The 57,671-nt window shown below is 56.7% G+C and carries 49 protein-coding genes (1 of these 49 running past the window's edge); 8 read left to right on the forward strand and 41 right to left on the reverse strand.

Features of this window, described 5'->3' with window-relative positions; genetic code table 11:
• Together add and ACFPPD_RS04570 are read left to right on the forward strand one after the other, a co-directional pair.
• Positions 1 to 502, forward strand: partial view of an adenosine deaminase gene (add, locus tag ACFPPD_RS04565; RefSeq protein ID WP_209743557.1) — the final stretch only. 542 nt of this gene lie to the left of the window's left edge; the window shows 502 of its 1,044 coding nt (coding positions 543–1,044); the start codon falls outside the window, past its left edge; the stop codon is at positions 500 to 502.
• A 137-nt stretch (positions 503 to 639) separates the two neighbouring features.
• Positions 640 to 1,875 carry an aminopeptidase gene (locus ACFPPD_RS04570; protein ID WP_209743559.1) on the forward strand — a complete coding sequence of 412 codons (1,236 nt, stop codon included), beginning with the start codon at positions 640 to 642 and terminating at the stop codon, positions 1,873 to 1,875.
• A 290-nt stretch (positions 1,876 to 2,165) separates the two neighbouring features.
• On the opposite strand, the gene ACFPPD_RS04575 is transcribed toward ACFPPD_RS04570, so the two are convergent.
• The 8 genes from ACFPPD_RS04575 to ACFPPD_RS04610 form a co-directional block, all read right to left on the reverse strand.
• Positions 2,166 to 2,810 (reverse strand): bifunctional 4-hydroxy-2-oxoglutarate aldolase/2-dehydro-3-deoxy-phosphogluconate aldolase, encoded by a 645-nt coding sequence (locus ACFPPD_RS04575; RefSeq protein ID WP_209743561.1) that lies wholly within the window; start codon positions 2,808 to 2,810, stop codon positions 2,166 to 2,168.
• Between the two features lie 153 nt (positions 2,811 to 2,963).
• Positions 2,964 to 4,034 carry a mannonate dehydratase gene (gene uxuA, locus ACFPPD_RS04580; protein ID WP_209743563.1) on the reverse strand — a complete coding sequence of 357 codons (1,071 nt, stop codon included), beginning with the start codon at positions 4,032 to 4,034 and terminating at the stop codon, positions 2,964 to 2,966.
• A gap of 217 nt (positions 4,035 to 4,251) precedes the next feature.
• Positions 4,252 to 5,019, reverse strand: coding sequence for an SDR family oxidoreductase (locus ACFPPD_RS04585; protein WP_209743565.1), 768 nt, complete (start codon positions 5,017 to 5,019; stop codon positions 4,252 to 4,254).
• Positions 5,016 to 5,867, reverse strand: coding sequence for an AraC family transcriptional regulator (locus ACFPPD_RS04590; protein WP_209743567.1), 852 nt, complete (start codon positions 5,865 to 5,867; stop codon positions 5,016 to 5,018). Before ACFPPD_RS04590 ends, ACFPPD_RS04585 begins: the two co-directional genes overlap by 4 nt.
• Positions 5,860 to 6,741 carry a sugar phosphate isomerase/epimerase family protein gene (locus tag ACFPPD_RS04595; RefSeq protein ID WP_209743568.1) on the reverse strand — a complete coding sequence of 294 codons (882 nt, stop codon included), beginning with the start codon at positions 6,739 to 6,741 and terminating at the stop codon, positions 5,860 to 5,862. The genes ACFPPD_RS04590 and ACFPPD_RS04595 overlap by 8 nt, the downstream gene beginning before the upstream one ends.
• 28 nt (positions 6,742 to 6,769) lie before the next feature.
• The gene (locus ACFPPD_RS04600) at positions 6,770 to 7,846 is read right to left on the reverse strand and encodes a Gfo/Idh/MocA family protein (RefSeq protein WP_209743570.1); all 1,077 of its coding nucleotides are present in this window, start codon (positions 7,844 to 7,846) and stop codon (positions 6,770 to 6,772) included.
• A gap of 2 nt (positions 7,847 to 7,848) precedes the next feature.
• Entirely contained in the window at positions 7,849 to 8,973 is a 1,125-nt protein-coding gene (locus tag ACFPPD_RS04605; protein ID WP_209743572.1) for a Gfo/Idh/MocA family protein, read from the reverse strand.
• A 168-nt stretch (positions 8,974 to 9,141) separates the two neighbouring features.
• Positions 9,142 to 10,071 (reverse strand): AEC family transporter, encoded by a 930-nt coding sequence (locus tag ACFPPD_RS04610; RefSeq protein WP_209743574.1) that lies wholly within the window; start codon positions 10,069 to 10,071, stop codon positions 9,142 to 9,144.
• 138 nt (positions 10,072 to 10,209) lie between these two features.
• On the opposite strand from ACFPPD_RS04610, the gene ACFPPD_RS04615 reads away from it, so the two are divergent.
• Positions 10,210 to 10,533, forward strand: coding sequence for a hypothetical protein (locus tag ACFPPD_RS04615; protein WP_209743576.1), 324 nt, complete (start codon positions 10,210 to 10,212; stop codon positions 10,531 to 10,533).
• 75 nt (positions 10,534 to 10,608) lie between these two features.
• On the opposite strand, the gene ACFPPD_RS04620 is transcribed toward ACFPPD_RS04615, so the two are convergent.
• The 4 genes from ACFPPD_RS04620 to ACFPPD_RS04635 all read right to left on the reverse strand — a co-directional run bounded on the left by ACFPPD_RS04620 (position 10,609) and on the right by ACFPPD_RS04635 (position 14,448).
• Positions 10,609 to 11,265 carry an SGNH/GDSL hydrolase family protein gene (locus ACFPPD_RS04620; protein ID WP_209743578.1) on the reverse strand — a complete coding sequence of 219 codons (657 nt, stop codon included), beginning with the start codon at positions 11,263 to 11,265 and terminating at the stop codon, positions 10,609 to 10,611.
• A gap of 114 nt (positions 11,266 to 11,379) precedes the next feature.
• Positions 11,380 to 12,105, reverse strand: a complete 726-nt coding sequence (locus tag ACFPPD_RS04625; RefSeq protein WP_209743580.1) for a YwaF family protein — start codon at positions 12,103 to 12,105, stop codon at positions 11,380 to 11,382.
• A 269-nt stretch (positions 12,106 to 12,374) separates the two neighbouring features.
• Positions 12,375 to 13,046, reverse strand: a complete 672-nt coding sequence (locus tag ACFPPD_RS04630) for a response regulator (protein ID WP_209743582.1) — start codon at positions 13,044 to 13,046, stop codon at positions 12,375 to 12,377.
• On the reverse strand, positions 13,039 to 14,448 hold the full coding sequence (locus ACFPPD_RS04635; RefSeq protein ID WP_209743584.1) for a sensor histidine kinase: 1,410 nt from the start codon (positions 14,446 to 14,448) through the stop codon (positions 13,039 to 13,041). The genes ACFPPD_RS04630 and ACFPPD_RS04635 overlap by 8 nt, the downstream gene beginning before the upstream one ends.
• 164 nt (positions 14,449 to 14,612) lie before the next feature.
• Here ACFPPD_RS04635 and ACFPPD_RS04640 point away from each other — a divergent pair, with 164 nt between their 5' ends.
• Both ACFPPD_RS04640 and ACFPPD_RS04645 read left to right on the forward strand, forming a co-directional pair.
• Positions 14,613 to 17,255, forward strand: a complete 2,643-nt coding sequence (locus tag ACFPPD_RS04640; RefSeq protein WP_209743586.1) for a winged helix-turn-helix domain-containing protein — start codon at positions 14,613 to 14,615, stop codon at positions 17,253 to 17,255.
• 83 nt (positions 17,256 to 17,338) lie between these two features.
• Positions 17,339 to 20,053: an FG-GAP-like repeat-containing protein gene (locus ACFPPD_RS04645; protein ID WP_209743588.1), complete on the forward strand. Its 2,715-nt coding sequence runs from the start codon at positions 17,339 to 17,341 to the stop codon at positions 20,051 to 20,053.
• An 81-nt stretch (positions 20,054 to 20,134) separates the two neighbouring features.
• On the opposite strand, the gene ACFPPD_RS04650 is transcribed toward ACFPPD_RS04645, so the two are convergent.
• The 13 genes from ACFPPD_RS04650 to ACFPPD_RS04710 form a co-directional block, all read right to left on the reverse strand.
• Positions 20,135 to 20,941, reverse strand: coding sequence for an alpha/beta hydrolase (locus tag ACFPPD_RS04650; protein WP_378081337.1), 807 nt, complete (start codon positions 20,939 to 20,941; stop codon positions 20,135 to 20,137).
• A gap of 95 nt (positions 20,942 to 21,036) precedes the next feature.
• On the reverse strand, positions 21,037 to 22,353 hold the full coding sequence (locus ACFPPD_RS04655; RefSeq protein WP_209743590.1) for an FAD-binding oxidoreductase: 1,317 nt from the start codon (positions 22,351 to 22,353) through the stop codon (positions 21,037 to 21,039).
• Between the two features lie 38 nt (positions 22,354 to 22,391).
• Entirely contained in the window at positions 22,392 to 23,255 is an 864-nt protein-coding gene (locus ACFPPD_RS04660) for a fumarylacetoacetate hydrolase family protein (protein ID WP_209743592.1), read from the reverse strand.
• A gap of 32 nt (positions 23,256 to 23,287) precedes the next feature.
• Positions 23,288 to 24,094, reverse strand: coding sequence for a creatininase family protein (locus ACFPPD_RS04665; protein ID WP_209743593.1), 807 nt, complete (start codon positions 24,092 to 24,094; stop codon positions 23,288 to 23,290).
• Positions 24,095 to 24,110: 16 nt separating this feature from the next.
• Positions 24,111 to 25,319 (reverse strand): amidase, encoded by a 1,209-nt coding sequence (locus ACFPPD_RS04670; protein WP_209743595.1) that lies wholly within the window; start codon positions 25,317 to 25,319, stop codon positions 24,111 to 24,113.
• A 37-nt stretch (positions 25,320 to 25,356) separates the two neighbouring features.
• Positions 25,357 to 25,791 (reverse strand): cupin domain-containing protein, encoded by a 435-nt coding sequence (locus ACFPPD_RS04675; RefSeq protein ID WP_209743597.1) that lies wholly within the window; start codon positions 25,789 to 25,791, stop codon positions 25,357 to 25,359.
• A complete protein-coding gene (locus ACFPPD_RS04680) occupies positions 25,788 to 26,570 on the reverse strand; it encodes a cysteine hydrolase family protein (protein WP_209743599.1) in 783 nt (260 codons plus the stop codon). Before ACFPPD_RS04680 ends, ACFPPD_RS04675 begins: the two co-directional genes overlap by 4 nt.
• A gap of 35 nt (positions 26,571 to 26,605) precedes the next feature.
• Positions 26,606 to 27,394, reverse strand: coding sequence for an ABC transporter permease (locus tag ACFPPD_RS04685; RefSeq protein WP_209743601.1), 789 nt, complete (start codon positions 27,392 to 27,394; stop codon positions 26,606 to 26,608).
• Positions 27,395 to 27,432: 38 nt separating this feature from the next.
• Positions 27,433 to 28,248 carry an ABC transporter ATP-binding protein gene (locus ACFPPD_RS04690; RefSeq protein ID WP_209743603.1) on the reverse strand — a complete coding sequence of 272 codons (816 nt, stop codon included), beginning with the start codon at positions 28,246 to 28,248 and terminating at the stop codon, positions 27,433 to 27,435.
• A gap of 30 nt (positions 28,249 to 28,278) precedes the next feature.
• Positions 28,279 to 28,989, reverse strand: a complete 711-nt coding sequence (gene wrbA / locus ACFPPD_RS04695; protein ID WP_209743605.1) for an NAD(P)H:quinone oxidoreductase — start codon at positions 28,987 to 28,989, stop codon at positions 28,279 to 28,281.
• A gap of 30 nt (positions 28,990 to 29,019) precedes the next feature.
• Positions 29,020 to 30,387, reverse strand: coding sequence for an amidohydrolase family protein (locus ACFPPD_RS04700; protein WP_209743607.1), 1,368 nt, complete (start codon positions 30,385 to 30,387; stop codon positions 29,020 to 29,022).
• Between the two features lie 205 nt (positions 30,388 to 30,592).
• On the reverse strand, positions 30,593 to 32,257 hold the full coding sequence (locus tag ACFPPD_RS04705; RefSeq protein ID WP_209743609.1) for a CocE/NonD family hydrolase: 1,665 nt from the start codon (positions 32,255 to 32,257) through the stop codon (positions 30,593 to 30,595).
• An 85-nt stretch (positions 32,258 to 32,342) separates the two neighbouring features.
• Complete coding sequence (locus ACFPPD_RS04710) at positions 32,343 to 33,407, reverse strand: ABC transporter substrate-binding protein (RefSeq protein WP_209743611.1); 1,065 nt, start codon at positions 33,405 to 33,407, stop codon at positions 32,343 to 32,345.
• A 267-nt stretch (positions 33,408 to 33,674) separates the two neighbouring features.
• Here ACFPPD_RS04710 and ACFPPD_RS04715 point away from each other — a divergent pair, with 267 nt between their 5' ends.
• Positions 33,675 to 34,403, forward strand: a complete 729-nt coding sequence (locus ACFPPD_RS04715; RefSeq protein WP_209743613.1) for an SDR family NAD(P)-dependent oxidoreductase — start codon at positions 33,675 to 33,677, stop codon at positions 34,401 to 34,403.
• Between the two features lie 44 nt (positions 34,404 to 34,447).
• A complete protein-coding gene (locus ACFPPD_RS04720; protein ID WP_209743615.1) occupies positions 34,448 to 36,040 on the forward strand; it encodes a PucR family transcriptional regulator in 1,593 nt (530 codons plus the stop codon).
• 88 nt (positions 36,041 to 36,128) lie between these two features.
• Here ACFPPD_RS04720 and ACFPPD_RS04725 read toward each other — a convergent pair whose 3' ends face one another.
• From ACFPPD_RS04725 to ACFPPD_RS04740, 4 genes are all read right to left on the reverse strand, one after another.
• The gene (locus tag ACFPPD_RS04725; RefSeq protein ID WP_378081344.1) at positions 36,129 to 40,196 is read right to left on the reverse strand and encodes a DUF5695 domain-containing protein; all 4,068 of its coding nucleotides are present in this window, start codon (positions 40,194 to 40,196) and stop codon (positions 36,129 to 36,131) included.
• A gap of 237 nt (positions 40,197 to 40,433) precedes the next feature.
• Positions 40,434 to 40,568 (reverse strand): helix-turn-helix domain-containing protein, encoded by a 135-nt coding sequence (locus tag ACFPPD_RS04730; protein WP_378081346.1) that lies wholly within the window; start codon positions 40,566 to 40,568, stop codon positions 40,434 to 40,436.
• A 171-nt stretch (positions 40,569 to 40,739) separates the two neighbouring features.
• The gene (locus ACFPPD_RS04735; RefSeq protein ID WP_209743617.1) at positions 40,740 to 41,324 is read right to left on the reverse strand and encodes a thymidine kinase; all 585 of its coding nucleotides are present in this window, start codon (positions 41,322 to 41,324) and stop codon (positions 40,740 to 40,742) included.
• A gap of 80 nt (positions 41,325 to 41,404) precedes the next feature.
• Complete coding sequence (locus tag ACFPPD_RS04740; RefSeq protein WP_209743619.1) at positions 41,405 to 42,460, reverse strand: Gfo/Idh/MocA family protein; 1,056 nt, start codon at positions 42,458 to 42,460, stop codon at positions 41,405 to 41,407.
• Positions 42,461 to 42,606: 146 nt separating this feature from the next.
• Here ACFPPD_RS04740 and ACFPPD_RS04745 point away from each other — a divergent pair, with 146 nt between their 5' ends.
• Complete coding sequence (locus ACFPPD_RS04745) at positions 42,607 to 43,503, forward strand: helix-turn-helix transcriptional regulator (protein WP_209743621.1); 897 nt, start codon at positions 42,607 to 42,609, stop codon at positions 43,501 to 43,503.
• A 167-nt stretch (positions 43,504 to 43,670) separates the two neighbouring features.
• Here the strand turns inward: ACFPPD_RS04745 and ACFPPD_RS04750 are convergent, their stop codons facing one another.
• The 12 genes from ACFPPD_RS04750 to ACFPPD_RS04805 all read right to left on the reverse strand — a co-directional run bounded on the left by ACFPPD_RS04750 (position 43,671) and on the right by ACFPPD_RS04805 (position 57,172).
• Positions 43,671 to 44,336, reverse strand: coding sequence for an SOS response-associated peptidase (locus ACFPPD_RS04750; protein ID WP_209743623.1), 666 nt, complete (start codon positions 44,334 to 44,336; stop codon positions 43,671 to 43,673).
• A gap of 210 nt (positions 44,337 to 44,546) precedes the next feature.
• Positions 44,547 to 45,647 (reverse strand): Gfo/Idh/MocA family protein, encoded by a 1,101-nt coding sequence (locus tag ACFPPD_RS04755; RefSeq protein ID WP_209743625.1) that lies wholly within the window; start codon positions 45,645 to 45,647, stop codon positions 44,547 to 44,549.
• Positions 45,648 to 46,504: 857 nt separating this feature from the next.
• Entirely contained in the window at positions 46,505 to 47,347 is an 843-nt protein-coding gene (locus ACFPPD_RS04760; RefSeq protein WP_209743627.1) for a DegV family protein, read from the reverse strand.
• Between the two features lie 69 nt (positions 47,348 to 47,416).
• Complete coding sequence (locus tag ACFPPD_RS04765) at positions 47,417 to 48,355, reverse strand: LacI family DNA-binding transcriptional regulator (RefSeq protein WP_209743629.1); 939 nt, start codon at positions 48,353 to 48,355, stop codon at positions 47,417 to 47,419.
• 61 nt (positions 48,356 to 48,416) lie between these two features.
• Entirely contained in the window at positions 48,417 to 49,310 is an 894-nt protein-coding gene (locus ACFPPD_RS04770; protein ID WP_209743631.1) for an ADP-ribosylglycohydrolase family protein, read from the reverse strand.
• Between the two features lie 74 nt (positions 49,311 to 49,384).
• Positions 49,385 to 50,827, reverse strand: coding sequence for a nicotinate phosphoribosyltransferase (locus ACFPPD_RS04775; RefSeq protein ID WP_209743633.1), 1,443 nt, complete (start codon positions 50,825 to 50,827; stop codon positions 49,385 to 49,387).
• A 4-nt stretch (positions 50,828 to 50,831) separates the two neighbouring features.
• The gene (gene nadE, locus ACFPPD_RS04780) at positions 50,832 to 51,665 is read right to left on the reverse strand and encodes an ammonia-dependent NAD(+) synthetase (protein WP_209743635.1); all 834 of its coding nucleotides are present in this window, start codon (positions 51,663 to 51,665) and stop codon (positions 50,832 to 50,834) included.
• Between the two features lie 27 nt (positions 51,666 to 51,692).
• A complete protein-coding gene (locus tag ACFPPD_RS04785; protein ID WP_209743637.1) occupies positions 51,693 to 52,232 on the reverse strand; it encodes a cysteine hydrolase family protein in 540 nt (179 codons plus the stop codon).
• 61 nt (positions 52,233 to 52,293) lie between these two features.
• Complete coding sequence (locus tag ACFPPD_RS04790; RefSeq protein WP_209743639.1) at positions 52,294 to 53,067, reverse strand: NUDIX domain-containing protein; 774 nt, start codon at positions 53,065 to 53,067, stop codon at positions 52,294 to 52,296.
• Positions 53,068 to 53,182: 115 nt separating this feature from the next.
• Positions 53,183 to 54,421: an iron uptake transporter deferrochelatase/peroxidase subunit gene (gene efeB, locus ACFPPD_RS04795; protein WP_209743641.1), complete on the reverse strand. Its 1,239-nt coding sequence runs from the start codon at positions 54,419 to 54,421 to the stop codon at positions 53,183 to 53,185.
• Positions 54,422 to 54,442: 21 nt separating this feature from the next.
• A complete protein-coding gene (gene efeO / locus ACFPPD_RS04800) occupies positions 54,443 to 55,639 on the reverse strand; it encodes an iron uptake system protein EfeO (protein ID WP_209743642.1) in 1,197 nt (398 codons plus the stop codon).
• 30 nt (positions 55,640 to 55,669) lie between these two features.
• The gene (locus ACFPPD_RS04805; protein WP_378081351.1) at positions 55,670 to 57,172 is read right to left on the reverse strand and encodes an FTR1 family iron permease; all 1,503 of its coding nucleotides are present in this window, start codon (positions 57,170 to 57,172) and stop codon (positions 55,670 to 55,672) included.
• Between the last annotated feature and the right edge of the window lie 499 nt (positions 57,173 to 57,671).

The following is a 57,671-nucleotide window of genomic DNA, read 5'->3' on the forward strand; positions in this document are numbered from 1 at the left end:
CCATCTGTTCCGTGACGTGTTCGCCCTCGCCAGGGAGCTCGGACTTCCGATCACGATCCACGCCGGCGAAGCCTCCGGCGCCCATAACATCGAAGAAGCGGTCCTTCGGCTCGGCGCGAGCCGCATCGGACACGGCGTGCGCCTGAAGGAGGACGGCGGCATCCTGAATTATATTCGCGAGCAACGCATCCCCCTCGAGCTCTGCCCGACGAGCAACATTCAGACGAAGGCGGTAGCCGGTTGGGACGTCTATCCGATCCGGGAATATTACGATCAAGGCATCTTGTTCACGGTGAACACCGACAACCCCGGCGTATCGGGCACGAATATCACGAAGGAATACCGGGTACTAGCCGAGAAGTTCGGCTTCACGACGCGCGAGATCGCCGAGATCATTCTGAACGGCGTCGACGCTTCGTTCTTGGAGCGCGACAAGAAAGCGGAGCTGAAGCGCGACTTCGAGAGCATCTTCGCGGAAATGGGCCTTTACGAAATTCACTAATCTTCGGCTACCGCTAGCGCATCGAACATATCGGAACATCGAGGCGCATCCCGCGATCGCGACAACGCGATTCGGGAAGCGCCTTTTTGCATGCGAATGCGCCGATTGACTATAATGGACGCAAAGGAGCGATACATATGACCACTTTTCAGCAACGATTGGAACAATACGCCGCTCTAGCCGTCGAAGTCGGCGTCAACGTGCAGCACGGCCAGCAATTATGCATCATCTCTCCGATTTCCGCTGCACCCCTTGTTAGGGAAGCCGCGAAGCACGCTTATAAGTTAGGCGCGAAATACGTCCACGTCGACTGGAGCGACGATGAAGTCGCTCGCGCGCGCGCTGAACTATCGTCCGAAGACGGTTTGTCCCACTATCCGGAATGGCACGCCAAGGGCCGGGTAGAGATGGCGGAAGCCGGAGCGGCCTTCCTAAGGATTTCCTCCGAGAATCCAGATCTGCTGAAAGGCATCGACGCGGACCGGATCAGCCGAATGACCAAGGCGCAGCAAAACGCGCTCCAGCCCTTCCGCCGCTTTACGTTAGGAAATCAAGTCGCTTGGTCGATCGTCGCTTGCCCGAACGAGCTGTGGGCGAGCAAAGTGTTTCCGGAGTTGCCGGAAGCGGAACGCGTAGACGCGCTATGGAACGCGATCTTCGCAGCGACGCGCGTCGACGACCCGACTCCGGTCGACACGTGGAAACGGCACGCGGACACGCTCGGCGCCAAGGCGAAGCGGCTCAACGAGCGCCGTTACAAGGAACTTCGGTACCGCGCTCCCGGCACGGACTTGACGATCGGGCTGACCGACGGCCACCTCTGGACGAGCGCCGGCGCCCGCAACGCGGCGGGCAACGTCTTCATTCCGAACATGCCGACCGAGGAAGTGTTCACGACGCCGCACCGGGAACGCGTCAACGGCACCGTGTCGAGTAGCAAGCCGCTGAGCTATAACGGCAAGCTTATCGATGGCTTCTCGTTCACGTTCAAGGACGGACGTATCGTCGATTACAAAGCCGACCAAGCTTACGACGCGCTCAAGCAGCTCGTCGAGACGGACGACGGATCGCATTATTTGGGAGAGATCGCGCTCGTTCCCCACCGGTCGCCGATCTCCGATACGAACCTGATCTTCTACAACACATTGTTCGACGAGAACGCCGCTTGTCACTTAGCCATCGGCTTCGGCTTCCCTTTCTGTCTCGAAGGCGGTCTCGAAATGGATAAAGACGAGCTGGCGCAGCGCGGAGTCAACCACAGCTTGACCCACGTCGATTTCATGATCGGCCGAGCCGATCTCGAGATCGACGGCATTACCGCGGACGGCGCCGTCGAGCCGATCTTCCGCGCCGGCAATTGGGCGATCGAGTAGTCGCGTCCGGCCTGCGGAGCGCGGAGCTGTCGTGATGAAAAACACCGTATCAGCTCTACACAACGGAAATCCTTGGCCCCATACGAATGAAAAACATCACAATAGAGTCCATTTGCGCCGAAAAATCCGATTTTACTTCTCCTTGTGATGGAAAACATCGCAGCAGCTCAATAAAATGCCATTCTCGTACGCCATACGATGAAAAACATCGCAAGAGCACAAAACAACCAAGTAAAAAAGCGCCGCGCTCCCTTGCCGGGAGTCGCGGCGCCTTTTCTTTTCCACCATGCCTATACGAGCTTCGCGCCTTGAACTTCGTTGACGAACGAGCGCGCGAGCTTCGTCAGTTCGTCGAACTTGCCGTCTTTCACGAGCTGCTTGTCGATAAGATTGCCGCCGAGACCGACCGCGATCGCTCCGGCATCCAGCACGGACTTAATGTTCTGCAAGTTGACGCCGCCCGTCGCGATCATCGGAATGTGATTGAGCGGCGCGCGAATTTCTTTCAGGTAGTTAATGCCGAGCGAGCCCATCGGGAACAGCTTCACCGCCGAAGCTCCCGCTTTGTGCGCGCGGACGATTTCGGTCGGCGTCATCGTTCCCGGCCACACTTCTACGCCGCGCTCGACGCCGTAACGGACGACTTCCTCGTCCAAGTTCGGCGCGATCAAATATTCGGCCCCCGCGGCGATCGCTTCCTTCGCCTGCGATAGATCGATAACGGTACCCGCGCCGATCCGCATGCGATCGCCGTACGCTTCCCGGAAGCGCGAGATCATGCCGAGCGCGCCGTCCGTATTCAACGTTACTTCCAGGAAGACGATGCCTCCGTCGGCAAGCGCCTTCGCGGTCGCGTTGCCGTCGTTCGGGGAAATGCCCCGTACGATGGCGATGATTTTCTCTTGGGTCAATTGTTGCATCAATGGGGAAGACATAGTCAAACTCCTTCTCGCGTCGGCAAGAGATTTCGGCTTCAACGGCCCGTCCGGTTCATTCACGCCATCATTGTAACACCGACGGAAGCTTCTGAACACCGTGCATCGATGCTTTTTCCTCCCCCACAGCTACGAACGTCAACCGCCGGGTTGCTACTCTAGTACTCCCGACGCCGCAGCTGCCCGCTCTTTCGTGTACGCCTCCCACAGCCCGTTCAAATACACCGCTCCGAGCGCCCGGTCGTAAAGACCGTATCCCGGTTTGCCCGTCTCTCCCCAGATCATGCGGCCGTGATCCGGCCGGCACGGACCGTCGAAATCGACGTCCCGCAACGCTCTGATGAATTCCGCCATGTCGATCGAACCCGCGGAAGACAAATGCGCCGATTCTTGAAACGATTTCTCTCCCGTATGCTTGACGTTGCGCGCATGAACGAAGTTGATTCGCCCTTCCGCCCCGAACCGCCTCGCCAGCGCCGCCATGTCGTTGCCCGGATCCGCTCCGAGAGAGCCGCTGCACAGGCAAAGTCCGTTCGCCGGACTGTCGTAGAGCCGCAGGAAACGATCGAGCGCTTCGCCGTCCGTGATGATGCGCGGCAAGCCGAAGATCGGCCAAGGCGGATCGTCCGGGTGGATGGCCATTCGGACGCCGACCTCTTCCGCGACCGGCATGATCTTGCGAACGAAGTAGCCGAGATTGTCCCACAGCTTCTCCGCGTCCACTTCCGCGTAATGATCGAACAGCCTGCGCAAGTCTTCCTTGCGGTAGCTGCTGTCCCAGCCCGGGAGCTGCAGCTCGCCGCTAAGCGGATTCATCCGTTGAACGACTTCCTCTTCGTAGATAAGCGCATTCGAGCCGTCCTCCAGCTCGTAATCGAGCTGGGAACGCGTCCAGTCGAATACCGGCATGAAATTATAGCAGACGATGCGAATGCCGGCTTGCGCGAGATTGCGCAACGTCTTGGCATAATTGTCGATGTAGAGGTCCCGCGTCGGCAAACCGAGCTTAATATCCTCGTGCACCGGAACGCTCTCGATGACGCTGAGCTCGAGACCGGCCGCTTCGACCGTCGCCTTCAGCTCTTCGATTTTCCCGTGAGGCCATTCTTCGCCGACCGGCACGTCGTAGATCGCGCTGACGATGCCCCGTACGCCGGGAATTTGCCGGATTTGCCATAACTTCACCGGATCGGACTCCCCGTACCAGCGGAAAGTCATATACATGCGGAATGCCCCCTTTTCTTCGTTTTTGCAATTTAATATTGCTTGTTCAAAAAGTCCGGTTTTCAGCACCGAGAAGGTTGAAAGAAGCTAGGGAATGAGGATCGGAGCGTAGGCAAACCTACGCGAGAACCGGAAGTCCCGGCTGAATTCAAGATTCGAAGTCGAATAAGCTTCTTGATTCACTTCGTGATCAAAATCGGACTTTTTGAACTTCCTCTCAGATCGTCATGGCGCCGAAGCCTCCGTCCACTCTCAGCAACGATCCCGTCACGAAGCCGGACGCCTTGTCCGAAGCCAAGTACACGGTCGCTCCCTGCAACTCGGCCGGATCTCCGAAGCGTCCCATCGGGGTATGCCCCATGATGGAAGCGACCCGTTCCGGAGAAAGAATCGACCGATTCTGCTCCGCGGGGAAAAATCCGGGAATGATCGCGTTCACCCGAACGCGCGCCGGCGCGAATTCCGTCGCGAGAAATTGCGTCATGCTGTTCACGGCCGCCTTCGAAGCCGAATACGTGAACACGCGCGAGAGCGGCGGTCCCGACGATACCGAGGACAGATTGATGATGCTGCCCCCTTCCCCGCGGGACACCATATACTCCCCGAACGTCTGGCATGCGAGCATGACGCTCTTCGCGTTCACGTTCATGATCCGGTCCCACTCATCTTCCGCGATCTCGAAGAACGGCGTCGCGCTATTGACGCCCGGGCAGTTCAATAGAATATCGACGCCGCCCGTCCATTCGATCACGTCGCCCAGCAGCCTCTTCAAATCTTCCGCCGATGTCGCTTCGGCCGCGAAGCAGCGCGCCTCGCCGCCCGCTTCCTCGATCCTCTTCCTTACGGGCTCGGCGTTGTCCGCCAGCCGCCCCGTCAGCGCGACCTTCGCCCCGTACGCCGCGAGCGCTTCCGCCAAAGAGCCCCCCAGCGTGGACGATCCGCCGATGACGACCGCCGTCTTACCCGTCAAATCGAATAAATTCACGATCGTTCCGCCTTTCCGTCCGATGACCGCCCGACTCCGAGCCGTCTCTTGTATTTTTCCGGCGTCTCGCCGACCTGCTGCTTGAATAACCGGCTGAAATGCGCCAAATGCTTGAACCCGAGACGGAACGACACCTCCGTTACCGCCATGCCCGGATGCAGCAGGAACAGCACCTTCGCCTCGTTCACCCGTTTCCGGTACACGTAGTCGAAGATCGTGACGCCGGTCACTTCCTTGAATATTTTCGCCAAGTACGACTTGCTCAGATGCAGCTCCTTCTGCAGTCGCTCCATGTTCAATTCCTCGTCCGTATAACGATGCTCCAGCAGGGCGATGACGTCCTGTACCGTCCGTTCCTTGTCCGAAGAAAACTCCCTTTTCTCGTTCAGAGGCTCCAAGCACTTCTCGTAGACGAAGTGGAGGATATCGACGAAAGCGAGCATCATGCGGCCTTCTCCGACCTTGGTTCCCCGCTCCTGATGCTTGCGCATCGTCCGCAGCAGCCTTTCGATCTCTTCCTTGTCCTCTCCGCGCAAGCAAAGTCGGTAATTCCGGAACCGTTCGTACGGCTGCAGGATCGGAACCGCGTTCGGAGCGTCCAAGTAAGGCCGAAGCAACGCCGGATCGAAATGGACGATCGTTCGGATGTACGGCACGGACGGATCGACTTTCGGGCAGTGAAGAGTCATGCCGTACATGAGAATCAAGTCTCCTGGGCCCAGATTGTAGATCTGGTCCCCGATCAAGTAATTGCACTTGCCCTCGTGAAAATAGTACAGCTCGTAGAACGTATGCGAATGGAATTCCGCCTCGTAATGCCCTTCCGTCCGGTGCGTAAACTCAAACATCGGCGGCGGATACGGACAATTCGGCGATTAGCCCGCCGATATAGTCCGCGAAGTACTGTAGCATGTCCGCCGAATCCGCGAACTGCTTGCTGAAATCCTCGATGCCGACATACCCGTCGTAACCAACCGCCGCGAGATCGCCGATCACTTGTCGCCACGGAACGACCCCATCTTTCATCGGCGCCCAGTCGCTACTCCAGCCGAGACTGCCGTCTTCCGCTCGTTCCGCGGGCTTCCACGCCGCGTTCTTCACGTGAACGTGCGCCAAATACGGACCGAGAATCTCGAGCCCCATCCTGTAGTTCTCGTAGCCTTCGTGCGCGAGGTTGCCCGGATCGTACAACACGCCGATATGGTTCGGGTCGAAGCCTTCCACGAGTCTGCGAGCCCCCGACGCGGAAGCGGCGATCGTGACGTGGTGCGTTTCGACGAGACCTTTCACCCCATACTTCCTGCAAAGCTTCTCCGCCTCGGCCAAATACTCCCTGCCGAGCTTGAACAGTTCTTCGAACGGCTTCGTCCGGTCGTAACCCGGCACGCCGACCCGGATGTACGAGGCGCCGATATGCTTCGCCGCTTGGAGAACCTTCTCCGTCGCTTCGAGATCGCCCGCGCGCAAATACGGCGTCACGCTCAGCGAGACGAGCCCCGCTTCCTCGGCGGCCCGCTTAAACCGGTCAAGCTCCGCCGTACCGCCGGACGGCGATATCGTACACAAGTTGTTGCCCCAGAAAGACGGCTCCGAGCCGCGTACGTCGGCGGGTACTTCCGTATACCGCCATTCGATTCCGCTCAAGCCGGCTTTTTTCGCCGCCGCGGCTAATTTTTCCGGCGTCATATCCGGCGTCGCCACCGTGAATACCGATAATTTCATTGGCGATGCCCCCTTGTTATGTGATCGATCATCCGCTTACTCGAACCGCTTTCGCCTGCGCCTGCAGGCAAAGCTCGGCCGCCTTGAACGTATGGGCTTGCGTCATCGCTTTCTCGGTGCCGTTCAAGCAATCGAGAATGAACTCCCCGAAGAACGGATAACCGACTTTCCCGCCGAGCTCGAGCCTGAATTCCCCTTCGCCGTTGACCAAGTACAGTTGGTCCCCGTTCGATTCCCTCGCGATGTCGACGTACTTGCGCAGCTCGATATAACCGTTCGTGCCCAAGATGACCATCCTGCCGTCGCCCCAAGTGGATAAGCCGTCCGGCGTCAGCCAGTCGACCCGGAAATAGTTCGTCGCACCGTTGTCGCCGACGAGCGTGGCGTCCCCGTAATCTTCGAGCTCCGGGTAGTTCGGATTGTTGTAATTCGCGACCTTGCTATGAAGAACCTCGGCGTCCTTGCAACCGGCGTAGTACAGGAACTGCTCGATCTGATGGCTGCCGATGTCGCACAGGATTCCGCCGTAACGTTCTTTGCTGAAAAACCAATCCGGTCGCGAAGGCGCGTTCAGCCGGTGCGGTCCGAGCCCGAGCACCTGAACGACGCGTCCGATGGCGCCATCCTTCACGAGCTGTCCCGCGTATACCGCGCTTTCCACGTGTAGCCGTTCGCTGTAATAGACCGAGTATTTGCGCCCCGTTTCCTTGGCGGCGATCTTCGCCCGTTCCAGCTGCCCGAGATCGGTGAAAGGCGTTTTGTCCGTAAAATAATGCTTGCCGTGCTCCATCGCTTTCACGCCGAGCGGGCCGCGCAAATTCGGAATCGCTGCCGCCGCGACGAGAGACACTTCTTTGTCTTGAAGGATCTCGTCTTCGGACGCCGCGGCTTTCACGCGAGGATACGTCTCGATGAATCGCGCGAGCCTGGACGGATCGGGATCGTAAGCCCACTTCAGCGTCGCCCCCGCTTCCTGTAAGCCGTTGCACATGCCATAGATATGCCCATGGTCGAGAGCCGTCGCCGCGAAGACGAATTCGCCGCGGCCGACGACGGGGCTCGGCTTGCCTTGAGGCGCGTAGTTCATTCCGTTCGAACGGGACATCGTCATTCTCCTTTGCGCTTGGATTGCGCGATCTTTTCCTGCAACTTCGCGTAGAACAACTCTTCGTCGATCGGTAGGTCGACCCAGTCGTCCGTCCACGTCGAGAGCAGCATGCCGTTGGAAATCGTCAGTCCTTTAATACCCTCTTCTCCCGGCGCGATCAGCGGCGTCCCTTTCAAGATCGCGTTCGTCCAGTCCCTCGTGATCTCGAGGTGCTGGGCTCCGCCCGCTTGAACGGGGACGTCGAATTTCCATACTTCCGGTTGGTCGAACGGTGTCTCGTTGACGGCGTTGAATTCGGATTCGAGCTGGCGAAGGCGCCAGAACGTCATCTTGTCGTCTTCGATGACGATTTTGCCGCGGTCGCCGCTGATCTCGAACCGGTTCGTTCCCGGACATTCGTGCGTAGAGGTCACGAACACGCCCGTCGCGCCGTTCTCGTATTCCACGTACGCGGTCACGTCGTTCTCGACTTCGATGTCTCGGTGCTTCCCGAATTGGCAGAACGCCCGAATGCGCTTCGGCATGAGACCCGTCGTCCACTGCCACAGGTCGAGCTGGTGCGGATCTTGGTTAATGAGCACGCCGCCGCCTTCCCCCGCCCATGTCGCGCGCCAGCCGCCGGAGTTATAGTAAGCTTGCGAACGATACCAATTCGTGATAATCCAGTTCGTCCGGCGGATTTCGCCAAGCTCGCCGGAAGCGATCAACTCCCGTAGCTTGCCGTAAAGCGGGTTCGTCCGTTGGTTGTACATGATGCCGTATACTTTACCGCCGGCCGCCGCCGCTTCGTTCATCTCGCGAACTTGTTTCGTATAGACGCCCGCCGGTTTCTCGACGAGCACGTGAAGCCCCGCCGCGAATGCCGCGATTGCTTGTTGCGGATGGTCGTAGTGCGGCGTGCATAATAGGACGCCGTCCACGGCACCCGACCGGAACATCTCCTCCGGGTCGAGGAACGTGCGGATGCGATCGCCCCACTCCTTCGTCGCCAACGTCAACCGCTCCGGACGCATGTCGCTCACGGCCGCCAATACCGCGCCTTCCACTTGACCTTCGATCAAATATTGCGCATGGCCCGTGCCCATGTTGCCCAGCCCGACGATGCCGATTCTTACTTGATCCATCACGTGTTCGCCTGCTTTCATTGGTCATTTATTCACTAAACCCATTGTATCATCTTTAACCGTGGATGAACTTGATCACGGGAACGGGAAATCGGGCCTCATTTAACTGTGAGTCTACTATCTATTCCGGCCGAGGGCAAAAAAAGAGCGCCGGAAGCGCTGAAGCGCTCAACCGACGCGAAGCAAATAGATGGTTGCCGTAACGGTCACGATACTTAGGATCGTCGAGACGAGCACCGTCTGCGACGAGAACTGTTGCTCGTTATCGAATTCGACGGCGAGCAGAACGCTCGATAATGAAGTCGGCACCGCGGATGACACGATCAGCGCCGAAGCGAGCATGCCGTCCAGACCGAGCACCAGCACGACGCCCCAGGCGAGAAGCGGCCCGCCGACGAGACGCAATAATACGGACAGACCGACGTCGAGCGCGAGCCCCCGGTCGATGCCGCCTTTCATGCTGCCGAGCTGAACGCCTAACGTGAACAACGCCGTTCCGATGAACGCATTCGCCAAATATCCGATCGAGATGTCGAGGAAACCCGGGAGCGGCACGTGGAATCCCCTCATCGCGAACGCGACCGGAATGACGTAGATGACGGGCATCGACAGGATGACGTTGCGAATGCGGCGCCAATCGGCTTTGTGCGCGTTCACGCTATAGATGCCGTAAGTGTTCGGGACGAGCGATTGCATCATCATGATGATGATTTGCACGGAAAGCGTGTAAGGATTGCCCGAGAACGCGAGCTGGTTGATCGGGATGCCGTAATTGGCGCTGTTGTAGAACAGCACGCTGTTTCTCATCGCCGCTCTTTTGCCGCCGTCGTATCCCCTTAGCCTGACGACCGCTTCCGTCACCGCGTACTGCGCGAGCATGAACGCCGTGAAGAACAGCAGAACGTTGCCGAGCAGCCCGAGCGAGATCGCCGTCCCGTACAGCAATTGAAACATGATCGCGGGAGAAAACAAGTAGAAGTTCAGCTTCGACAGCGTCTTGATATCGAGCGTAAACATGCGGTGCAGAAACGCGCCGAGCCCGATGATGACCGACAATGGAAGCACGTTGTTCCATAAAATATGCAGAAAAATGTCCATGCCGTCCATTATGCCCCCCATGCCTTCATCCGTCAATGCCGTTCGGCGTTACGCGAGCGACCATCTCGTTTGCGTGATATAATACGGAAAAAGCACTGTGCCGGCACGGCGCAAACTTTGCGGGAAGGACGTGATCGCTTGGCGTTCGGCGTCAAAAGAGAGGAATTGAACGCTTGGAAAGCTGCCGTCAGCCGCGGAGAAACCGCGTTCCTCACCCATTATTGGTATGATCCGAGGTTTCCCCGATTCCGTACCGTCACGAAAGTCGGCAATGCCGATCTGAAGCGGCTCGAAGCCTGGTGCGCCGCGAACGGTCTGAATCCCCGCTATATTCATAACCGGCCCCCTTTCCCCCATTTCGACCTGATAGGAGATCGGCAACTTGCCGTCCTGCGGCGGGAGCGGTTGTACGACCATATCGACCGTTTCCGGCTGCGGCCGGAATCCGACGATAACGAATAGCGGCGGATGCAAAACAAACAAACGCACCCGCGGCGCCATTCCCGCGCCGAAGGTGCGTTTTGTTTGTTGTTTTCTTTACGCTTTGTTCCAATCGAACACGACGGCGTTCAGGAAAGCCCTTGCGAGCACGACGTGGCCGGCTTGCGTCGGATGGACGCGATCCCAAGCGAGCGTCGCGGCGTACAACTCCTTCAGCACCCGGTCGAACGCGGCTTGCGTATCGACGAACAGCGTGCCCTCTTCCTCCGCGACCTTCTTCACAATGGCGCCGTATTCGTCCATCGTCCGTCTCATCGCGTCGTCCTTGTTGCTTTCCAAATAAAAAGGAGTCATCAGCACGATGCGGCCGACTTGCGCTTTCGTCCTGCCTACGAGTTCGCGAAGCGTCGCCTCGTAACGATCGGCGTATACGTGCCATTCCTTGATGAAAGGCGTGTCGTATTGCCGCCATACGTCGTTCGTGCCGATCATGATCGATAGCCAGTCCGGTTTGCGCGCGGAGACGTCCTGCTCCCACCTCTCTTGGAGGTTCACGACCGTATTCCCGCTGACGCCCATGTTCACGACCCGAATGCCGAGCTCCGGATACACGGCTTGCAGGAATGCGTCGACGATCGACACGTAACCTTTGCCCAATGCGCCGAATAACCCTTCTCCGTCCGGTCTTTGCCGGTCGCAATCCGTAATCGAATCCCCAATGAAAAGCAGCTTTTCCCCTTGTTGCAACAACATGTCCGCGTCCTCCTATCGATAGCCTATCGTTATGCCGATGTCCAAACAATCTCATTTTACACGGCGGAACGGTAATCGGATAGTCCGAAATTGCGTCTTCGGATCAAGAGGCTACTATTCTCCTTTTAGCGGGGGCGCCTGGCGCGAGCGACCGGCGCGATACGCGTAATCGACGAGTCTGATGACGCCGAGCATCGCGATGCACAGAACAAGGGCGACGATCTCGAGCTCGAGCAAGTACCAGGGCCAAGGCGCGAGCAAATCCAAGAGCGAAGGCGTATCCGGCTTGCGGGCGAGAAACATGAAGTTGTAACCCGTCAGCGCATTCGTGATCGCCGCCGGTACTGCGAGCACATGCAGCCAACCGAGCGCTCGGAATACGGATACGATAGTCGGCCGGTAACCTTCCGTCGCCGCAAGGAATACGCTCGCTCCGATGATGGCCCCGTGGGCGATGAAAAAGTGGAAGAAACGGAACTGCGGATACGAGACGTCGAGGTTCGGCGTCGCGAGCGCTTGCAACGCGCCCATAATACCGAGAAAGAAATTTACCTCGAACAGCTTACGATTGCGCGTCAGCAGCACGGCCGCCGACAGCCAAATCATGATGCTACATAGCTGGAACGGCAGCGAATTGACGCCCCAATTGCGCGTGATGCCGTACCACGCTTGCAGCGACAATTCGCTGCCGATGAGAATCGCCGCAAGGGCGTACCTCGCATAACGGTTCGTCTTCGCGCCGCTGCGCAGCCGGCCGCGAAAACCGACGATGCCGGCGACGATCGCGGCCGCCATCGCGACTCCCAATCCATGCGCCCACGAGTATGCTTCGAACGCCATGTCCAGCCCCTCTTTTCCGATGCTCCGTATCGCCTTACACCTTACATTCTAGACCGTTCGCTTGCGAAAAATAGTTCCAACTTTTCATGGTACCCCTCTGCCCGGCGAACGACGAAAAGGCCCTCCTGGCAAGGGCGCCGTAAACCCGTATGGGATCGTCCGCTTACGTGAGGGGAGAAGTTCGAAACGCTTTTCGATGATCTTTTTGTTCCCCTTACGAAGTTATCCCGTTCGTTCAGAAGCGGCAACATTCCCGTTATTCTCGCCGCTCAGAACAACCCTTTGTCCTTCGCTTCCCTCGCCGCTTCCTTGGAGCCTTGGACGCCGAGCTTCTTCAGCACGTGGTTGACGTGGTTTTTGACCGTGCGGATCGAGACGACGAGCCTGCTCGCGATCTCGGACTGGGTGTAGCCTTGATCGACGAGCTTAAGCAGTTCCAGCTCCGACGGGGTGATCAGGTCCCGCAGCTTCCGCGTCTCGAACTCCTTCTCGAGCCGCTTCAGCCGGCGGAATTCCTCCCTCATCCGCTCCGCCGCCGCTGGGCTGATCGGGGATTCGCGGCGCGCCGCCGCCCGGATCGCTTCAGGAAGCGATTCGTAATCGGACTTCACCTGGTAATCGATCGCCCCGGCTTGGAACGAGCGGAAAATAAACTCTTTCTCCTCCATCGAGGTAAGCATGATGACCCTCGCGCCCGTCCGCGAAGAGACTTCTTCCGCCAGCGTAATGCCAGCCGGCAAGCCGTCCAGCATAATATCCATCAAGACGACGTCGGCGTTCAGTCGACCGTCCTCCAGCGCTTGCTGGACTTCGTCCGGATTAACTGACGTTCCCGCGACCGCGATGCCTGGCTGCTCGTCCAAGTACGCGCGCAGCCCTCGAAGCCAGTCCCGGTCGTCTTCGACGATCCATACGTTTCTGATATCCGTTCCGTTATCCATGCGCTCCGACTCCCCCTTCCGCATACCGATTCTCGCCGAGCCGCACGGCTTTCACGCTCCGCTTCGGGAACGTCAAGTAAACGCGAGTCCCTACGCCGACTTTGCCGCGAATGCGAAGCGATCCTCCATGCTTGCGCATGACGTAATAGGCGTAGGGCAAGCCAAGCCCGAAGCTCGTTTCCTTGCCGCCCTTCGTCGTATAGAACGGCTCGAGCGCTTTCGCCGTTTGAGTCCGGTCCATGCCCGGCCCGGTGTCGCGCACTTCTACCGTCAGCTCCCGCTTGCTTTCGCGCACCGTCACGAACAGGCGACCTTCTCCGTTCATCGCCTCCAGCGCGTTCCCGATCAAGTTGCCGAGCGCCTCTCCGACCTGCGCCGGATCGAGCCGGCATACCCATCCCTCGGCAACGGTCGTTTGCAGACGGATGTTGCCAAGCCGCGGCTCGAACGGCTTCAGCGTCGCGCGGACGAGCGCGCCGAGCTCGATCTCCTCCGGACGCACGATCAAATCCTCCGTCCGGCGATGCACTCTCGCGATCATCTCCTGAATGTGGCGGGAGGCGTTCTGAACGACGCGAATATCCTCGAGCAGCTCGTCTTGCCCCGACTTTACGGCGTACGCGGCCATTTTGTCGGTGAACAGCCGCATTTTCCCGATGTCGTTCTTGATCGCGTGATGAAGAATCGACGTGCCGGACGTGACCGCCCGGAGCGTCGAATCGAGTCTGCGGCGGTCGATGAGCACGCGGATTCCGAGAAAACCGTACGTAAACAGCCCAATCAGGAATACCCCGACGCCGATGCCGACGAACCAGACGTTGTACCGCCACATGCCTAGCCATCCCATCGCCTGGAGAACGTAGCTCATCGCCATCGTGAACAAGACGGGCGGCAGCACCGCGAATACGATCAGCCAATGCGCGCGGGATAAGTCGCCCCCACTGCTCCGGCCGAGTAGAATAATCGCCGTCCCCGCGAGAATGCAGGGCACCGCCCACCAGACGACGGCCGTGAACGTAATCGGCGAGTTTTCGTTATATGATGGCGTGAAGATCAGAAAACCGGCGACGGGCAGCAGCAACGTAAGGGACGCGAAACGGCGAACGCGCGAAGAAGCGATGATCGGCCGGTAAGCCATCGCGAACATCATAAACGCATAGGGCAGCCCGTAATACGACGACAAAGATGCGATTCCCTGCGCGCGAAACAGGATCTGCTCCATTTCCCGGCTCTGCCGGTGCTCGTGAATGTACGGAACAATGACGTTGTCCAGTGTCGCGGCCAGCGCCCCTGCTCCGCCGAACAAAGCGACCGCGCTCAGCCATCTGTTCACGGAAGAACGAGGGTCGGCCAGCAGCAGGATTAGCCCGACCGACCATAAAGCAATCCAGACGAATAGCATCGTTCAGCTCCTAGATCGTTCTATTGGCGAACCGTTCCTTTTCCAAAGCTATTAACGTCCATTGTAAACCCAACTATCGGAACCGACAATAACTCATCTTACCTGCCGCTTAACCGACTGATATAATGTAAAGAAATGCTAGCGACTTCGGACGAGGAGGACTTATGGCACAGAAATCTACGGAAGCAAGCCCCCTTAACGAAGCTTTATTGTCTATCGTATTGACCAAAATAAGCATTCCCGTGCAGAGCGGCGAATCACAGGGTAGACGGCGATTAGAAGATCAATTGGATCGTTATGCGTCGCATAGGCTAACGACCGTAACGGCACCGTCCGGTTATGGCAAGACGACACTAGTCGCGAATTGGGCTCGCCGAGGAAACCGATCCGTCTCTTGGTTGTCGCTTGATGCGGACGATAACGATATGATGCGGTTTTGGCATGGCATCATTGCTTCCATTCAGGCTGTCAGATCATCATTCGGCGAATCTATCCTGCAAGCTATGACTTCCTTGCCTCAATATCCAATCGAGGCATGCATTGCCCAGATAACGGAACAATTATATAAGCTCGATGTCGATTTCGCGATCGTTCTTGACGATTATCATCTGATCGACAACCCTGCTATCCACAATAAGATTGCAGCTTGGATCGACTTTTTGCCCCCGCGTATACATCTTATTCTAATCAGCCGTAGCGAACCCGACTTCCCTGTCGCTAGACTGCGAGCCAGAGATCAGCTATTAGAGCTGAACATGAACGATTTGCGATTTCAGCATGAGGAAACGGCACTGTATTTTAAACGTCAGATGCATTCCAGTCTTTCGCTTTCCGATATAGCACTGCTTATGCAGAAGACGGAAGGCTGGATCGCGGGGATGAAGCTGATGGCTTTATCGTTGAATAGTCATAGCGATCCATCCTCATTCATCGACTCCATAAATGGAAGTCAGCGCTATATTATGGATTTCTTGGCCGAGGAAGTGCTGCTTCGCCAGCCGGAGCATGTACAGTCGTTTCTGCTGCAAACCTCTATTCTGGACAGGATGACCGGAGCATTATGCGATCGATTAACCGGACAAGTAGATGGCAATGAAGTTCTGCTATACCTGGAGAAAACGAACTTATTTATCGTCTCTTTGGACCAAGAGAGAAGGTGGTATCGTTATCATCACTTGTTCGCCGAATTTCTACGGGATAGGTTGCTGAGAAAAGACGGCGAGCGCACGCGCGCTTTATACCGGCAAGCCGCCGACTGGCAAATAGAGAACGGATACCCTACGGAAGCGATCGCGAGCTTGCTTAAAGCGCAAAGCTACGCCGAAGCGGCCGAGCTTATTGGGGAAGCAGCTCCCTTCTTACTGAAGGAAGGCTCATGGGGCTTATTGAACGGTTGGTTGTCCAGCTTCCCGCAATTACGGATTTACGAGTCAGAACGACTGTCCATCGCCTATGCCTGGTCTGCTCTGCTATCCGGTCAAAGCAGCGAAGCGGAGGCTTCTCTTCGGAAGGCCGGCCGAACGCTGACCAAGACCGAGCTTTGGAAACAAATTCCCGAGCTGCAGAATGATTGGCTTGGCGAAGCCTCGATCGTAAGGATGATGGCCGCGTTTTTCCGTAAAGATATACGAGGAGCGCTGACCTATGCCAAAGAATCGATTCAGCGCAAGACTACGATTAGCGATTTTATCCGGATCGGGATAGACTTTAACGTTCATGAAGCCTTTTTGACAAGAGGAATGCTCGGTATGAACGGTCATCTGCGTAAAGCGGCTTCCTATATTAAGCAAATGGAACCGGACGTCGAGAAGGACCCCGAGAACACGCAGGCTACCGGTTACAGTCATGTGGTTTTCGGCGAGATCATGTACGAGTGGGACAAGCTGCCGCAAGCCGAGAAATATTTGCTAACGGGCATTAAAATCGGCGAGCTCTCCCGGAATTGGGGTCTATTGGTTCCCGCGTATTTGACTCTTGTCAAAGTCAAAATCGCGCAGGGCAAACCCAATCAGGCAGCCGATCTGTTGCAAGAACTTATTCGGCCCTTGTCCGAAGCCTCGAACGACAGATGGCGTTCCATCGCGGATGCATATGCGATCACCCTGCAAATTCAAGAAGGCAATCTTCAAGCCGTGTCCGATTGGCTGGAGAATAAAGGCATGACACTGCAAGAAGGCACTTTCGTTGTCCACGAGTTCGAGCATACGACGAAGATTCGCGCCCTGCGAATGATCGGAAGAACGGCAGAAGCCTTAGAGCATATCGAACGGCTGCTCTATTCATCCGAGAAAGAAGGACGTACGCTCAGTCAAATTGAACTTCTAAACATACAAGCCATGATTCTTTACGAGCAAGGCCAACTCGGACAAGCTACGGTGACCTTGCATGAAGGGCTCCTACTTGCCGAGCGTGACGGATACGTTCGCCTCTATATCGATGAAGGGAAACCCATGAAGGAATTGCTGCTGTTAACGCTCGATCGAATCGTCGCGGGCGAGCTTCGCCACGCCTCTGCTCGGTACGTTCGCATGCTGCTTGAAGGCTTTACTGAACGCAAGGGAGACCGCGACGGGGATCAAGAAACTTATCCAAACGAGGATAAGGAAACTTCCTATGATTTATCCCCAAGGCAATGGGAAATCTTGAAGCTAGTCGCAGCCGGGGAAACGAATCAATCGATCGCCGATCAACTGTTCATCAGTATCGGCACGCTAAAAATCCATTTAAACCGAATATACAAGAAACTGAGAGTAGACAACCGCGAGCAAGCCGTACAATGGGCACGACGGGAAGAGCCTTTACGTTAATATAACCCCTAATATAACTCTAACAATTACACCCCGCCCTTTATACTATCTTTATTCGAAATATTGGGATGGGATGTGCAGAAATGGTAGCTAAACGAACATATAAGAAATCTTATGGATCTTATGGGTTGAAAATAGGGCTTGCGCTCGGAATTACGCTTTCAACATTAGGATTGCCAACGAGCGTATTCGCTGCGGGGTTATTCCAACCTCCCATCGATTACTCTATGCCAAGTCAAGTTACGAATGTTGTAACCGGAGACTTTAACGAAGATGGCAAACCGGACATGGCTGTCAGCGTATATGGCTTAAATAGGGTACAGATCATGCTAGGAATAGGAGATGGCACTTTCTCTGTCGGGAACAGCTATGTAATTAGTAGTCCCTATCATCTGGTTACCGGTGATTTCAACGGCGATGGGAAGCTTGACCTCGCGACGTTCTACAGCAGCGGCAACTATTATTTATCCTGGTTGGCGCTTGGAAACGGGGACGGCACCTTTAAGGACGAAACCGCTCTTAACGTAAACTCTATTAGCGCGTCGACCATCTATGATGGATTCATGACCGGTGATTTCAACGGGGACAACAAAGTTGACTTGGTCATGCGAGGAGACTATAACGTATATGTGTCGCTTGGGAACGGCGATATTAATGGTACTTTCCAGAGTTTGGTCCAAACGAATATCGGGGCATTCATGATGGATTTCAAGGCGGCAGACTTCACGGGTGACGGTAACACGGATTTGGCTTACGTGGACAACAGTTCGAACACCGTCTCAGTCATGATCAGCAACGGCGACGGTACTTTTGCGGCCAGCACAAGCTTTGCGGTTGGCAGTGGTCCAGCGGCCATTGACGCATTTGACGGAAACGCAGATGGCATATTAGACATCATGGTCGCAAATTCCGGCTCGAATACGGTTTCTGTTTTACTAGGCAATGGTGATGGTAATGGCAACGGCGATGGCACTTTCGGGGCAGCTACCCCATACTCCGTCATCTCCAACCCGAAGAGTATCGGACACGGCGACTATAACGGAGACGGCACACTCGATTTGGCCGTTCGTTCGAATACGAACGACATCTCCATCCTGCTTGGCAACAAAGATGGCAACGGCAACAGTGACGGTACCTATCAAACGGCCGATAATTATGCTGCGGAATCGGGTACTAATTTCGTCTCTCGATTAGTTAGCGCCAAATTGAATGGCGACAATAATAGCGACCTTGTCGTTCTTACTATCTTAAATAACTCCACTTCCCACCTCAAAGTATTCAATTCCTCTTTCGGCGGGAGTTTCCGATTGTCCGCTTCAACCTTCTCTACGGCGGAAAACAGCACTTCCGCGACGATCGGAGTTTACCGCGACGGAAGCAGCTATGGGGCGGCCTCATTGGGCTATGCTATCGCTGACGGAACGGCTATGGCCGGGAGCGACTATACGGCAACCAGCGGAACCCTTAACTTCGCGGACGGAGAAACCTACAATTCCTTTGCGATTCCTATCCTTGGCGATTCCGCTTACGAGGGGAATGAAACCATAAACATCACGATCGGGAATGCCTCTTCAGGCGCCATCCTAGGCTCCCCATCGACAGCGGTACTTACCGTCACGGATGACGATGCTCCGACGGATACGGATTCGCCTGCGTGGACGACCGGCAGTCAGTTAAACCTATCGAACGTTTCGCAGACAGGACTTACGCTAACTTGGCCCGCCGCGACGGATAATGTGGGCGTAACGCAATATGAGGTGTACGAAACAAGCAGTATCCTTCCCCTTGCTACGGTAAGCGGCAGCGTATATTCGTACCCTGTGACCGGCCTAACCGCCAATACAGCCTATTCATTCGCCATTAAAGCTTCGGATGCTGCGAATAATACGAGCGCTGCGCTAAATCAATCGATTACGACGTTGGCTCAGATGCCTCCAAGCACGCCGAACCCGCTCCCCGGAAACGCGCAAATCAAGGAACTGGTCCTTCGCGCGAACGGACAAGACAAGTTAACGCTGATCCCCGAATTCGCAGTCGGGACAACGGAATATAGGGCAGTCACCGAAGCGGAACAAATTGAAATCGCGCTGACGGCCGACGATCCTCTTACCCTCGTTACGAGCGACAACGAAACGGTTAAAGGCGCTAAGACGATACGGCTTAATATCGGTAACAATGTCATCGTGTTTTCCTTACGGGCGCAAGATGGATCCGTCCAGAATTATACGATTACGATAGAACGGAAATCGGCATGTACGTTTACCGACCTGAGCGGTCACTGGGGACAAGCCGATGTTTGCGAAGTATTAGCGGCCGGCATCGTCCAAGGCGTTTCATCCAACGCTTTTCAAGCCGATGGTCCGGTAACGCGAGCAGAGTTTCTGGTCATGCTGCTAAGGGTTCTGGGCGTTCCTCTTCACTCGAAAACGGCCCCCGTCCCTTTTGACGATGCCGGAGATATTCCCGACTGGGCGGTAGACGCGGTCCGTTATGCGGTCGATAATGGGATAACGGCCGGATACCCCGACGAAACATTCAGACCCCAAGCGCCTATTAGTCGTACTGAAATGGCTGTAATGCTGGTGAAGGCGATGAAATGGAGCTCGGCCAGCACATCCCGGACAACATTCTCCGACGATAAAGACATTCCTTTATGGAGCAAGTCATTCGTACAAGAAGTTTACGCTCGAAAGATCATGCAAGGCTCCGGTAGTAACCGGTTTGCGCCGGATGCCATGACAACGCGGACAGAATCCGTAGTGGCGCTATTGCGCTTATGGAAAACTCTGCAACCCTAATACAAAGACTATTCTTTTTCCGCTTCCGCTCGCAAGCAAAGCAAAGGGAGACAACCGCTCTGGCGATTGTCTCCCTTTGCTTCAAAATTGATGCCTTTTCAGCCATTCTCCGCACAACTCCGCCCACGTCGCGACGTGCGGATCTTCTTCGGCCAAACCTAGGCCATGGCGTCCCGATTCGTATACGTGCAGCTCGAACGGTACTTTGTTCTTGCCGAGCGCGGCGGCGAACATAAGCGAATTCTCGACGGGCACGGCGCCGTCGTCCGCCGTATGCCAGAGGAACGTCGGCGGCGTATCGGACGTAACCCGGTTGTGGCAGGACAGGCTAGCCGCGAGCTCTTCGTCCGCTTCTGCCCCGAGCAGATTGATACGGGAGCCTTCGTGATAATAAGGAGACTGCAAGCTGATGACCGGATAACACGGCGCGATCGCATCCGGACGGCTCGAATGCCGATCGATCGGATCATCCGCTTCCGGGTTGCCCGAATCGTAATGCGTGCCCGCGGAAGCGGTCAAGTGTCCGCCGGCGGAGAAGCCGAGCACGCCGATTCGGTCGGCGCGAAAGCCCCACTCCCCCGCATGATGCCTCACATAGCGAACCGCTCTCTGCGCGTCGTTTAACGCGCAAGGGTAACGGTACGGGGCGACGCGGTATCGAAGCACGAACGCCGGGATACCGAATTCGTTCAGCTTCAAGGCGATCGGTTCGCCTTCATGGTCGGCGCGCATGCCGTAGCCGCCTCCGGGCACGACGATGACCGCGCCCCTGCCCGTTTCCTTCGCCGGGTAAAATTTGATCGCCGGAATATCTTCGTCGCCGCTTCCTTGCGCAAGCGGTGCCCCCTTAGGCCAAAGCTTGATCCACTCGTTATTCGATTCCATCATTTGTTTTCCCCCTAGGTCGAAACGTTTCTTCATGGCTATTAACGTTTATTGTAAAGCCAACCATGGGAAACGACAATACGACAAAGAGTTCCGTTTCAGATCTTTCCGGGGTTCAGCAGGCCGAGAGGATCGTTCGCTTTCTTGCGGGTCAGCATGCGGTTTCCCCCGCTCCGCCCGCCGTCCGCGAGCACCCACGTATGCGGGTCGAAGATTTGCACGCCGATCGACTCGAAATAACCGATGATCTCGTACAGTCGTTCCTCCGTGCCGAAACGCACGATCGGCAGCGCGGCGGGTACCAGAACGCCGCCGCTGCGCATCCATTCGAAATGCATCAGAACCTCGTCGCCGTACTTGGATTTAATGTCGCCAAGCTGCTCCAAGTAGGTGTCGCATGAAAATTGGGCCTGCAGATAGGTGTAAGCGGGGTCGGACTTCATGGCCCAGAGCGTCGTATGGTTCCAAGTGAAATCGGACACCCCGATCGTTCTGCGGTACATGGACGCCTCGATTACGTGTCCCAATCGGCCTCCGAACCGTTCCGCGAGCTCGGCTGCCGCGGAGAGTGAGGATTCCGCGATTTCCGTCAACGCCGCAGCCTGGCCGGACGCCAAGAACTTCGCCAACGGCTTGAAGTAAGAGGGCAGCGGCCACTCCATCGGGCTTACCAGCCGCTTGGGGATGGAGGCCTCGTTCGCCAGCGCTTCGCCGAATTGCAGCGAGGCCGCGAAATCGTCGAATTGAAATACGGCTTGCGCCCATTCCGTTCGGGGAGCGAGCGGTACGGTCACTTCCGTCATAATCCCCGTCGTACCGTAATTATGGATATAATCGAACAACTCATCGCCTTTGACCGCCAGGCGGCGGGGCGTTTCTTCCAGCGTATAGACGACCGCTTCCAGCACGTTGCCGTCCCACAGGTTTCCCCACGTCACGGAGCCGATCCCGCCGGAGCCGCCGCTGACGAATCCTCCGACGGTCGCTTTGACATAGGTGCTCGGATAGATTCGCAGCTCTTGGCCGTTATCCCTGGCCGTCTTGTCCAGGACGGCCAACTTCACGCCGCACTGAACGCGCGCATAACCGTCGCCGATCTCCACGATGCGGTCGAGACCGCTCAGATCCAGAACGATTCCGCCTTCGAGCGGAACCGCCTGCCCGTAATTCCCGGTTCCCGCTCCCCGTGCGGTAACCGGGATGCGGAGACGGTAGGCGAGCGCCAACGCTTCGGCCACGTCCGCTTCCGTCTCGGGAACGATCACGGCGTCGGCTTTTTTCTCTTTCAATTGCCGATCCAGCACGGGAGAATACCAGAAATAATCTTTGGACAGCTTCTCCACGGAAGCTTCTTCCGTTACAAGCTTGGACTTGCCTATCGACCGCAGCATGTCGTCCATCCAAACGATGGCCATAACGCACCTGCCTTCTTTTTTTCATGTTCACGAAGATGTTACGCTAAGGCTACGGGATTGCGAAGCGGTTCAAAACCGCCGATTCGGCATTCTACGATATCATTCGGGCTCAAAGGGACGGACCCCGGCGTTCCGGTCATGATGACGTCTCCGGGCTGGAGCGTCATCATTCGGGAAAAGTACGATACGATAAACGGAATCGAATAAATCATGTTCGTCGAGTCGCTCTTATATGCCGATTTTCCGTTTAATACCGTCTCGACCGTCCATTGCTCCCCAACTGGACATTCGTCCGGCGTAACCAAATGAGGACCGAAGCTAAAGAAAGTATCGAAGCATTTCGCCCTGCCGAGAAAACGCGGATTCCGGGCATGGATATCCTGGGCCGTCATATCCAGCGTCGGCGCGAAGCCCGCGATGACGTTCATCGCATCCGCTTCGGAGACATGTTTGCACGTTGCGCCTATAACGATGCCGATCTCCGCCTCCGCGGTTACGCGATTCGATTGCTCGGGCAGGATAATGGCGTCGCCCGGCCCGATCAAACTCGTGGCCGGTTTCATAAAGCAGATCGGTTCCCCGTCCGGAGGCGTCACCGCCATTTGCTCGGCTTTGGCGATATAGTTCGCGCCGATCCCCCAGATTTTCGGAGGCTGCCGGAATAAAGGCGCATATCGTGCTGAACCGAACGGGATCGCTTCCAATTGATCGAGAATCGAACGTCCGGCGTTACGGTACCACGCGTTCAACTCCGTCAGTTCGCCGTTCGCGAGCAATCCCAGAAGATCTCCGCTCCAGATCTTGTTCTGCGCAGCGTTGACGGTTTCGATCAGAACAAGACCGTCTCCGGCAACGATCGCCGCTTTTTCCGCTCCGTCTATCTTTATGGAGGCTATTCTCATTCTTCCATCTTCCCATCGCGCGGTGATCGCCGTTATTTTCTGACATCCGACACTTGAAATTTGCATAATTCCTTCAGCGCTTGCGCCAATTTGTCGGATACCCGGTCCATGATGATCCGGCCCTTCTCGGGGGTAGCGAGCGTAGCGTCTCCCGCGATCCCGCTTGCGGAGATGTCCGCCATCCTCCATGCAAAACGGATTTTGCCCTCTAGCGTCAAGAACTCGTATCGGGACATGTCCGGTATTTCCTTCACGGCAAATTCATCCTGTACCCAGCCCGGTTTGATCGCCTTAACGACGGACGTCTCGTAATCTCCGCCGTGAATGCCGTATTCAAGCTCCTCCGGCGAGATCAGATCCTCCGCGCCGCCGAGGCTGCCCGGACTGAGGTAAAACACCGTCATCCCGTTCTTAATGCGAATGTCCCGGGAAAGTATATTCAACAAATCCGTATTGCCGCCGTGCGTGTTGAACAGCAGCATCTTGCCGAATCCGCTTAGATGAAGGCTGTCGGCAATGTCGGTGATGATCCCTTGCAGCGTGGCTGCGGATAACGAAATCGTACCCGGCAAACCCAGATGCTCGTTGCTCTTACCGTAGGAAACAGGCGGAAGCATCCACACCTGAGCGTTAGCGTCCAATTTCTCCAGCGTTAGGGTTAACGTCGCTTCGGCGATCAACGTATCCGTCATCACGGGCAGGTGCGGACCGTGCTGCTCCACCGCGCCGACAGGCAGAATGACCAATGCCTCTTCCTTGGGAAGCTCCTTCACCTGCTTGCTCGTAAGCCGGGGCAGAAATCGTTCCTCCCAAGCCGGCCCCTCGTATCTATGAAACATCGTCATCACCCTAATCTTAAAGTTGAGCAGCCGCTTTTTGCTTCGCCGACACGTTCGCCGTTTTCCGATAAACCCACTCCAGCAGCCGAATGTCTTGGCCGCTTCCCGCAATCAGCGACAAGCCGAAGGGGATCCCCTTCTCGCCCGCGACCGGTATCGTGACCTGAGGCAGGCCGGTTAGACCGGCAAGACAAGACAACTGCATCACTTTGGTCCGTATTCGGTCGCTTTCTTCTCCGGCCAGTCCAATCCGCGGCGCGCCGTAAGGAGCGGTAGGGATAACCAGAAGACCGCCGCTGCCGAGAAGCTCCTCGACTTTCGTTCGGATCTTCTGCCGAGCCGCGTTTTCTCGCTCGTAATCCTCCCGTTGCAAGGTGCGGGTCCAAGCGAACCTCTGGGCAATATCCGGACCGAAAACGGGATGTTCGCGCTCGATCCATTCGCCGTGCGTCTGCCATATTTCGTAGCCTTGGATCGTCCTGAAGGTACCGAACCATGCCGGAAGCCCCTCGGGCGAGAGGGAGATCCATTCGCTGTGCCCGCCTTCAACCGCAATTCCGGAAACCGCCTTGGATAAAGCCTCCCTGCACGCTTCGTCAATCAATTCCCACGCCTCGCGGGCGAAAAAGAACCGGGTAAACGGCGCCGTCTGCCCTTCCCGGAATTCAGGCAGCAACGCTCTTCCGACATCCCGCATCACTTTGGCGTCCAGCGCCATCCATCCGACGGTATCGAAGCTTGGGGCCAGCGGAATAACGCCTTCTATCGGAACGATGCCATGAGTCGGCCGGAAGCCATATACACCGCAATAGGAGGAAGGAACGCGGACGGAGCCGCCCGTATCTGTGCCCAGCGCGAAATCGACAAGCCCGGCGGCGGCGGCAACGGCCGATCCGCTGGATGATCCTCCCGGAATTCGGCCCGGCGCTCTCGGATTAACCGGGGTGCCGTAATGCAGGTTCTCCCCATTCAGGCTGAACATCATTTCGTCGGTATGGGTCACCCCTTTCAGCCTGGCCCCCTTCTTAAGAACATTATCGACGGCAGGCGCATTGCGGATCGCGGCGCCATGCGTCCTAAACCAGTCCGGGTTGCCGGCCGCGTTCGCGTGTCCCCGGATTTCGAATACGTCCTTGACCGCAAACGTCAGTCCGTCGAGATCTCCTTCTCCCGAAGGATCGACCGAGACATCCTCCCTAATGAAAGCATTCCAATGTTCGGACATTGCCGCCCCTCCTTACCGAATGAATGATTATCGACGGTTATCCTAATCTTCGCACACCGTTCAAAACCGCCAAATCTTCTTCATCCAGGCTCGCAACCGGACCGGCTTTGATCAGATCGGAAAATTTCTCGTCGGGCACCATCGTCGTAAGCACGTAGAGCCGTCCTTTACCGGTATTGCGCACTTGATGGTTATTGCCCGGCGGCACAATGAAATAAGAGCCCGCTTGGATCGATGCTTCCTTGTCGCCGACTTTCGCCACGCCTTCCCCGGCGAGCACGTAGAAATACTCGAACGCTCCCGCGTGCTCGTTCGGCGGCGTCTGCCCGCCTTCGTCGAAGATCTCCACGACCGATACGAACGGAACCTGCGTTCCGTCGCACAGCAGCACGAATTTGTTCGAGTCGCCTTTCGAGATTTGATGAACCGGGCAGTCCCGATAATGGCTTAATACCAATCCTGGAATACTCATCTTTCCTCATCCTTTCCGTTTGCCAGCCTGATTTCGTTCAACAATGAAGATGACCGCGCGATAAATCCGTAACATTGCTTAACATTGTATAACGTCGCGTCCGTACAATATTGAGGCGAGCTCGTCGCGCAGCAATCCTCCAGCAAAATGGCGTCATAACCGAGGTTTACGGCATCCTGAAGGGTATGCATTACGCATTGGTCGGTATTGACTCCGGCAAACAATAGCGTGTGAATGTCCATATTTCTCAAAATGCTGTCGAGCGGCGTGTCGCAAAATCCGCTCATCCGGAATTTATCCACATGAATATCCGACGAATCCGGCCGCAAGCCGTCAACCACCGCCGCTCCCCAGCTGCCCTTTTCCAATATCCGGGACTCTTTCCCGGGGAGCGTATCCCCGATGCCCGGGCTTTGTCCATCCGGATTATACACGTGGAGCACCGATGGACTTAGATTGATCCTGTCCGGCCGATTGCCCCAATTAAGCCAAATGACCGGCACATCCAACCGGCGCAGCATCGGCAGCAGCAGATTCAGCGGTTCGACCGGCCCTTGCAGCGGAGTCGTGTCCGCGCCGACTGAATCCAGCCAGCCGCCGACGGTGCAGAAATCGTTCTGCATGTCGACGACGATGATCGCCGTACGTTCCAGATCGAGCGTTAGCCGCTGAGGCAGCGCCTCGATCGTGACCGGAATGGACGGATTCGCGACGCGCCGCAGATCGACTCTCTCGCGCGAAACTTTCCAGCCGCGTTTTCGGTTCCCTAGTTTTTGCATCCTATTCACCCGCTTGCCGCTTTCTCGCAGCGGCGTTAATTGTGCATTTCGGATTCGTGCCAAGATTTCAGAAGCCGGTTCGATAAAGCGTTGATGATCAAGTAGAAGCCGATGCCCAGAAACGAAGAGGACAGGCCGCACGCGAACAGGTAGGGCGTCTTTAATCGAGATGCGGCAACGGTGATGGCGTACCCCAGACCGCCGTCTCCGCCTCCGATCCCGGCGATGAATTCGCCTACGATCGCCCCGATAAACGAGAGCGAGCAGGAGATTTTCAGCCCTGCCATGATATAAGGCAGCGCAGCGGGAAAGCGCAACCGCCAAATCGTCTGCATCTTCGTCGCGTTATACAGGTAGAACAGGTTTTTCATATTTTGCTCCGTCGAGTTCAGACCGATCAGCGTGTTCGACAAGATCGGGAAGAAGGTCATCAAGAACGTAATGATGACGATCGCATTCATCCCGGCTCCGAACCAGATGACGATAATGGGAGCGATGGCGATGATCGGTATCGTCTGCAGAACGATGGCGTACGGATAGACGCTTCGCTCCACTACTTTCGACAAGGCCAGCAGGATGGCGATTCCGATTCCGAGTACGACGGCAAGCGCAAATCCGATAAGCGCCTCAAGTGTCGTCGTACGGACCGATACCATCAGATTGCTCCAATTGTCGCTCGCCGCCCGATAGATGTCGCTAGGCGTAGGCAGCAAGTAAGGAGGCATATCCGCCAGCTTCACGATCAGCTCCCAACCGCCAATAAATAAAATGAACACGAACAGAGGAGGGGCGATCCGTTTTGCTAAAATAGCCGTTTGTGACATCGGATCCGGTCTCCTTTCTTGAACCTGGTACTAGCCGATTAATGTTTGAGAGACGACGAGATTTGACGGACATACTCACCGAACTCGGGAAGAGTCCTGAAATCTTCGTTTCTCGGGAAGGGGAACGGGACGTCCACGATATCGGAAATTTTTCCCGGTCTCGGGGTCATAACGACGACGCGGGTCGACAGGAATGCCGCTTCAAATACGTTGTGCGTAATGAACAGGACCGTCATCTTCTTGTTCTGATGCCAGATATTCAGTAGCTCGTCCTGAAGCGTCTGCCGCGTAATCTCGTCGAGTGCGCCGAACGGCTCATCCATGAGCAGGAGCTTCGGATTAGAGATCAGCGCCCGGGCGATCGATACCCTCATCTTCATGCCGCCCGACAGCTGTCGGGGGAGCACCTTCGCGTAATCTTTCAACCCTACGAGCTCCAGCACCCGCTCGCCTTCCGCCTTCCTTTCCTTCTTCGGGACTCCCGCCAGAGTCAGGGGCATCGTCACGTTGTCGATCAAGCTCGCCCAAGGCAGTAGAGTGTGCTCCTGGAAAACAAAAGCCATTTCGCTGCGCTTGCGCGCCTCCTTCGGCGTCGTTCCCATCACGCTTAAGCTGCCGGAGGTGTGGCCGGTCAGGCCGGCAATCATGTTAAAGATCGTCGACTTCCCGCACCCGGACGGTCCGACAAAACAAAGAAACTCTCCTTCTCCGGCAAGCAGATTGGCATTCTGGACGGCTACCGTTCCGTTGGGATAGATTTTGCCGACATCCTGCAGGCAGACCAGAGCTTCGGCTGCTTCAGGTCGAGCTTGCGCCGGCGATTGCTCATACACATTCCTAAGCGGAATACCCATACCGGATTCTCCTTCCTATTGTTTCTTCCGTTAGGCGGAAGAGCCTTTCAGAAATCCATCCTTCTTCAGCGCCGCCGCTACCGCGGCGACCCGCTTGCCCAGCCTTCCCGCCATGATCAGCTCCCGCCCGTCGGGAGTCCTCGAGCTGTCCGGCCCCGCCACCGTGGAAGCGCCGTAAGGCGAGCAGCCGATGGCGTCCGCCGTTAAATATTCCGGATTCTCGGAATAAGGCAACCCGACGATGATCATTCCGAAATGAAACAGAGGCACCATGGAAGTCAGCAGCGTCGCCTCGTGACCGGCGTGAATGGAACCCGCGCTCGTCATCAGCCCCGCGGGTTTTCCTTCCAGATCGCCGCCCCCGCACAGCTCGCTGGCAAATTCGAGGAACAGCTTCACTTGCGACGGCATCGACCCGAAATAAGTGGGGAATCCCCAGACGATGCCGTCCGCCCACCGCAAATCGTCGATCGTCGCCACGGGTATATCCTTCTGCGCTTCAAGCGACGCTTCGTATTTCGCGAAGCGGCCGACCGTCTTGAATTTGACGGCAAGGGCATTGTCATCCTGCTTCTTTCGCTTATCCAGATACGGGGTCCGATTGTTCTCCGACTCCATCTCCGGAATGCGCGCGATTTTTACTTCGACGCCTTCCGCCGAAGCGGCGCCTCTGGCAGAAGCCTGCGCCATCTCGAACACATGGCCGTACGCGCTGTAATAAATGATCAGAATGTTCGTCATAAGGCTCTCTCCTTCCTGGCGAAGATTCGGTTACGCCCGGCCCGCGCGGAATTGCCCGAACGGCAGCCGCTGCGCGGCTTCATTCCAATATCGCTCCAATCGGGGCTCGTTCCAACCTGCGCGTCCGGCGGCCAGCCTTAGCCAACCGCCTCTGCGGTAAATCCAGCGCCGTTCGGGCAGCATCGTGAACAGCTCCTCGGGCGTCATCCCGTCCAATACGACGAAATCGGCTTTGTTGCCGGCAAGGATGCCGTATCCTTCCAATCCGAGAATCGCCGCCGGAATTTCCGTGATCATTCGCAGAATCGTCCGGATGTCCGCCGAACTTCCCATATGCGCGGCATACGCGGTAATCAGTCCGATCTGGATCAGATCGCCCCGGCCGAACGGATGGAACGGATCGTGAATGTTGTCCGACGCCGAAGCCAGCGGTATCCCTGCGGCCAGCAATTCCTTGACCCGGGTTACGCCCCGGCGGACGGGAAAACCGTCGTGCCTCCCCTGCAAGTACAGATTGGCGCCCGGCAAGGTCACGGCGGTTAACCGGGACTCGACCATTCGTTCGATCAGCTTGCCTGCGTCCATATCGTTCATGGCCGCCAGCGAGCATAGGTGATCGACCGTTACGCGTCCCGACCACCCCCGCTCTACCGTTCGCTTCGCGATATATTCGAGCGTTCGCTTGTTCGGATCGTCGCTCTCGTCGGTATGAAAATCGAGGGGAAGATCGTATTTCTCCGCCAACCGGAACAAGCTGTCGATGTCCCTCTCCGGCGTCGGGGAAAGATGCGGCGCGCTTCCGATCCCGGTCATCCCCATCCGGATCGCTTCTTCCAGCACCTCGGTCTCCTTATCCGCGAATCGGAAATACGGGGCGAGCGGAAACAGCTCCAGCTCCAGGTAAGGAGCCAGCTCCTCCTTCGCTTCCAGAGCCGCCTCCACGGTACGAAGGGCGACTTCGGCCCCCCATCTCGCGTGGAAGTCCAGATGCGTCCGGATCGCGGTCGTGCCGAACGATACCGCTTGAAGCGCCGACCGCACGATTCGCGCCTTGATTTCCTCCTTGGAAAATCCCGGAACGGCCGCGGAATAGTTGTTCACCGCTTCCGCCAGCGTGCCCGACGCATTCCCGACTTGCGGAAGGCAGAACGACTTATCCAGATGCATATGAGCGTCTACGAGACCCGGAAGGAGCACTTTCCCGCCCAGGTCCACGATCCGCTCGTCCGGTCGATCCCCCTGCATGCCGTCGATCGGCACCGCATCCGGAATATATACAGGCCCCTCCTGCGGTTCAACGGCAAGCCATATTCCGTCGCGGATCGTCAGCGTATACAGAAGCTTCTCGTCGCGAAGCGGCAAACTCGCATTCACCAGCATCCATTCGCCCGGCGTCATAGGACCGACTCCTTTATTTCCGTTATCCAGCAGTCAGATTTCGATTCATTGATCCATCAACGTATACCAAGTCCGTATGAGGATACGTTCATTATAAAATGAATTTTCCTTTCGTGTTACATCATCTACCTCTGTTTGTTATAAAACCTGACGCAACCCAACGTCTTTGTATCCGATTCTAAATATACCGTCGGCAGCATCCTTCTCATGGCGCAACCGGAAGCTCAATCCACGATTCCATCCCTTCCCGGCTTACGACCGCCACCACGGCGATATTCAAATCGCCGTCTTCCGCCCGATGAGCCTCCTTCATCGGAAGCCCGTTCGGATGCCGGAACAGCGTCGGGAACGCGCTGCCCGTCAACTCCAGCCGAAGCGCCGACCCGACCGGAAACTCCGCGGCAAACGGACGCATCTCGATCCGCGCCGCCCGCCACTCGTCTCCTGCACCCCCGACCCCGATCTCGATTCTGCCGACGGACAGGAATTTGGCGCGGCCGTCCGGGAGCAACAAGCTTAAGATCGCCACAAGGTCAGTCGGACCGTCCATCGACTGGCATGTCACGTTGACGCTCGGTGCCCCGAACACCTGTACGCTTTCTTGAAGCGGTTCTCCGGAATAAACGAGGATTTCATACCGATCCTGCTGCGCGCTGCGATCCACCGGCGCGAAACCGGCGAGCGGCATGGGCAGGCGGGCGTCATACACGAAGACGTCCGACGCCGCCGAATGATCGATTGCCGCTTTCCGTTCGGTCAAGCCTCCTCCGCCAAGCGCCCCGTTGGCCGGTATTTCCGAACCCGTCATGTACCAACGGCGTCCACCCTCCCCATCGGGAAACCGGCCCGCCTCTCTCCAGCGCATGCTTTCCAATTCGAAATAACGGACGGGCGGCTCGTCGAACACGCCGTTGTCCCGTTCTCCCTTCAGCCAATAATCAAACCAGCGCAGCTGCTTCCGGTGCATGTCCCCGTCGGCTTCCGGACCGTGATCGATCCCTCCGGGCTTACGCCCCCATGGGATATGCACCCACGGTCCGATCTCCAGACGGTGAAATAGCTCAGGCGTGCGCGGCAGCTTCTGCAGCGCCTGATAGGACTGCAGCGTGCCTTCCAGCAGAAAGTCGTACCAGCCGCCGATATGCAAGGTCGGGATCGGCGCTTCGACGAACTTCTTCAGCCAGTTTAACCCGTCCCAATACCCGTCGTATTCCGAATGGTTCACCCAGTCGAAGTAAGCCGGACAGTATTCCACCAATATCGGATCCCGTTCGTTCAAAGGCATACGCCGAAGCATTTCCTGCGGATCGTTCAGGATTCTCGAGCATACGGCCTCCGCTCCCGTGTCGCCCGCGCGTCTTGCGGAGTCGCGCGCCAACTGGTACGCCCAGATCAACATCCCTTGAGAGAAGCTCCCGAACGGGTAAACCCATCGGTGCAGATCTCCCGTCGTCATCGACGGAACGATGGCGATCAGGCCGGGCGGGCGAAGCGAAGCCGCGGCCCATTGCACGATGCCTTGGTAGGAAAATCCGTACATGCCGACCCGTCCGTTCGAATGCGGCAGGGAAGCCGCCCATTCCACCGTATCGAATCCATCCTCCGCTTCGTGAACGAAGGGAACGAATTCGCCTTCGGAATCCCCCCTCCCCCTCACGTCCTGCACAATAACCATGTAACCTTTGCTGGCATACCAGACCGGATGCGCGTGACTGACCGTCGAAGCGATTTTCCTGCCATACGGTTGACGCAAGAGCAGCACCGGGTATTCTCCGGATTCCTCCGGCATGTAGATATCCGAATAAAGAGTAACCCCGTCCCGCATCGCGCATGGAACCTTTTGCTTAAGCGTTACGTTTCCGAACCGCATGACTGTTCCCCCTTCCCGGCTTCGATTGAAACGAAGCCAAGCGCATCGTTCCCGCGCTTGGCTTCCGGCTTCGGCCTTCCGTTCGTTATTTCGGCAAAAATTCCGTCGTGAACGCTTTGGAAAGATCCAAATCCTCTTTTAAGAGACCCAGCTCCGTCATCTGCTGTTTCAGCGTTTCCCACCGCTCCAGCGACATGTACCCCGTCCCGTTCGCCGCCGCATCGCCTCCGTACACGAGTTCCTTCATCGTATTGGATGCATAAGTCATTGCCTCCGCATTCAGATCCGGGTTCTGTTCTTTAATAAACGGGTTCACTTCTTCGAATTGGTCTTTGTAGTAGTCCCACCCTTTAATGGAGGCCTGCACGTACGCTTTCACGATATCGGGATGATCTTTCAAGTACGACTCGGTCGTAATCAGAACGTTGTCATATGGCGCATACCCGGAATCGGCAACCCACATCAAGCCGACTTCGACGCCTTCCTGCTGGACATAGAACGGCTCGTTCGTTCCGTAAACCTGCGTGACGGCCTTCGAATCCGCGGTGAAGTTGGCCATCTGGCCGTTGTAGACCATCTCTTCAACGTCGTCGAGCTTGTACCGCTTCTTTATATATTCCCAGTAAGCGATACCGGCTTGCGTGTACACTTTGCGCCCGTTCAGTTCGGAGAAATCCCTAACCGGCTCCTCCTTGTGATACATCAGCGCTTGAGGCGTTTTCTGGAAAATGCCCGCCAACGCGACGACAGGAACGCCTTCCGCTCTCGCGATCAACAGATCGTCCGCTTTCGACATGGCGAATTGCACTTTGCCGGAGGTCAGCAATTGCACCGGATTGATCTGCGGACCTCCCGGCTCGATCGTCATATCCAATCCCGCTTCTTTATAGAAATCTTTCATCAGAGCCGCGTACTGTCCGCCATGTTCGGGCTGAGGGAACCATCCGACAATTTGGGTCACCTTCGTTAAAGGTTTGTCCGCATCGCCCGAAGCCGAAGCGGAAGGCGCGCTCGAGGCAGGTGCGCTCGAAGCAGGCGCACTAGACGCAGGCTCGCTCGACGCGGAATTATTCGTATCGTTGGAACCGCACGCCGTCGCGACCATAACCATCACAACAATCAGACCGAGCAATGAAATCCATTTACGCATTTCGAAATCCTCCTCATAGGTAGTCGGTAATGTGATGTAATCATAGCTTCGCGGTTTTCGATGTGTCAATTCTTTGTGTCAGTTTTACTCACATAAATGATCATCTTTATTCTGAAAAACAAAAATAAATTAAATTTTGTTTTTGAAAACGAACGATTATGTGACGCACTTGTAACAAAATTGAATGTATGTTTTATTTTAAGAGAGGTTTATGTAAGTTATTAAGACGTGAAGTTGACTTGAAGGAAGAAAGGTAGGCGGCTTAGGATGACGAAACGAACGGTATTGATTACCGGAGGCAACCGCGGCATCGGTCTCGCCATTGGCAAGAAATTTAGCCGGGAAGGGGATCGGGTCGTCTTGTTAGACTTGCCGGATCAGCCGAGTCCCGAAGCGCTCAGCCTGATCGCCGAGAGCGGCGGCGGCTACTTCTCGTGCGATATTTCCGTCAAATCCGCCGTGGACAGCGTTATCGCTTCGATATTTAATCAATTCGGCTTCATCGATGTCGCGGTGAACAACGCGGGAATTCTGAGATGGCGCTCTTTCCTGGAGACAACGGAAGAAGATTTCGATTGCACTTTTAACGTCAACGTCAAAGGCTTGTATCTGGTCACCCAGCCGATTGTCCGCGAGATGGTTGAACGAAGAGAAGGCGCGATCATTAATATCGCATCCATGGGAGGAAAATGGGGGTCAACGCTTCAGTCGGCCTATTGCGCCAGCAAAGCAGCCGTTATCGAGCTTACGAAAGTAATGGCCATGGAGCTTGGCCCCTATAACATTCGGGCGAACAGCCTATGTCCGGGCATCATCAAATCGGAAATCGGGAAGGATTCGCCAAGACCGGCGGATTGCTGGCTGGACAAAACGCCTTTAGGCAGGCTCGGACAACCGGAGGACGTGGCCGACGTCGCTTATTTTCTCGCCTCCAAAGATGCCCGCTACATGACGGGGCAAGCCGTTAACGTTACCGGCGGAATGATCATGTATTAACTCAAACGACCATGCAATCTTCCTGAGGAAAGGGGATGACATTCTTGGATCTTACTGTCGAGGAAGCCCTTCATCTGTATCCTCTATCCAAAGCAAAGCTTGTCGCGGGCGCCAAAGGCGCGAATCGCGTCATACGATCGGTGAATATGATGGATGCCCCGGACGTCTTCAACTGGGTGAAATCGGGCGAAATGCTGTTCACGACGGCGTTCGCCATCAAAGATACGCCCGACGACTTCCTGCTGATGCTTCGGAAGCTGAACGAACGGGGGTCGGCCGGTCTCGGAATCAAGCTCGGACGCTACTGGACAGAAATCCCTTCCATCGTGGTCGAAGAAGCGGATCGGCTTCATTTCCCCCTTATCGAATTGCCGTTCGAGTTTACGTTCTCCGATCAGATGAACGCGTTGGTGAAAGCCGAGATCGAGAAAAACACGAAACAGCTTCACGACGCGCTCGATAAGCAAAAAAATCTGATCCGCTTCGCCATTCAACCCGGGGATTCGCCCAACCACTTCCAGAAAATCGGAGAGGTCCTGTCGCATCCGATCGTCGTCATCGGAGCGCGGGGGCAAATTCTGTATTGCACGAGCGATTGGCCGGAAGCCGAGATTCTCAAAGGCTGGCCTTGGAGCTCTAAATCCGAGAAAACCCGTACGCCGAACGGTTTGCGTTATACCCTCCCCTTGATGCAGGAAGGGGAATGCTGCGGGTTTCTTCTTGTGATTCCTCTGGATGCCGCCATTGCCCAAGAGGATGTAGGACTCTTCCACCAAGCCGCCGAAATCTTGTCCTTTCAGATGAATCGGCTGCAGGACGAAGCGCTGACCGTATCCGGGCATCGCTGGATATTAATGCTTGAGCGTTATCTACAGGGGAAAATGACGCCGGAACACTTTATTGAACAAGTCAAGGCGACGCGCAATACGGCTCAAAAGGCCGCTTATCTGTGCGTGAATACCATCCCCGTGCGACAGCTCCTTCCGGAATCCGATCTGCATAATGGACTCCGCAAGATCCGCCGGGATTTGATGTACCACCCCTATCTGACGGGGATCGATTCCCATCACCTTTTTCTCGATTCCGGCATGGTATCTATTTTTTCCATTCCGGAAGGAGACATTTCCGTCACCGCACACCTGCACCGGATCGCGAAAATATACAAGGAAGTACTGGAAGAGACGGAAGATCCCGGATTCCGCTGTTCGATCGGCAAACCGAAATTCGCTTTGGAAGCGGTACGGGAAGCTTATCAGGAGTGCCGGGAAGCGATAGCCCTCAGCGAGCGCTTGTCCATCGGTCATAAGGTTACGATGTTCTCGGATCTTGAGCATATCTCCCTCTTCCGCCATATCCCCCGCGATGCGGTGAAGAAATACATCTTAAACCTTCTTCAGCCCCTTCTGCAGAAGGACGATGATTACGCAACCGAGATGCTGCATACGCTCGAAGCTTATTTCGCCAATGAAGGCTATATCAACGATGCGGCGAAACAGTTGTTTGTCCACCGCAACACGGTGCTGTACCGGCTTGAGAAGATTAGCGAGCTGCTGAGCGTGGATTTGCGAAAAACAAGCGATCTGCTTCAATTGAAGCTGGCGCTCATATTCAGGGAAATTTTGCAGGCCGAGGAATGAGCGGCGCAAGCGAAAATGAACCAAATCAAAGAGAAAGACTCCCCGAAAGCAGGGAGTCTTCTTTTCTCGAACGCGGCATGCAGCTATTTTAATTACCGTACACTTTCCAACTTTCCACTCCCGTCGAGGTGGTGGCCTTGGCCGTAATGTTCAGCCTGATCTTGTTCGTAGACACCGGCGTGAACGTCGTCGTATTGTACTGGTTGGCGAGCAGACCCAATCCGACGGGGCTGGCGACGTTCACCCAAGCCGTCCCGTTCCAATATTGAATGGAACAGGAAGCGGGAAGATCGATGCCTTCATCGTCATCGAACCAATAGACGTCAGCGCTCGATATCGTGTAATTCTGGCTGAAATCGTATTGAATCCATTGCGTCGTGTTCGGATTGTCCCAGTTGCCGTACACGGAGTGCCCGCGATCGTTCGAGCTCGTCGGCGTATAGCCGTCGTTCAGTCCCGTCAGGCTCTCCCACGACGAGACGAAGGACGTCGATGCCGTGCCGAGCGGCGCGATGTTGGACGGCGTTGGCGTGCCGCCGTACAAGGCCGTGATCTCCGAAGCGCTGAGCGCGCGGCTGTACATGCGGAAGTCGTCGACCGACCCGTTGAAGTAAGGATCTCCCGAATACTGGGATCTGCCGATCCAGTTTTGCGTCGTATTGCCGAGGCTAGACGGATTAAGCGTCATGCTCGCGTTCGTCGCCACTTGCACCCCGTCGACGTAAAGCCTGCCCGTCGAGCCGGAAATCGTGACGGCGACGTGTTTCCAGACGCCGGTCGGGAACGCGGTCGTCGAGCTGATTTGCTGCTCCGACCCGTTACCGTTCGTCGTGATGGCGAATCGAAGCCCGGCCGCTCCCGGTTGCGGCGACAGGAACATATAATTCGTCGTGCCCGTGCCGATGTCGAAGATGCGCGTCCAGTTGCTAAGACTGTTCGCTTTCACCCACGCCGCGACCGTGAAGCTCGTCGCGCCGTTCGCGATGCCGTTCGGCATGCTCACGTAACCGGTCGAGCCGTTCAAGCTAACGGCGTTGCCGCTCTGTCCCGCTGCCCAAGTCGCCCCGCCGTTTAACGTGCCCGTCTTGCCGTTGCCGGACGTATCGGCCGCCGAAGTGCCGCTCGTCTCGCTGAACTGATAGCGGACGAGTTGATCCGGCAATGCGGCTTGAACGGTGATCGTCACCGAATCCGTCGCCGTCAACGCGGTATCGCTAGCGGAGAGTTGGAACACGTACGTTCCCGCCGCCGTGACCGTCGCGGTCGTGTTCAGCGAGCTTGCGTTCGCGATCGTAGCCGTGCCCGGTCCGCTTTGCAGGCTCCATGTCGTCGTCACCGCGGCGCCGCTCGGCAATCCGTCGTCGCTCACGGTACCTGCCAGAGTGATAGCGGCCGGCAGCGTAACGGTTGCGTTCGAGCCTGCGTCGACGATCGGCGCATTGTTGACCGGCGTACCCTGTTGCAGCTTGATGTCATAGGTCGCGGCGGTACCGATGCTGAGGTTGACCGTCGTCGTTCCGCCCGCGGTCGCATTGACGGAGCCGACGGCGGCGTTGTTGACGAGGATGTTATACGTGCCTGCAGCCAATCCCCTGAACGTCGCTTTCGTCGTATGCGCCGTTCCCGGCGTCGCGTTCGCCAGCGTGAAATTGACGGCGTTTTTGGCGATGGCGATCGTCGCGCCCGTATATTTGTCGCGTTCGAGCTCCATGCCGAACTTCTCGGTAATGAGATTCAGCTTCTGGAATACGCCGTCCTTCGGCGTCACGGCATAATTGCCGCCGGAAGAGGTCACGTCGCAACCGTAGCAGTACAGGCCGAAGATCGGGTCGACCGCGACGTCGGCGCTCAAGATCTTGATCGCGCCGAACAAGCCGAGATCCGCTTCCCCGGACATGCCGCGCCAGCCGTTGAAGAGCGGCCCGCCGTCCAAGCCGAGCGCGCCGTTGTTGCCTTTGCTCGACTGGTACGTCCAAGACACCGCCCCGATGTCCGCCGCGTCCGAACTGATCTGCCCGGAGTTGATCGCGCTGACGTTGGCGATCTTTGCCGCGTACGACAGCCTTTGTTCGACTTCCGGCGTCGTCGAGTGGTTGCGGGTCCAATCGTCCATCGCATAGCCGGCAAGCGATACCGTGTATTGGAAGTTCCACCAAGGCTCTCCGGTAATCGTCACCGGATCGGTGTAGAAATACCAGACCGGCATCTGGCCGCGGGTCGCGCGGGTTTTCGTGTTGATTTTGCTTTTGATCGTAGTGTTGTTGTTCATCTTCGCGAGCGTGTACACCGCTTCTTCGCCCGTGTTGTCGTAGTTGTATTCGGAGCCGTAAGGATACGTCGTGTTGGCGAAATTGTTGTATTTGGTCGCCATTTTCGAGATCATGTCGTTCGCCTGCGTCGTATACCCTTCGTCCTGCAGCGCTTTGATGATTTCCGGCGTCGTCAATTCGCCCATTAATCCCGTATTCCAGTTATAAGCGACCGGTCCGTCGTACAGCGCTTTGAAAATGTTGTATGCCCGCAGCAAATACGTCGTCCGCGGATTGTCGTACGTGATCAAGTTCGGGTACAGCTTGGAAATTTTATACATGCTGAAAAACGTGTTGTAAATGTGCGGGTAGGCGTAGCCCCGGTACGTTGGCGTCGTATTCGGCACCGCCATGAGGAAGTCGTAGATAAGATAGTCCGAATGGTTCGTCGCCATCAGATTGTTCCAAATCGCGACCGTCAAGTAGTCGTCGAGGGCCGTAACTTCCGTCGCGACCGGGGTCTGAACGTTTTTCTCCGCCAGGAACTGCGCGTGGGTGTAGCCCCAATCGTCGCCCCAGCCCCAGTATCCGGCGAAATTGTTGCGCTTGGCGTTGTTCTGCATCATCCAGTCGTCGAACACTTTGTCCTTGATATTGCCCGGAACGTTCCACTGCTGGTTATTGACCATGAACGTCGCGTGGCGCTGCAATGCCGCGTCGATCGGCTCGATCGCGTAAAATTGAAGCACCGTCTTCTCCCCGTTGCCGTAAGTGACCGTCACGTTGTTCGGCCCGAGACGGCTCATCGTCAGGGAGTAAAGCTTATGATCCGTGCCCGTCGTGCCAAGCGAGGCGATCGTCGTCTCGGACGGATATTGGGCGACGACGGACGTGATCGCCTTCGACGTGTGCAGGTCGAACTTCGCGGTCTGGTTCGTCGGCACGATCATGCCCGGCACGACGTTGACGTCGACGAGACCTTCCGTATACAGCTTATCTTTGAGCGCTTGCTCGTTCGCCGTTTTGAAAAACTTGAACGAATACGTTTTGCTCGCGTTCGGCGCGAGCGTCAGGCTCGTGTTCGGCAAGTAACCGCGGTTCGTGCTCTTGATGACGTTGGAGTGGATATAGTACACGGTAAGCCCTTCCGGCCAGCCGCCTTGGTCGGCCGACCAATTGCTGCCCGGATGCTCCTCGACGCGCCAGTTGTCCATATACTCGAAGCCGGCGCCCGTCGTCGCGTCCGGGATCATGAGCAAGGAAGGACCGATGCCGCTTGGGCGCTGAGCTGTAATGTAAGAACTGTTGTTACCGACGAAGGAGTGCGTAACGACCCGCGTTTCGTAGATTTGTTCGTTGTTGCCGCCGGACCAGAACTCGTTGAACGGCAGCGGCAAGCCTAGGTCGCCGATCTCCAACGTCTGCGTGCTCGTATTCGTCAAGTTGATCGACCAGACTAGCGCGTCGTTCACGAGCGAATACGTCTCGACGACTTTGAAGTTTTTGACGCCTTCGGCGTTCGTCGAGTTCTGATAGGTGACCGTCACCGTGCTGCCGCTCTGGCTTTGCGTTCTGCCGTCGGCGGACTTGCTCGTGAGAGCGGTCGTCCATGCCCCGGAGCCGAGCCGGTATTTGAACATCAGTTCACCGACCCACTGATGGTCGGCCGTGTTCTGGTTCGGAGCGTTCGTTCCGTTCATGACGTAGTTCGTCGGAAAATTGTCGCCCACGAGCTGGATCGACGTCAATTCGCCGTTCGATCCGGTTTGCACGTTAAAAGTCCCGTTCGTAATCGTATAAGCGGACGCCAGCTTCGGATAAACGATTAGAAATAAAGCGCTTACAAATAGACTTGCCGCAAATACGATCATTCGTTTCGTTTTCGGCAGGATGGCCTGCGAGAACATGATCCATTCCTCCTCGGTTATCGTTTTTCAGCCGGTTTTCTCCTTCTGGATGTCCCTGTCTTCTCTCTTTGCCAATGCGGGCGCCGCCCTCATCACCTCCTTTCCGCCGATTTCGAAAATCTAAACGTTTAGATTTTTGCTTAAAAGAATTCAGCATTGCCCGCAAGCCGCAACCGTATCACGTTCGATCAGCGCACAGCCCGGCATCGGCCGGTTATCCGCCTGCTCGGCTGTCATTCATATCCCCGATGACGCGAAGTACTCTTCCCGGGTATTGAGCTTGACGTTGCGGGTGCCGTTCAGCACGAAGATCACGGTGGCGGTCTTGACGTTGGATGTGGCCGCGATAAGTTTGATGCCGATCTCCGTCAACGGCCGCACTTTCTCGTTTAATCGTTTAGAAAAGTTCTTGCCTTCGTTATATCATGCGCCCTTCTCAGGCCGCAACGGCTAATCCTGTCTAAGTTTGTCGAAATGGCGGATGCGACGAAAAAAAAGAACCGCAAGCGAACGGTTCGTTCGTCGCGGCCCTCTCGGCATCCCTTATTTTCCCTGGAACGCCTTATTGTAACACTTGCGGCATACCGGCTTGTAGTCTTCGCTGCCGCCGACTTGGATTTGTTCGCCCTCGTTGACCGGGACGCCGTCCTTGAACCGGATGACCATCGTCGCTTTGCGGTCGCAATACCAGCAGATCGTCTTGATCTCTTCGATCTTGTCCGCGTACACGAGCAGATTATAGCTTCCTTCGAACAATTCGTTCTGGAAATCGTTCTTCAGTCCGAACGCCATGACCGGCACGTTCAGCTCGTCCACGACCCTCGTCAGTTCCACGATATGATGCTTCTTCAGCCACTGGGCTTCGTCTACGAGCACGCAGAAGAATCGGCCGGATCCGGACAGCTGCGTTTTGACCGCTTCATATAGGTTCGTGCGCTCGTCGACGGGAATCGCCGGACGCGTGAAGCCGACCCGGGAACCGATCCGGTCCGATCCGTTTCTCGTATCGATGGACGGCGTGAAGATGAGCACGGGCTTGCCTTGCTCCTCGTAGTTGTGCGCGACTTTAATGATCTCGAACGACTTGCCGCTGTTCATCGTCCCGTATTTGAAATAAAGTTGTGCCACTGTGCAACCTCCGCAATGATGATCGATAGCCACCATTATACATGAGAAAGACTCCCCGTAATAGGGAGTCTTGTCAGCTTTTATCGGATTGCGGCGACCGCCTCCAACAAATCCGCGATCTTGATTTTGCGGCCTTCCCGGGAACTCTCGATCGCTCCGAGCACCATCGCCATGCTGTGGATGTTGTCGCGGCAATCCGTCTCCGCTTTTCTTCCTTCGGCGAGCGCGGCGAACATCTCGTCCAGGCAGCCGTCGTGGAACGTATTCCCGATTTCGGCGGGCTCCGCTTCCACGCGCGCGTAATCGCGGATGAACTTGCCCTCTTGGTTGCCGGGAGCAACGACTTCGGCATAAGGGTTGCCCGCGCCGTCCCACAAGATCGTGCCTCTCTCGCCCGTGATCCGCCATGACGCTTCCCATGACGTCGGCGCGCCTTCCGCGCACCAGGAACCGCGGTAGCAGAACACCGAGCCGTCCGACATCTCGAAGATGCAGATGGCCGCCGCTTGTCCGGCGTACCAAGAGCCGGCGGGATTGAATTCCTGGCAATAGACCGATACCGGATTCGCGCCGAGAATGAGACGCGCCTGATCGAACGTGTGGATGGCCATGTCGAGCAGCAGCGGACTGTCCATCGCTTCCCTGAATCCCCCGAAGTGAGGCCCGATGAAGAAATCAGCTCCCGCGTATCCGGGCTTGCCGATCGCGCCGCCGTCGATCATTCCCTTCAATGCGCGGATTCTCGGATCGTATCTGCGATTCTGCATGACGGCGTGCGTTCGGCCCGTACGTTCCGCGACTTGGACGATGTCCGAGCATTTCGGCAGCGTCTCGGCGAGCGGTTTCTCCGCGAGCACGTCGCAGCCGAGCGTCATCGCCGTCGTGCCGATCGCGTGATGGCTGGCCGGAATCGTAATGTCGAAAACAAGGTTCGCTCCGGTCTGCCGGATCGCTTCCGTAAGGTCGGTAAACGCCGGACAAACCAATCCGTGCCTCTCCGCCAACGCTTCCGCGAACTCGAGCTTGATGTCGATGAGCGCGACGATCTCCGCGTCCGGTCTCGCCATCGCGTAGCGGACCCAAGTATTAGCCATGCCGCCGCATCCCGCTATGGCGATTCGATAAGTTGCCGTCATTCGTTCTTCTCCCCTTGCGCCCCGGGGAACACTCCGATTTTGTTCCGAGGACTCGTGATACACTCATTATAAACGGTGAATAATTCGAATTCTCTATGTAATCCTGTGTTAAACTAGTCGTATCTTGTTCGAAATGAGGCCGATGGATGATGACTTCCGACAGCCAACTCCGAGAGAACACCCGGCTGCCCGACAAAACGTTTCCGTTCCACGCTTTCGATAACGGGAACGCCTTCGTCGCCCAGGAGCAGAACGTCCTGTTCCTGCATTGGCACGAGCATCTCGAAATGATCATCATGCGGGAAGGATCCGCGGTGTTCCACATCGACAGCGAGCCCTACGACGTCCGGACGGGCGACATTCTTATCGTGCCTTCGGGCGCCCTCCACGTCGGGTATTGCTTGGCTGACGGCCCGGTTCGATACGTATCCGTCGTCTTCAGTCCGGCTCTCTTCCAAGAGTTCTCGATAGATCCGGTTTACCGCGGATTGATTCGCCCTCTCGTGGACGGACAGCCGCTCGGTCCTTCGAAGCTCGATAGCGGCCATCCGGATTCCCTTGCCGCGCAAGCGCTGCTGGAATCCGCATGCCGGGAATACGAGGACAAGAAGCCCGATTACCGGCTCGCCGTCAAAGCGAACCTGTTGTTGCTGTTCATCCGCCTGTCCCGCTTGGCCCCGGCTCGCGTTCAGCCTTCCGACGCTCCCCGGACGAGGGATTGGGAGCCATTCAAACGGCTCATTCGCCACGTGGCCGACCGTTGCGACGAACGGATGTCGGTCGGAGAAGCGGCCGCTCGCGTCAACATGAGCGTCTTTCACTTCTGCAAGACGTTCAAGAAAGCGACGGGAAGGACGTTCGTCGATTACGTCAACCTGTGCAAAATCGAAAAGGCGGATCGGTTGCTGCAAGAAAGCGGCCTGTCCGTCACGGAAATCGCGGACGCGGTCGGCTGCGGCAACCCGAACTATTTTACGAAGCTGTACAAGCAGTATAGGGGCATGCCCCCCTCCCGCGCTCGCAAGCGGGATATCCCAAAATAAGGAATGGAGGATGGCCGGCAATATCCGATCCGATAGGATGATGGCGAGGCGCAACCCAGTAGCCGGATGATCAGATTAGTCCATTGTTTTGTCGCAGAAAAACCCTCTGTTAAGCCGACGTTGCCACATCGGTCCTAACAGGGGGCTTTCGATTCATGCGGAGGGACTTAATGCTTCACCCAGCTAAGCTCGGGCGACACTTCGACGATGCACTCCGGCGCTTCCCATTCCGCGTTCTCGACGAACGGCGCGACCGGATACATTCTGAAATCCGCGTCCGGCAGCCCTTGAAGCAACGATTGCAGCACTTCGGGTCTCGTCTCCCGGGGGTCGAGCCAGGCGTCCATCGACTCCTCGTCCAGAATGACCGGGAGCGGATCTCCGGTTTCGAACAAGGCTCCTCTCGTGATAACGGTGCTCATCGGGAACTCGTTTCTCTCCGAATCGAGCCATACGTCGTAGATGCCCGGCATCGCGAACGTCGATAACGTCCGGTGCACGACTCGCCACGCGCTCTTGCTTTTGCCTTCCGTCCGCCATACGTAAAATCCGCTGCAAGGAATGACGCAGCGTTTCTTGCGCAGCATGAGACGCAAGTAATTACGGTCGCTTAGCATATCGAGGCTCGCGTTGATCGAATTTTTCCCCCAATACGGCATAAGCCCCCAGCGATGTTGGTTCAGGCAGCGCTCCTCGCCGATTTGCTGTATGATCGGAATTTGCTGCGTCGGCGCGATATTGAACCTGCGAAGATAGGGAACATGAACCCGATCGATACGGAAGCTCTCCGTCAAATCGGCCAACTCCGCCGTCAACGAGAAACGATTGCACACGGTCAATCACCCATTTCCATGAATTTACTATTCATCAGTGTGGGCGACCGCTGGTAAAATTATGTATGACAAAGAGCGATTCTCGGGCAGATACTTCGTCTCGCGTATAAACCCTCCTCGCGCAGCCCACATTCTCGATGAAAACACCTCCAACGAAAAAAGAGGCAACCCCTCTGTCGATCGACGTTGGGATTGCCTCTTTCCGTTCATTTAATCCAAGCCGTAATCCGCGAGTCCGATCGGAAGCGCCGCCGGCTTATCGCACGTGCTTTTCATCTCGTAGTGGGCTTTCGCGTCGGACGCGTCGTGGAACCCGTGCATCGCTTCGAGCACGTGGTACGCCAGTTGTCCGCTCGCGCGGTGCTTGCGCCCGGCTTGGATCGCTTTCGCCATGTCAGCCGCTCCTACGCCGCGGGCGTTCTCCGACTTGCCGTGAGACAGCGGAATCTCGGACCAGCTATTCGCACCCGCGCGCTGGATGTACACCGGGCCGCCGAACGTGTTCGGATCCGGTACGATCAGCGTTCCTTGGCTGCCGTATACTTCGATGCGCGGCAATTGCGTGCCTCCCTTCACGTCGAAGCTCGTCAGCAGCGTGCCGATCGGACCGGCTTCGAATTGCAGGACGCCCGCGATGTGCGTGGCGATCTCCGGTTTCATCACATGGCCTCTCCTCGGCTCGCTGCCGATCGTCCGTTCCGGGAACGAAATTCTCGACATGCCAGTCACCGTCTTGATCGGACCGAGCAAGGCGATCAGCGCCGTCAAGTAGTAAGGCCCCATATCGAACATCGGACCGCCGCCGATTTGATAGAAGAACTCCGGGTTCGGATGCCAATCTTCCGGACCGCCGCCCAACATGAACGCCGTCGCGCCGATCGGCGTGCCGATCCAGCCGTCCTCGATCAGCTTGACGCAAGTCTGGATGCCGCCGCCGAGGAAAGTATCCGGCGCGCAGCCGACGTACAGTCCCTTTTGCTTCGCGAGCTCGAGTACTTTCAGCCCGTCCTCGCGGGTAACCGCGAGCGGCTTCTCCACGTAGACGTGCTTGCCGGCCTCTAGCGCCTGAAGGCAGACGTTGGCGTGCGCTTGGGGAATCGTCAAATTGATGATCATCTCGATCTCCGGATCGTTCAGCAGTTCTTCGACCGAGCAGCCCCGAATGCCGTACTCCTCGCCTTTCGCTTTCGCGCGCTCGACGTCGATGTCCGCGCACGCGACGATCTCCATCGATTCGAAACGGTTGCCGTTCTGAAAATAGATGCCGCTGATGTTGCCCGTGCCGATCATGCCCACCTTGATCTTCTTCATGGAATGAATCTCGCTCCTCGTCCATTCTGTTTAGGTCAATTCTAATTACTACTCTAGCATTGTTCGGCATAACCAATCTGGCTCAATCGTTATTGCAATTTGGCATAACCTGAAAGAAAACCGACGAGGTTTAACCGCGCGGGGCGATGTTATTCCGACGAAATGAGCGATTGCGACGATTTAGCGGCGTGTGGCGATGTAATTCCGACGAAATGAGCGATTGCGACGATTTAGCGGCGTGTGGCAGCGTTATTCCGACGAAAAGATCGATTGCGACGATTTAGCGGCGTGTGGCGGCGTTATTCCGACGAAAAGAGCGATTGCGACGATTTAGCGGCGCGGGGCGATGTTATTCCGGCGAAAAGAGCCATTGCGACGATTTAGCGGCGCGGGGCGATGTTATTCCGGCGAACCAGGTCATTGAGCGAATTTAGCGGCGTTCGGCATCGTTTGTTCGAGCGCCTGCCGTAATGCCGTGGAAGATTTGGTCGGTGATCAGCAGGTGCATGACGATCGACGGAATCGAGATTATCGCGAGTACCGCGAAATGCGCGCCGTAGTTGGACGAGTATTAGTCATGAAGTAGACGATGGCGAACGGAAGCGTGCGCAGCCTGTCCGTATTGAAGTACGAGACGCCCATGACGCCCATGATGAATTCGTTCCAGCAACTGAGGAAGGCGTGTACCGCTATCGTCGTGATCGCCGGGCTTCAATACTGGCAGGATGATCCGGAAGATCAAGCCGGGAACGCTGCCGTCGCAGTACAAAAGGGAAAATACGGGCCGTTAGAATGCATTGAACGGCAAAAAAAGAGGCTTCCCGCGCGGAAAGCCTCTTGTACGTATGATTGCCAATCTATTCGAAGTAGTAAACGAACGCGATCGCTCCGGGTCCCGTATGCGTGCTGATGATCGGCGTCGTGTCTTCGATGCGGATCCGATCGTAACCCGTCTGCTCGAAAATCGCATCCTTCAGCTTCGAAGCCAACTCGTAGCCGTCCGCGTGAATGAGACCGACGCCTTTGATCGTACGGCCTCGAACGTCTTCGACGAATTGCTTGGCCAAGTATTCGACGATATGCGAGCGGCTTCTGACCTTTGCGACCGGCGTATATTCTCCTCCGTCGAGAGAGGCGATGATTTTGATCTTCAGCAGCGATCCGATCCAAGCCGTTCCCTTGCCGATCCGGCCGCCCTTCACCAAATTATCAAGCGTGTCGACGACGACGAACAGCCGCGTCTGCTCGCGGACGACGTCCAATCGCGCTAAAATATCCTCTACGCTTCTGCCCGCGCGCGCCATCTCGGCCGCTTCGACGACTTGGAACCCGAGCGCTTGGGTAATGTACCTCGAATCGACGACCGTCACTTTCGTGTCGGTCATATCCGCCGCCATCTGCGCGGAACGGACCGTTCCGCTCATGTTGCCGGTCATATGGATCGACAGCACTTCGCTGCCATCGGCTCCGAGCCGGTCATATACTTCCAGGAAGGCACCCGCCGGAGGCTGCGAGCTCTTCGGCAGCTCCTTCGCTTGCTTCATCTCGATCATGAACTGCGCGGGGGTAATGTCGACGCGGTCCAAATACACGCGGCCGTCCAAGCATAAAGATAACGGCACGACTTCGATGCCGTATTGCCGTAAGAGGTCGTCCGATAAGTCGACGGTGGAATCCGTCACGATTTTTATGGAGGCCAAAAGGTCATCCTGCTTTCGCCAGTTGATCGAATCCGTCCCGAACTGTCGAGAACGTATTCGTGTTGTCTATTATCTCTTACGTTCCGAAAGCAATAACGGTTCCTTGAAGATAAAGCCAGCCGGATCCGACGCCTCGCCGTTCCCGATCATGTTCGCCATTTTCTCTGCGATGACCCCGTATACTTCGGAGTCGAAGACGACTTTCTTCACGTTGTCCGGCAACAGCTCCGGACAGTCCGACGTGCATAACGCGACGAGCTGGCCAGGTCCGACCGTTCGCAGCGCGGCGGCGCATAGAAACTCGTTCGCGACGAAGCCGACGTCCTGCTCGCGGCCGATGAGGAAGCTTTTCAATTCTGCTTCGCCCGAATAGACGTGAAAGTTCGATTCCGAGACGCCCGATGCTTCCTTGACATAAGCGATAACCCCCGGATCGTTGTAGACGTCGACGATGGCGTAGTCCGCTTCTTGCCCAGCCATCGATGCCGCCTCCGCGAATGCCGCTTTGAAATCGGGAATCATTTTGCTGAACAGCTCGTCGTCTAGCCGGCTATCGATCCCCATGACCGGGACGCCCATGCCGTAACGATTCGATATTTGGTAGAAGGCCGAGGGGCTCGTGTTCCATACGAACACGCCGTCGAGTTCCCTTTCGAGAATGACGTCGAGCTTCGGTTCCTCGTGATCGAACGAAGCGACGACGATCTGGTAACCGTGCCGATTCAATCGTTCCCCAAGGAGAAATACGCCATTGGCGTATCGGAGCGTCGACCAGTACGGTTCTTCCGGCGAACGCGGCAGCATGATCCCGATCAGGTCGGACTTGCCCCGCTTCAGCGATCGCGCGTTCAAATTGCGAACGTACTTCAACTTCTCGGCCGCTTTCAGCACTTTCGACTTCGTCTCGGGGGAGATCGATTGATTGCCGACATTGTTCAAAATATACGAGACGGTCGCGGTCGATACGTCCGCTTCCTTCGCGATGTCTTTCATCGTGATTTTCTTCATCGTTACCGGCCCTCGCCCGCTTATTCGATTAAGCCAACCTTATTACGGAGAGCAGGCCTTGTCAATTCCCGCTTGCCGCGACGCGAAGCGCGAATAGTCTCTCGGCGATATCGTCCAAGCGGTCGCGAACGAGAATGGCGTTGCGATAACGATCGGGAAGTCGCTCGAATCCGTAATAGACACCGACCAATCCGCCGGCGATCGCGCCAATCGTATCGCTATCCCCGCCCTTATTCGCGGCGAGTTGGACCGTCTCTTCGAAAGAATCCGCGTTATAGGCGAAATGGAGCGCCCACTTCCAGCTATGGACGACGAAGCCGCTCGGCTCGCATCCCGGATCGCCGTCCAGCGACTCTTCGTATTCGGTGCCTGTAACTTCTGCCCGGATCGCTTGGCATAGCTCTTCCCCGCGCAGAATTCGATGAACGATGCGGTTGTATGACACGCAAGCTTGATCGCACCTTTCGTCGTAATGCGTCATTCTCGATTGGATAACGGAAACACGCTCGACGTCCTCGAGCCTCGCGTAGGCAAGCGCTACCGGGATGCAACGCATAAGCGTTCCGTTGCCCCCGCTTCGCCCGAGATCCTGGTCCGTCAGCAATGCCGCCTCGAACCAGCTGCCGTCGTACGAGCTCAAAACGCGCCTGACGATATTGCCGATGTCTTTCGGCTTCGACGCGTACCACTCGAGAAATCGCTCGCCGATCGACGTCATCGGCGAACCCGGATTCGCGAGGATGCCTTCCGCCACGCACAACGTCATCATCGTATCGTCGGTCACTTCTCCCGGCTCGAGACGCCATACGCCTCCGCCGACGATTTCGGTCAAGTAGCCGTGCCGCCGCTTGACCTCGCTTGCCGTCATGAACTCCGTCGTCCCGCCAAGGGCATCCCCGATAGCAACGCCGTAGAGTCCCCCTTTGATTTTATCGAGCAAGCTCGAATCTCCCATCCGGTTTCCTCCTCCTCCCGATTTCCCTTACGCCGTTATACCCTTCGCTCAGAGCTTCCGATAAACGTTCTTGATTAAGGATGATAGCGTTCGATCAGCTTGGCACGTTGCTCCCATAGGCCGCGGCTGACGTTAACGAGATACGGCTCGGGATTCAGCTTGCGAAGGTGTTCGGGCCAGAACAGGGCGATCTGCCGTTCGTGGAACTTCTGAATGTCCGGCAAGGCGGGCAGTTCATAGACGAGTTCGCCTTCTTTGAAAACAGGGTGCAAGAGCGGAAACACCTCGTAATTCTCGATCTCCTTGAAGCGGTGCGGGTGGAGCGGATCGAGCAGCTTTAACGGCGCACCGCTCCTCACGGCCTCGCCCTCTTTCGGCATGCAGACGTAGTCAGCAACGGCCATTCCCGTCTCTAAGCTTACGATCCGGTACGCGTCTTTGACGCCGGGCGTCGAGATTTTCTCCGGATTGCCCGATATCTTGATGACCGGTTCGAGGGCGCCGTCTTTCTCCCTTGCGATCAACTTATAGACTCCGCCGAGCGCCGGTTGGTCGAACGCGGTAATAAGCTGCGTGCCGACGCCCCAGATGTCGATTCGGGCCCCTTGCGCCTTCAGTTCGGCGATGATGTTCTCGTCCAGATCGTTCGAAGCGACGATGCGTACGTCCGGGAACCCCGCCTCGTCGAGCATTTCCCGGGCTCGCTTCGATAAGTAGGCCAAGTCGCCGCTGTCGAGCCGAATGCCCTTCAACTCCTTGCCTTGTTCACGTAGCAGCTTCGCGACCTTGATCGCGTTCGGAACGCCGCTCTTCAGCGTATCGTAAGTGTCCACGAGCAGCGTCACGTGATCCGGCAACGCCTCCGCGTACTTACGAAAAGCTTCCTCTTCGCTGTCGTGGCCTTGCACCCATGCATGGGCATGCGTACCGGAAGTCGGAATGCCGAAACGCATGCCCGCCCTCATGTTCGACGTGGCGTGAAATCCGGCGACGTACGCAGCTCGCGCTCCCCACACCGCCGCGTCGGCTTCTTGCGCCCGCCGCGTTCCGAATTCGAGCAGCCGATCGTTCGGAGCGACTCTCTTGATTCTCGACGCCTTCGTCGCGATCAGCGTCTGGTAGTTCAAGAAGTTCAGCAGCGCCGTCTCGACGAGCTGCGCTTCGAAGATGCGGGCGTCGACCCGGACGAGGGGCTCGTTCGGGAAGACAAGCGTTCCTTCCGGGACCGCGTGCAAGTCGCCCGTGAAGCAGAAAGCCCGTAACTCGGCCAGAAACCCTTCGTCGTAATTCTCTTCCTGAGTGCGCAAGTATGCGATCTCTTCGTCGTCGAAAGCTAAATCGCGAATGTAATCGACGATTCGCTCGAGCCCGGCGGCCACCGCGTAGCCGCCGCCGAACGGAAGCTTGCGGAAGTAAACCTCGAAGACGGCCCGCTCGTTCGCCGAGCCGTTCTTCCAGTGCGCGTACATCATGTTGATCTGGTATTTATCCGTATGAAGCGTTAAATTGTCTCCCATGTCCTCACGCCTTCCACCACTCGTCGTATACCGTTACCGGCCCTTGCCGCTTATGCTCCGTCAGGTCGTAGCGCTCTTCGATCTTGCGGGCGACGTCCTCGGAAACGGGCTTCAATTCCAGGTAATCGTCCAGTTGTTCGTAAGTCAATCCAAGGGCGTCCTCGTCGGGCAGGCCCGGCTTGTCGTCTTCCAAATCCGCGGTCGGCTTCTTCGTATACAAATGCGACGGGCAATCGAGCGCTTGGAGCAACGCTTTGCCTTGCCGCTTGTTCAACCCGTAGATCGGCGCGACGTCGCAAGCACCGTCCCCGTGCTTCGTAAAGAAGCCGGTTATTGCCTCCGCGGCGTGATCCGTCCCGATGACGAGCAAGCGATAATGAGCGCCGAGATCGTATTGCGCCTTCATTCTTTCCCGCGCCTTCACGTTGCCCCGCAGGAAATCGCTGAGTTTCTCGCCCGTCGCATCCTCGAATGCCCGGATCGAAGCCTCCGCCGCCGCTTTGATATTCACCGTCACGACGCGATTCGCCTCGATGAATCGGATCGCGTCCTGCGCGTCTTCTTCGTCGGCCTGCACGTCGTAAGGCAAACGAACGGCCATGAATACGTAGTCGGAGCCATCCCCGCCCTCGGCGTTCAGCTCGTTAACGGCGAGCTGCGCTAGCTTGCCGGCGAGCGTAGAATCCTGTCCCCCGGATTGCCCCAGCACGTAACCTTTCGCGCCAGAACGGATCAAATACTTTTTCAGAAAATCGACCCTTTCCCGAATTTCCTGGCGGGCGTCTATCGTCGGTTTCACCTTCAGCGCATTCGCGATCACGCGTTGTTTGTTCGTCATCGTCGTTCCTCCCGTCAATCATTATCGTTAACCGCGTTCGACCAGGGCTCCTAGAACGCCGGAGAAATGCCCGAGCGCCCATTCGTGCCCGGCCTCGTTAAAGCTCGCGACGGCGTCTTCATGTATGATGGTTCGAAATCCTTTGTTGTACGCATCGACCGCCGTATGAAGAACGCAAATATCGGTGCACACGCCCACGAGATGGATTTCTTCGATGCCTCTTTCCCTTAGCTTCTGATCCAGATCGGTTCCGGCGAACGCGCTGTACCTCTTTTTGTCCATCCAGTAAGCGCTCTGCCCGTTGGACCGATACCATTCGTCCAGTTTGCCGTACAACTGCCTTCCTTCCGTTCCGCGGATATTATGGGGAGGGAACAGCTTCGTTTCCGGATGGTACGGGTCATCTTCTTCGTGAAGATCGACCGCCAATACGACGAAATCTCCTTGCTTCGCGAACCGGTCCGCCAATTCCGCGATTCTCATCTCGATATCGATCGCGGGCTGGCCGCAAGGCAGCTTGCCGACGACGAAGTCGACCGTGTAATCGATGACGATCAATGCGTTCATGCTCTTTTCCCCCTCGAATTGATACTATTATTTCGACAATATCAAGTGCCAGAAATCGAAACTATCCGTAAATAGATAGCCGAGGCTGATAGTCCGTGAATCGATACAACTGCGCGGCCCGTTGGGAATAACGGTTCGACGTGACGGGCTCGCCACGAGAATCCCGTACTTCCTCGATGATGCCGTTGCGGCTTTGCGTGGACGTGATTTTGCGAATAAAATTCTTCTCCTCGAACTCGGGAACGACAGTTCGAATGACTTGGTATAGTTCGCTGATCGTGAACCGTTCCGGGAGAAACTCCTTCGCGATCGTCGTCGTTAGCATCTGATGCCGCACGCGTTCCCATGCATCCGCGAGAATCGCGTTGTGATCGAAAGCGAGTCGCATCCGAAGCGCCTCTTCAACGGGAACGAGCTTCACGTCCGCCGCGTCGTCGGCCGCTTTGCGATTCATCAATTGCCTTTCGTTGACTAGCGCGAAGAACGCGTGGGAGATCATCCATCCTCTCGGATCTCTGCCCGGCTCGCTGTACACGTTGAAATACGCCAAATGAACGTCTTCGATCGAAGTCTCTTCCCGTAGCTCGCGTCTGGCCGACTCGTACATCGATTCCGTGTCTTTCGAGAATCCTCCCGGCAACGCCCACTGCCCTTCGAAGGGCCATCCCTTCCTCTCGATCAGCAGCACTTGCAACTCCATTAACGGCAGCGATTTCTTGGCCGCCCGGCGTTCCGTCGACGTAATCGTGAAAATGACGATATCCGCGGGCGCGCCGTCGGGCGTTCGATAGGAACTTGCGGAATATCCGGATTGCCGATTGTTCGTTTCGTCCATCGCGGTCACTCGCTCTACATAATGTCGTTTTGATATTTTCATTATGAACATATGAAATAGAAATGTCAATCCCGAAAAAGACAGCCCGCTTAGGAGCTGCCTTGTCTACGTTCTATTAAGATTCGAATAATTTCTGTCCGATATACTCGCCTTCGCGAACGCCGCCCGGGCAAGCATACATGCCGCTCGCGACGTGAAGCGTGTACTCGTTGAGCTTGTCGTTGCTCTGCATCATCTTGAGCATCGGCACGAACTGGATGTCCGGGTCGCGTTGATAGCTCAGGAACAGCAGTCCCGCGTTCACGTTGCCCGTTCGGGGATCGACGCCGTCCGTAAAGGAGAACGCCCTGCGGTGAATTTGTTGCTTCGATTCCTTCGCCAGGCGAACGTGCGCGGTATCCGGCATTTGCGACGCGTCGACGGCGTCGAACTCGCCTTTCTTGCCGTATGCGGCGCCCGATTCCTTATAACGGCCGAACGTGTCCTGCTGGTCGGCGAGGGACGAGCGGTCCCATACTTCCAGCAGCATTCGGATTTTGCGGAACGCCAAGTAGCTGCCGCCCTTCATCCAAGAAGGCTCGTCTTCGGCCGCCCACACGACCTCGTCGAAACCGGCCGGCGTCTGGTGCAAGCCGTTCGCAGTACCGTCCTTGAAGCCGAACAGATTGCGCGCCGTCTTGCCCGGCTGCCCGCTGATGAAGCCTTCGTTCATCCAATTCAGCGACGCGGAGCCCGTCGACAGGCGAATGAAGTTGCGGATCGCGTGGAAAGCGACCTGCTGGTCGTCCGCGCACACCTGCACGACGATATCGCCGCCGGACTGCGACGGGTCCAGGTTATCTTTCGGCATGCGAGGAATATCCTTCAAGTGCTTCGGAAGCTTGCCTCCTATGCCGAAGCGGTCGGTTCCGCCGATGCCGAACAGCGACGGACCGAACCCGAAAGTCGCCGTTAACCGCGATGCGGGCAAGTCCAGCGATTCGCCCGTGTCGCTCGGCGGAAGGTTCGGATTGTCGCCCGTAAGCATCGAGCCTCCCGACGTGCTCAAATCGGCGAACCGGGTCCAATCCTTCAGCAGCCGGATCAAGATGTCCCGATTCGGCGCCGTGATCCGGAAACTCGCCAAATACATGTAGGTCTGCTGAGGCGTAACGATGCCCGCTTGATGGACGCCGTACATCGGCACTTGCTCGCCCGCGGGATTGCCTACGGCTTGGGCGGTGCCGTCCGTGCCGATCGCCCGTTCGATCGCGGACATACCCGCGCCGCCGATCGCGAGGCCGACGCCGGCCACCGCGGACATTTTCAGGAAATCGCGCCTGGAAATGCCGCCTTTATTCGTTTGCTCTCCCATGTCGGACCTCCTCGTTCGCTGTTAAAGGATGCTTGCCGTTTGGGACATCAACGTGGACAATTGGCTCAGCTCGTCGCTGATTTCGCGAATTTGTTCCGTCGTCAGCTTGTCATAAGCGACGTATTCGCCGGTCGTTTGGTAGCCGAGGAGCGTTTGTTCCAATTTCACGAACTGGGCGTCGAGTTGCTTGCCCAGATCCGGGTTTTTCTCGTTCAGCGCCGGAATGATCGCCAAGTACACCGTTTTGGAGCCGCTCACGTTGGCCGCGAAGTCGACCAAGTCCGTATGCGAGTAGATTTCTTCTTCGCCGGTGATTTTGGACGTCGCCGCTTCGTTCAGCAGCTCCATCGCGCCCGCTACCATCGCTTTAGGCTCGAGCTCGAACGTAGCGACTTTCGATTGAAGCTCTTGCGTATCTTTCACGAGTTGATCCACGTATTTGTCCATGCCCCCGAGAGAGTTGTCCGCCCAGAGCGCTTTCTCGATGCGGTGGAAGCCGCCCCAAGCGTTCGGGTCTTCCGCGTCCGCCAGACGGGCGTCGATGCGCGGATCCAAGTCGCCGAAGCTTTCGGCGATCGGTTCGATCGTCTCGAAGTAGACGCGCGCTTGCGGGTACAGGCGCTTCGCTTCGTCCGCGTTCCCGGCTTTGACCGCTTCCGCGAACAGCTTCGATTGGCTAACGAGACCGTCGGCTTGCTCTTGAACGAACTTCTTGTAGTTGTCTACCGCTTTCGTCAACAGCTCGCTCGTGTTCGCCGTCGTCGGCTTGGCGTTCTTGAGAGCCGTCAACGCTTCCTGCAGCTTCGTCGCCGTAATCGTCAGCGCGTCGAAATCGACTTTATCGTAAGCCGATGCCGAGAAGATCGGCATGACGTACTTCTCCACTTCCGTATATTCGAGAGGGAAAACTTGGCGGACGGAGTTCTCGTAAGCGAGCCAAGCGTCGTTGACCGCTTTGCCGAGCTTTTTCACTTCGTCGAGGTTTTTCTTGCCGATGGCGTCTTGCAGCTTCGTCGTTTCTTCCTGCAGCTTCGCCGTGCCGTCTTGGATCGCGCTCGAATCTCCGGAAGGAGAAGCGCTTTGTTCCGCGGATCCGGAAGCGGCGGCCGCGGGCTCGTTCGAATCGTTCTTGCCGCAAGCGGCAATCATAACGACGAGCATGGAAGCGATAAGGACGTAATTTAACCTGGAAAAGCTTTTGCGGTTTCTGGCGTTCATAAACTGGACTACCCCCATTTAATCTGACGATTAAGCCATGATTTTATTGTTTTTCCGTTTGAACGGCAACGCTTGAAGAAGGACGACCGATAAGCCGGCCGCAAGGAACAGAAGCTGCGGGAGCGTGCTGTACCAAGACGGGTACAAGCTGAACGAAGCTTTCTCCGGCAAGTAATCCTGCACCGTCGAAGGGATGACGCCGGCCATCTGCAAGCTGTGGATGCCGGAGCCCATGAACTTGAAGCATAAGTAAAAGACAATCACGCTGGACGCGAGGAACACGGGGCGAACCGGAAGCCTCTTCCCCGCCTTGATGATGACGAACGCGCAGACGACGAGCACGCCGAATCCCGCGGCGATGCCGCCGGACAGCTCGCCTGCCGGCATTTTGCCGACCATGCCGATCAGGAAGATGACCGTTTCCAGCCCTTCGCGCGTAATCGCGAAAAACGCGATCAGCGCGAGGGAAATCATCTTGCCTCCCGACAGCGCCCGAGCGCTCTTGTCGGCGAGAAATTTGTTCCAGCGTTTGACGTCCGAGTTGCGGTGAAGCCAGTAGCTGACGTAGAGGAGCAGCAGGCTCGCGAATACGCCCGTCCATCCGTTAATGAGCGAATTGTTCCGTCCGAACGCGCTCGAGGACAACAGCAACGCGACGAGGAAACCGACCGCGACGCACACCGCGGCGCCCGCCGCCGTGCCGCCGATGACCCAACGCTTCGCCGGCGCGGAGTTCGCTTTCTTCGCGAACATGAGCAACGTGCCGACGACGAGCAGCGCCTCGATGCCCTCGCGAATAGGAATAAGCGCCGCGTCCATCCAAGTGTACTGCGCATCGATGAGAGGCGTAAGCGATTCGACCATCCGGTCGACGATGGCGGAAGCCCCGTCTCTCTTGCTCTCGCTGGACAGATAAGCGTCAAGTATGACCAAGTCGCGCTCGGATGCGTCGTACGCCGATTGGGACTGGCTGACGACGTCGCCTTCTACCGCGAGCCATTGCCGTTGCAGCAGCTTCGTTTCGGTTTGGGCTTCTTCCCACTTGCCTTGGGAGATCAGGTCGCCCGTCTGGCGAAGCTTCATGACGTATGTGCCGAGCGTAAGATTCATCTTGCCGTCGTTGTCCGCGAAGGCGCCCTCCGCGTACATTTGCAGCGAGAACCTTAAATCCGCGGCGTTCGCGGCCGCTTGTTTCGCGTCCTTGCCGACGAAGGCGAGCGATAACGCGGCGATCTTCCCGTCGATCTCGAGCGCCATGTCGAGCGACTGCCGCTTTGCCTCCGCTTTGTTCGCGGTCCACCACTTCTTGATCTGTCCGAACGACTCGGCGCCTTGCTCCAGCTTGCCGGCTTCCAGATCCGCGTTCATTTGTTCCGCGCTCGCGACGATCTCGCCGACGTCCTTATTGCCCGTCGCGGATTCCGCGTGCGCGACCGGTCCGTAAGTAAACGAAAATGCCGCAAACAATATAAACGCACAAACCGTCGTGAGAAGCGCCGCCGCGATCCGCTTGCTCCGGTCCATGCTCTTCATTGCGTTTGCCTCCCTATTGCGATGAAATGATAGCTTAAACCGGTGAGAATAATTCTCAATCTCAGCATAATTATAGACAGTAACCTAGAGGGTGTCAATTATAACTAATGTCTAAAAACGCACGATTATCAGCGCAACGGCGCGGAATAGACGGGAATTGTTTCTTTGCGAACCATGTCGTCCACTGACCGGTTCGGTCGGTTGGCCTGGTTCGGTGCGCTGGCTTTGTTCGGTCAGTTATTGGACATAAAATGAGGACCCCTTTTGGGAGCCCCCAAGGCTGTCGAAAAAGTCCGTATGTTTCGAAAACATGGATTCGTTTTTGGGAACCGCCGTTCCCTCTTGGCGGTTTTCGCGCCTTTGCGCCGACAACCTGCAAAAATGCAGGTTATTTAGCTCATTTCTTCCGAATATACGGTAGCCCTTAAGCGCGGGTTAGTCGATTTTTTCGAGTAACTGCCGACCGCGGTGCCCTTTACGCACGAGTTAGTCGATTTTT

Source organism: Cohnella suwonensis, from assembly GCF_042655365.1.
GTDB classification, from domain to species: Bacteria; Bacillota; Bacilli; order Paenibacillales; family Paenibacillaceae; genus Cohnella; species Cohnella suwonensis.

What these genes read in the sequence shown, in the direction of transcription:
- ACFPPD_RS04570 (WP_209743559.1), top strand. Translation starts at nt 640, where the DNA reads ATGACCACTTTTCAGCAACGATTGGAACAATACGCCGCTCTAGCCGTC.
- ACFPPD_RS04575 (WP_209743561.1), bottom strand. Translation starts at nt 2,810, where the DNA reads ATGTCTTCCCCATTGATGCAACAATTGACCCAAGAGAAAATCATCGCC.
- uxuA (WP_209743563.1), bottom strand. Translation starts at nt 4,034, where the DNA reads ATGTATATGACTTTCCGCTGGTACGGGGAGTCCGATCCGGTGAAGTTA.
- ACFPPD_RS04590 (WP_209743567.1), bottom strand. Translation starts at nt 5,867, where the DNA reads ATGTTTGAGTTTACGCACCGGACGGAAGGGCATTACGAGGCGGAATTC.
- ACFPPD_RS04595 (WP_209743568.1), bottom strand. Translation starts at nt 6,741, where the DNA reads ATGAAATTATCGGTATTCACGGTGGCGACGCCGGATATGACGCCGGAA.
- ACFPPD_RS04600 (WP_209743570.1), bottom strand. Translation starts at nt 7,846, where the DNA reads ATGTCCCGTTCGAACGGAATGAACTACGCGCCTCAAGGCAAGCCGAGC.
- ACFPPD_RS04605 (WP_209743572.1), bottom strand. Translation starts at nt 8,973, where the DNA reads ATGGATCAAGTAAGAATCGGCATCGTCGGGCTGGGCAACATGGGCACG.
- ACFPPD_RS04610 (WP_209743574.1), bottom strand. Translation starts at nt 10,071, where the DNA reads ATGGACATTTTTCTGCATATTTTATGGAACAACGTGCTTCCATTGTCG.
- ACFPPD_RS04620 (WP_209743578.1), bottom strand. Translation starts at nt 11,265, where the DNA reads ATGTTGTTGCAACAAGGGGAAAAGCTGCTTTTCATTGGGGATTCGATT.
- ACFPPD_RS04625 (WP_209743580.1), bottom strand. Translation starts at nt 12,105, where the DNA reads ATGGCGTTCGAAGCATACTCGTGGGCGCATGGATTGGGAGTCGCGATG.
- ACFPPD_RS04630 (WP_209743582.1), bottom strand. Translation starts at nt 13,046, where the DNA reads ATGGATAACGGAACGGATATCAGAAACGTATGGATCGTCGAAGACGAC.
- ACFPPD_RS04635 (WP_209743584.1), bottom strand. Translation starts at nt 14,448, where the DNA reads ATGCTATTCGTCTGGATTGCTTTATGGTCGGTCGGGCTAATCCTGCTG.
- ACFPPD_RS04640 (WP_209743586.1), top strand. Translation starts at nt 14,613, where the DNA reads ATGGCACAGAAATCTACGGAAGCAAGCCCCCTTAACGAAGCTTTATTG.
- ACFPPD_RS04645 (WP_209743588.1), top strand. Translation starts at nt 17,339, where the DNA reads ATGGTAGCTAAACGAACATATAAGAAATCTTATGGATCTTATGGGTTG.
- ACFPPD_RS04650 (WP_378081337.1), bottom strand. Translation starts at nt 20,941, where the DNA reads ATGATGGAATCGAATAACGAGTGGATCAAGCTTTGGCCTAAGGGGGCA.
- ACFPPD_RS04655 (WP_209743590.1), bottom strand. Translation starts at nt 22,353, where the DNA reads ATGGCCATCGTTTGGATGGACGACATGCTGCGGTCGATAGGCAAGTCC.
- ACFPPD_RS04660 (WP_209743592.1), bottom strand. Translation starts at nt 23,255, where the DNA reads ATGAGAATAGCCTCCATAAAGATAGACGGAGCGGAAAAAGCGGCGATC.
- ACFPPD_RS04665 (WP_209743593.1), bottom strand. Translation starts at nt 24,094, where the DNA reads ATGTTTCATAGATACGAGGGGCCGGCTTGGGAGGAACGATTTCTGCCC.
- ACFPPD_RS04670 (WP_209743595.1), bottom strand. Translation starts at nt 25,319, where the DNA reads ATGTCCGAACATTGGAATGCTTTCATTAGGGAGGATGTCTCGGTCGAT.
- ACFPPD_RS04675 (WP_209743597.1), bottom strand. Translation starts at nt 25,791, where the DNA reads ATGAGTATTCCAGGATTGGTATTAAGCCATTATCGGGACTGCCCGGTT.
- ACFPPD_RS04680 (WP_209743599.1), bottom strand. Translation starts at nt 26,570, where the DNA reads ATGCAAAAACTAGGGAACCGAAAACGCGGCTGGAAAGTTTCGCGCGAG.
- ACFPPD_RS04685 (WP_209743601.1), bottom strand. Translation starts at nt 27,394, where the DNA reads ATGTCACAAACGGCTATTTTAGCAAAACGGATCGCCCCTCCTCTGTTC.
- ACFPPD_RS04690 (WP_209743603.1), bottom strand. Translation starts at nt 28,248, where the DNA reads ATGGGTATTCCGCTTAGGAATGTGTATGAGCAATCGCCGGCGCAAGCT.
- wrbA (WP_209743605.1), bottom strand. Translation starts at nt 28,989, where the DNA reads ATGACGAACATTCTGATCATTTATTACAGCGCGTACGGCCATGTGTTC.
- ACFPPD_RS04700 (WP_209743607.1), bottom strand. Translation starts at nt 30,387, where the DNA reads ATGACGCCGGGCGAATGGATGCTGGTGAATGCGAGTTTGCCGCTTCGC.
- ACFPPD_RS04705 (WP_209743609.1), bottom strand. Translation starts at nt 32,257, where the DNA reads ATGCGGTTCGGAAACGTAACGCTTAAGCAAAAGGTTCCATGCGCGATG.
- ACFPPD_RS04710 (WP_209743611.1), bottom strand. Translation starts at nt 33,407, where the DNA reads ATGCGTAAATGGATTTCATTGCTCGGTCTGATTGTTGTGATGGTTATG.
- ACFPPD_RS04715 (WP_209743613.1), top strand. Translation starts at nt 33,675, where the DNA reads ATGACGAAACGAACGGTATTGATTACCGGAGGCAACCGCGGCATCGGT.
- ACFPPD_RS04725 (WP_378081344.1), bottom strand. Translation starts at nt 40,196, where the DNA reads ATGTTCTCGCAGGCCATCCTGCCGAAAACGAAACGAATGATCGTATTT.
- ACFPPD_RS04740 (WP_209743619.1), bottom strand. Translation starts at nt 42,460, where the DNA reads ATGACGGCAACTTATCGAATCGCCATAGCGGGATGCGGCGGCATGGCT.
- ACFPPD_RS04745 (WP_209743621.1), top strand. Translation starts at nt 42,607, where the DNA reads ATGATGACTTCCGACAGCCAACTCCGAGAGAACACCCGGCTGCCCGAC.
- ACFPPD_RS04755 (WP_209743625.1), bottom strand. Translation starts at nt 45,647, where the DNA reads ATGAAGAAGATCAAGGTGGGCATGATCGGCACGGGCAACATCAGCGGC.
- ACFPPD_RS04765 (WP_209743629.1), bottom strand. Translation starts at nt 48,355, where the DNA reads ATGAAGAAAATCACGATGAAAGACATCGCGAAGGAAGCGGACGTATCG.
- ACFPPD_RS04770 (WP_209743631.1), bottom strand. Translation starts at nt 49,310, where the DNA reads ATGGGAGATTCGAGCTTGCTCGATAAAATCAAAGGGGGACTCTACGGC.
- ACFPPD_RS04775 (WP_209743633.1), bottom strand. Translation starts at nt 50,827, where the DNA reads ATGGGAGACAATTTAACGCTTCATACGGATAAATACCAGATCAACATG.
- nadE (WP_209743635.1), bottom strand. Translation starts at nt 51,665, where the DNA reads ATGACGAACAAACAACGCGTGATCGCGAATGCGCTGAAGGTGAAACCG.
- ACFPPD_RS04785 (WP_209743637.1), bottom strand. Translation starts at nt 52,232, where the DNA reads ATGAACGCATTGATCGTCATCGATTACACGGTCGACTTCGTCGTCGGC.
- ACFPPD_RS04790 (WP_209743639.1), bottom strand. Translation starts at nt 53,067, where the DNA reads ATGGACGAAACGAACAATCGGCAATCCGGATATTCCGCAAGTTCCTAT.
- efeB (WP_209743641.1), bottom strand. Translation starts at nt 54,421, where the DNA reads ATGGGAGAGCAAACGAATAAAGGCGGCATTTCCAGGCGCGATTTCCTG.
- efeO (WP_209743642.1), bottom strand. Translation starts at nt 55,639, where the DNA reads ATGAACGCCAGAAACCGCAAAAGCTTTTCCAGGTTAAATTACGTCCTT.
- ACFPPD_RS04805 (WP_378081351.1), bottom strand. Translation starts at nt 57,172, where the DNA reads ATGAAGAGCATGGACCGGAGCAAGCGGATCGCGGCGGCGCTTCTCACG.